Here is a 56,484-nt window from a genome sequence, read left to right as displayed (position 1 = left end):
GTCGGGCGCATCGAAACTGCGCGGCCATTGCAGCGCGCGCGCCGCGTCGGCATGCGCCGCCTGCGGCGCCGATGCGCCAGGGTCCTGCGCCTGCGCCGCGCCGGCCAGCGCCAGGCTGGCGCCGATCGCCAGGGCCAACGGCCGGGAACGAAGACGCCACCATCCGAACAAGCCTTCCATCATGTCGAGCTCCTTAAGGGATGCGCCGGCCGGACGGGTGTCGGATGGGCGTCGCTACGCTTTATACGCCAGCTGCCCTGGCGATTCAATCGCGCGTGCGGCCGGGGGGCTGGGCGTGCAGATCGCGGGCCGCGCCGCCGCCGTACGGCGCCAGCGGGCGCGGCGTGGGCGGCGAGGTGGAAATCTGGCGGGCGGTTTCCTGCATCATCGGAATGAAGCGCGACAGCGCGCGCTTGACCGTCCACTTGGCCGCGGACACCGAAAGCTGCAGGCCGGCCACCACGCGCCCGTTCAGGTCGTGGACCGGCACGGCCAGCGCCAGGTCGCCGCGGTAGTACTCCTCCTTGCAATAGGCGTAGCCCTGCTCGCGCGCTTCGCGCACCTGCGCCATCAGCGCATCCACGTCGGTCAGCGTGTTGGCGGTGTACTTCACGCGGTCGCTGGCCGCCAGCGCCTCGTAGGCCTCGTCGTCGCTCAGGCCGGCCAGGTAAACGCGCCCGGTGGACGAGCAGTACATGGGAATGCGCCGGCCCACCGGCATGTGCACCAGCAGCCGCAAGGGGCTGGGAAAACGGCCGATGTAGATCATGTCCTGCCCCGCCGGCTCGGCCAGGTTGACGGTTTCGCCGGCGTTGCGGTTGAGCTCGAGCAGGAAGGGATTGGCGCGGTCCAGCAGCGCGTGCGACTCCAGGTAGCGGCAGCCGCTGTCCAGCGTGCGCGAGGACAGCGAGTAGCGCTTGCTGACCGGGTCCTTGTTGAGCAGGCCCAGCGCCTCCAGCGTGAAGGCGAAACGCTGGGCGGCGCTGCGCGTGATGCCGGCGGCCGCGGCGATCTCCGGCAGGCTCATGGAGGCGCGCTCGGCGGTGAAGGCGTCGAGCACGGCGATGCCGGTCGCAAGCGACTGGACGTACAGGGTGGAGGATTCCGGGTTCATGGTCGGTCGGGCGGGGCTGGCCGCCCCGCATTCTTATTCGATACGCACAGATTGCATTCCAATGGAAATGAATGCAAGAAAAAGTACGTGATTCTTCGGGATATGCCTGCGTAATCGCAAACATGCATTTCGGGAAAACCCCTAATTAAAAAAGCACTTAGGAGACAAGCCTGCTTGTTGACAGGTTTTCCTGGGCCAGATTATAAAATCTACCTGCGATATAAGCATATCGCTATTCGATACGATAATGCACGCCAGGGCGGGACGAAATTGCACGTCCGCCAGCCATCCAGGCGCGCGATTCTGGCCTCCCAGGGGATTCCGATGCTGCATAAAACCGTGAAATCGTTGTTGGCTGCGGCGCTGTGCGCCGCCGCGCTGTCGGGCGCGCACGCCCAGACCGTGAAGGTCGGCTCCACGCCGACCGCGGTGCCGTTCAACTTCCTGGACCCGAAGACCAACACCCTGCAGGGCGTGATGATCGACATCGCCAACGCCGTGGGCAAGCAGGCAGGCTTCGCGGTCGAAGTCACGCCGATTCCGTTCGCCTCGCTGGTGCCGGCGCTGCAGACCGGCAAGATCGACATCATCGCCTCGGCCTTCGCCAAGACGCCGCAGCGCGCCGAGGTGGTGGACTTCACCCAGCTGGTGGTGGAGTACGGCGAGGCGCTGATCGTGCCCGCCAAGGACCAGACCGACTACAAGAGCATCGCCGACCTCAAGGGCAAGACCGTCGGGGTCCAGATCGGCACGCTGTACGTGGAGCCGCTGAAGTCCGCGCCCGGCCTGAAGGAAGTGAAGATGTACGAAACCATGTCCGACCTGGTGCGCGACGTGGCGCTGGGACGGCTGGACGCCGCCTTCGGCGACGGCCCGGTGATTTCGTACCAGGTGCGCACCCAGGGCGTGCGCAACGTGCGCTACGTCGAAAGCTACCAGCCGTCCATGCCGACCAACATCGCGCTGGCCGTGCGCAAGGGCGACGCCGAACGCGCCCGCCAGCTCGACGCCGCCATCGACGCGCTGCGCCAGGGCGGCACCATCGCCGCCATCATGAAGAAATGGGGCGTTTCGCGCTGAGCGCCATGGATCCGCGCGCCGCGCGCCGGCGCGCCCTAACGGATAAGCAAGATGTTCCAGTCTTTTTTCAGTGACGCCTCGGAGTTCTTCCCTGTGCTGATGCAGGGGGTGCTGACCACCGTCTCCATCACCGCCGCGGCCCTGGTGATCGCCACCGTGCTCGGGCTGTTCTGGGCGCTGCTGCGGGTCAGCGGCATCGCGCCGCTCTCGCACGCCAGCCGCATCCTGACCAACATCATCCGCGGCGTGCCCATCATCGTCGTGCTGTTCTACATGTACTTCGTGCTGCCCGAGATCGGCGTCGGCCTGACGGCCTTCCAGGCCGGCGCGCTGGGACTGGGCGTGGCGTATTCCTCGTATATGTCGGAGGTGTTCCGCTCGGGCATCGATGCGGTCGATCCCGGCCAGTTCGAGGCCGCCCAGTCGCTGGGCATGTCGCGCGCCAAGCTGATGCGCCGCGTGGTGCTGCCGCAGGCCTTCAAGGTGGCCCTGCCGCCCTACGGCAACAACGTGGTCATGATGCTCAAGGACTCGTCGCAGACCGCGGTGATCACCGTGGTCGAACTGTCCATGCAGAGCAAGCTGATCGCCTCGTCCACCTTCAAGAGCGCCACCATCTACACGCTGGTCGCCCTGATGTACCTGGCCATGAGCCTGCCCATGATGTATTGCATCGGCAAACTTGAACGCCGCCTGGGACGCCGCCAATGATCAAGATCGAAAACCTCAGCAAGTCGTTCGGCGCGCACCGCGTGCTCGATGGCATAGACGCCGAAGTGCGGCCGGGCGAAGTGGTCTGCCTGATCGGGCCGTCCGGCTCGGGCAAGTCCACGCTGCTGCGCTGCATCAACGGGCTCGAACGCTACGACGGCGGACGCATCACGGTGGACGGCGTGACCGTGGACGCGAGCAGCAAGGAGATCCAGGCGATCCGCCAGCGCGTGGCCATGGTGTTCCAGCGCTTCAATCTGTTCCCGCACCGCAGCGCGCTGGAAAACGTCATCGAAGGCCCGGTGCACGTCAAGGGCGAAAGCGTGGCGTCGGCCACCGAGCGCGCCCGCGAAATCCTGGCCTCGGTGGGCCTGGCCGAGAAAATGAACCACTATCCGCAGCAGCTTTCCGGCGGGCAGCAGCAGCGCGTGGCCATCGCCCGCGCGCTGGCCATGGAGCCCGAGGCCATCCTGTTCGACGAGCCCACCTCCGCGCTCGATCCCGAACTGGTGGGCGAGGTGCTGTCGGTGATGCGCACGCTGGCCGAGAAAGGCATGACGATGGTGACCGTCACGCACGAAATGGACTTCGCCCGCAACGTGTCCGACCGCGTGCTGTTCCTGGAAGGCGGCCGCATCGCCGAACAGGGGCCGTCGCGCGAAGTGCTTACCTCTCCCCGCAACGAACGCATGCGCGATTTCCTCAAGCGCGTCACGCACGCCCAATAACGCCCCGCCATGAACAACCCTGTGTTTACGCCCGCAGCCACGCTGTGGGCCGCGACCGCGCCTGCGCGCGCGGCCGCGCCGGCGCTTGCCGCGCCGCTGGAGATCGAGGCCGCCGTGGTCGGCGGCGGTTTCACCGGCCTGTCGGCCGCGCTGCACCTGGCCGAGGCCGGCCTGCGCGTGGCGCTGTTCGAGACCCATGAAGTCGCCCACCGCGCCTCCGGCCGCAACGGCGGCCAGGTGGTGCCCGGCTTCAAGCCCGGCCCCGCCGCGCTTGCGCGCCGCTTCGGCGCCGAGACGGCCGCGCGCATGACGCGCTTCGCCTACGGCAACGCGGACTACCTGTTCGAGCTGGTGGAACGCCTGCGCATCGATTGCGCCCCCACCCGCAACGGCTGGATACAGGGCGCCTTCTCGGCCGCGTCCGCCGATTATCTGCAACGGCGCGCGCAGGAACTGAACGCGCACGGCGGCGACGTGGAATACCTGGACGCCGAGGCCATGCGGGCCGCCACCGGTTCGTCGTTCTGGCCTGCCGGGCTGCGCGAGAAACGTGCCGGCGCGGTGCAGCCGCTGGCCCTGGCGCGCGGCCTGGCGCGCGCGGCCACGCAGGCCGGCGCCACGCTGTACGAGCGCTCGCCGGTGGCCGCCATCGCCCCGCGCGACGGCGGCGGCGCCACGCTCAGCGTCAACGGCCATGCCGTGCAGGCGCGCCACGTGGTGCTGGCCACCGACGCCTACACCGACCGGCTGTGGCCCGCGGTGGCGCAGTCCTACGTCAACGTGGCCAGCGCCCAGATCGCCACCGAGCCCCTGCCCCCCGCGCTGCAGGCGCGCCTGATGCCGCTGCGCGCCGGCATTTCCGAAACCCGCAAGATCACCTACTACTGCCGCATCGACCCCGAAGGCCGCTTCGTGATCGGCGGGCGCGGACATTCCAGCGAACAGCTCGATCCGTCCACGCGCGAGCAGTTGCGGCGCGCGGCGGTGGCGCGCTTTCCCGAACTGGCCGACGCCGCCTGGCGTTACGGCTGGGCCTGCCGGGTAGGCATGACGCTGGACGACCTGCCGCGCCTGCATCGATTGGCGCCTGGCGTCTGGACCGCCTACGGCTATTGCGGGCGCGGCGTGGCCATGGGCACGGCCCTGGGGCGCGTGCTGCGCGACGCGATCCGCGGCGTGCCGGCGGAAAGGCTCGATTTCCCGGTCACGCCGATTTCCCGCATGCCCGGCTATCCGGCCCGGCAGTTCGGCGCTACGCTGGCCATCAACTGGTACCGCCTGCGCGACGCGCTGGGCTTTCCCGCCTGAACACCGCCGTCCGGCCGACACGCACTTATCGTCATGAACACTCAAACGCAGTTTCCCGCCACCGTGGACGTGGCGATCATCGGCGGCGGCATCATCGGCGCGAGCACCGCGCTCGCGCTGGCGCGCGCCGGCGTGCGCACCGCCCTGTTCGAAAAAGGCACGCTGGGCTGCGAACAGTCCTCGCGCAACTGGGGCTGGGTGCGCACCCTGGGCCGCGACCAGCCCGAAGTGCCGCTGGCGCTGCGCGCCAACCAGTTGTGGAGCGAGATCCAGGCCCAGGTCGACGTCGGCTACCGCCGCAACGGCCTGGTCTACCTGCAGGAAAACGAGGCCGACGCCGCCGGCCACGAGACCTGGCTGCGCGAGGCCCGCGCCCACGGCGTGCGCGCCGAGATGCTGGGACGCGAGGCGGCGCTGCGCCTGCTGCCGCGCACCGAACGCCCCTGGACCGGGGCGCTGTACAGCGCGGCCGACGGCGTGGCCGAACCGCAGCTCGCGACCCTCGGCGTCGCGTCGCTGGCGCGCCAGGCCGGCGCGCAGATCTTCGAACACTGCGCCGTGCGCGGCCTGGAGACCAGCGCCGGCCGCGTCGACACCGTCGTCACCGAGCGCGGCGCGCTGCGCGCGCAGGCCGTGCTGGTGGCCGCCGGCGGCTGGTCGCGGCTGTTCTGCGGCAACCTGGGCGTGGAATTCCCGCAGCTCAAGGTGCGCGGCTCGGTGCTGCGCACCGAGCCCTTCGACGCCGGCATGGCGCTGGCCGTCAACGGCAAGGACTTCACCTGCCGCAAGCGCGCCGACGGCGGCTATACCGTGTCGCAGTTCTCCGCCTCGCTGGCCGAGATCGTGCCCGACAGCTTCCGCCTGATGGGCAAGTTCATGCGCGCCTGGATCGAGAACAACGCGCTGGTGCGCGTGCGCTTCGGCAAACGCTTTTTCGAGGAACTGGCCACGCCGCGCCGCTTCCCGGCCGACCGCCCGACGCCGTACGAACGCTGCCGCGTGCTCGACCCCGCGCCCTACGCGCGCGGCATAGACCAGGCCTGGACGCGCCTGCTGCACGCATTCCCGGCCTTCCGCCAGGCCCGCATCGCGCAATCCTGGGGCGGCTATATCGACGTGACGCCGGACGCGATGCCCGTCATCGCGCCGTTGGCGCAGGCGCCCGGCCTCTACCTGGCCTCGGGATTCTCCGGCCACGGCTTCGGCATCGGCCCGGCCGTGGGCGAAACCGTGGCCGCCCTCATCCGGGGCGCGCCCACGCCGGTGGACATCCGCCCCTTCCGGCTCGAACGCTACGCCTGAGCCGCGGGCCGGCGCAGCGCGGCCGCCAGCCCGCGCACTTCTTCCAGCGCGGCCTTCACGCCGCCTTGCGCCAGCACCTCGGCCAGCCGCGAGCCCACCGCCACCAGGTCCGCGTGGCGGCCGATGCGCCGCGCGTCTTCCGGGGAGCGCACGCCGAAGCCGGCGGCCACCGGCAGCCGCGTATGCGCGCGCACCCGCGCCAGGTCCTGCGCGATGCGGCGCTCGTCGGGCAGCGACGCGCCCGTGGTGCCGGCCAGCATGACGTGATAGACGAAGCCGCTGGCCTCGCGCAGCGCCCGCGCCAGCCGCTCCTCGTCGGTGGTGGGCGCGGACATGCGGATCAGGTCGATGCCGTGCGCGCGCGCGTGCCGCTCCAGCTCGCCGGCGTGTTCCGGCGGCAGGTCGACCACGATCAGCCCGTCCACGCCCGCGGCCGCGGCATCCGCCGCGAAGGCCGCCGCGCCGTAGCGGAGTATGGGATTCAGGTAGCCCATCAGCACCACCGGCGTGGCCTCGTGGCCGGATCGGAATTCCCGCAGCAACGCCAGCGTGCCCGCCAGCGTCTGGCCGGCCGCCAGCGCGCGGCGGTTGGCCTGCTGCAGCACGGGGCCGTCGGCGACCGGGTCGCTGAACGGCATGCCCAGTTCGATCACGTCGGCGCCCGCGGCCGGCAGGCCGCACAGCAGTTCCAGGCATGCGCCGGGGTCGGGGTCGCCCGCCGCGAAGTAGGTCGCCAGGCCGCAGCGGCCCGACCGGCGCAGCGCCGCGAAAGTGTGTTGCAGCCGTGTCATGTCGTCGCCTCGTCGAATTGCGTCACCGTGTCCATGTCCTTGTCGCCGCGTCCGCTCAGGCACACGACGAGGATCTCGCCGCGCCCCATGCGCGGCGCGAGTTCGCGCGCCCAGGCCAGCGCGTGCGCGCTTTCCAGCGCCGGCAAGATGCCTTCGGCCCGCGTCAGCCAATGAAAGGCGGACACCGCCTGCGCGTCCGTCACGGACACATAGGCCACCCGCCCGCTGTCGTGCAGCAACGCATGCTCCGGTCCCACGCCGGGATAGTCGAGCCCGGCCGAGATGGAGTGCGCGTCCAGGATCTGCCCGTCGCCGTCCTGCAGGTAGTAGCTGCGGCAGCCATGCAGCACGCCGGCCCGGCCCGCGCCGAGGCTGGCGGCGTGCGCGCCGCTGGCCAGCCCGCGCCCGCCGGCCTCCACGCCATAGAGGCGCACGCCGGGCTGGTCCAGGAACGGGTGGAAGAACCCCATCGCGTTGGAGCCGCCGCCGACGCAGGCGACCATCGCGTCCGGCATGCGTCCGGCCTTGGCGGCGATCTGCTGGCGCGTCTCCATGCCTATCACCTTCTGGAACTCGCGCACCAGCCAGGGATAGGGATGCGGACCGGCGCAGGTGCCCAGCAGGTAATAGGTGTCGGCCGGATGCGCGATCCAGTCGCGCAAGGCCTGGTTCATCGCGTCCTTCAGCGTGCCGGTTCCGTCCGTCACGGCGCGCACCTCGGCCCCCAGCATGCGCATGCGGCGCACGTTGACCGACTGGCGCGCCATGTCCTGCGCCCCCATGTAGACCACGCAGTCCAGGCCCTGCTGCGCGCAGACCGTGGCGGTGGCCACGCCGTGCTGCCCGGCGCCGGTCTCGGCGATCACGCGGCGCTTGCCCATGCGCCGGGCCAGCAGCGCCTGGCCCAGGCAGTTGTTGATCTTGTGCGCGCCGGTGTGGTTGAGGTCTTCACGCTTGAGGTAGATCTGCGCGCCGCCCAGTTCCCCGGTGATGCCGCGCGCCAGGAACAGCGGGCTGGGGCGGCCGACGTAGTCGGCCAGCAGGCCGCGGAAGTCCTGCCAGAAGCCCTTATCCGACAGCAGCGCCCTGAAGGCGCGCTCCAGCTCGTCCAGCGCGGGGATGAGCGTTTCGGGCATGTAGCGCCCGCCGTAAGGGCCGAACTGGCCCAGGCTGTCGGGCGTGGCCGGATGGATGGCGGATGGCATGGCTGGCGGTTTCCGTATTGCAGTGTATCGGGATGTTTTGCTTATGCTATCTTCGATAAAAACTTATTTGAATCAATGATTTGTTTAGCACTAATGTAAGTACAGCTAACATCCAGCCATGCGACGACTCCCCTCCCTCAATGCGCTGCGCTTTTTCGACAGCGCCGCCCGCCACGCCAGTTTCAGCCTGGCGGCCAGGGAGCTGTGCGTGACGCACAGCGCCGTCAGCCAGCAGGTGCGCCAGCTGGAAGACTGGCTGGGCTGCGCGCTGTTCGAACGCCGCGCCGGCGGCGTGCGCCTGACCGCGGCGGGCCTGGACCTGCAGCGCGCCGCCCAGGAGGCATTCGACACGCTGGAGCGCCGCTGCGACGAATTGCGGCGTAGCACGCAGCCGGCGGAACTGACGCTGGGCGCGCCCGCCAGCTTTCTGTCCAACTGGCTCATCGCGCGGCTCGAACGCTTCGAGGCCCTGTATCCGGATATCCGCATCCGGCTGCAGACGGCCGCCGACGCGTCCCTGCTGGACACGCAGCGCGTGGACGCGCTGATTCTTGCCGGCCGCGACTGGCCGCGGGACTGGGACGTCACCCCGTTGTTCGCCGAAACCATCGGCCCGGTCTGCGCCCCGGCCCATGCCGCGCAGATCCGCGCGCCGGCCGACGTGGCCGGCGCGCCGCTGCTGCACACCAGTTCCAGGCCCGATGCGTGGCGCGATTGGGCGGCGCGCCAGGGCATTGCGCTGGCCCCGCGCCTGCCCGGCCGTGAGTTCGACCACCTGGGCCACATGCTGGAAGCCGCGGCGGCCGGCCTGGGCGTGGCCATCGCGCCCGCGGTGCTGGTCGAATCCGAACTGCACCGCGCCCGCCTGGCCGCGCCGCTGGGTTTCGTCGCCAGCGGCGCCTCGTTCTGCCTGTGCACGCGCAAGGACGCCAGGCGCGCCGACGAGGCGCTGTCGCATCTGCGCGACTGGCTGCTGGCGAGCGCGGCCTAATCCGGCCCTATATCTTGCCGACAACGCGCGGCGGCTCGCCGCTATACTTTTCGCACTCTTCAACCCCTGCCGTGCGACGCCTTTTCTGCCGCGCCCCGCTATGTTCGTTCCGACGGCCTTGTTGCGCCCCCTAGGCCAGGCGCTATTGTTCGCGTTCGCCGCGCTCTTCTCCCTCCAGGCCCACGCCGCCCCGCCCACGCTGGCGCAGTGCCACGGTATCAAGGATCTCGCCTTCGTCGCCCACCTGGACGACGACCTGCTGTTCATGAATCCGGACATCGCCTCCAACATCGAGGCCGGCGGCTGCGTGCGCGTGGTCTACCTGACCGCCAGCGACGCCGGCGAAGGCGAAGGCTACATGCTCGGCCGCGAGCGCGGCGTGCGCGCCGCCTACGCCTACATGGCGCACCAGCCCGACGTGTGGAAAGAAGACGCCGGCACCGCCGGCGGCCGCCATTTCGCGCGCTTCACGCTGCAGGGCAACCCGCGCGTGCAGCTCTGGCACATGCGGCTGAAGGACCCGTGGCTGGGCAAGGGCTGGGGCAGCCTGACGCCGCTCAGCCGCACCGAGTCCGAGCCGGGCCAGAGCGTGGACACGCTGGGCCAGTACGCCGAGGTCTACACCCGCGAGCAGCTGATCGACACGCTGGCCGACGTGATCCGCCAGTACGCCCCGACCACCGTGCGCCACCTGGACGACACCATCGCCGTGCCCTACACGCAGCTGTGCTGGCGCTGCGCCGGCCACGGGCACCCGGACCACATCGCCAGCGCGCGGCTGGTGCGCGAGGCCATGGTGCGCGTGCCCGGCAATTACGCCGAAACCGGCTATATCGACTATCCCAGCCAGGAGCGCGCCAGCAACCTGACCGAAGCCGAGATCGCCAGCAAGTCGGTGATCTTCCAGCACTACGCCTGGAACGACTACCACTACTGCGCCGGCCCCACCGGCTGCAAGGAGCCCGCCGGCCCCGCCGCGGCCTGGGTGCAGCGCGCCTATTACGTGTCGCGCCAGGACATGGCGCCGCAGCTGTACCCCGACGGGCGCGGCGGGCTGGTGGTGTTCGCCGCCGGCGAAACCAACGCCGCCGTCAACCGCTGGGACTCCGGCCATCGCAAATGGCAGAGCCTGGGCGGACGCACCAGCGGCCCGCTGGTTTCCTTCACCCATGCGGACGGCACCGCCGGCCTGATGGCGCGCGATCCGCTGGGCGGCGTATGGGCCAACAAGCAGCGCCACGACGGCACCTGGCAGGGCTGGCAGGCGCTGGGCGGCGTGCGCGTGACGCAGATTCCGGCGGTGGCGCCGCGCGGCGAAGCGGCCGCCGTGGCGCTGGGCTACGACGGCCGGCTGCACTGGATCGCGCCGACCGGCATCGACGGCGGCTGGAGCACCTGGCAGGAACTTCCCATGCTGGAAGACGCCACCGGCGCGCCCGCCGCCGCGCGCGGCGCCGACGGACGCTACGTGGTGTTCGCCCTCACCTCGGCGGGCAAGCTTTTCTATACGCGCCAGCTGCCGGCCGCCCAGGGCCATCGCCCCGAATGGCAGGGCTGGCGCCCGGTGCCGGCGCCCACCGCCGCCGGCGGCCTGGCCGCCATCCGCAACCGCGACGACCGCATCGAACTCTATTTCCGCCAGCGCGGCGACAACCACCTGACCCGCCTGCTGGAAACCGGCGACACCACCGACCTGAACATCGACTGGAGCGCGCCGGACGACCTGGGCGTGCCCTACATCGGGCGTCCGGCGGTCCACGCCGACGCGCAGGGCAAGGTGGTGCTCGCCATCCTGGAACGCGCCGGCGGAAAACTATGGCTGGTCGAAGACGGCAAACCCGCGCGCCTGGACGCCGCGGCGGCCTCGCCGCCGGCCATCAACATCATCGACGGCACGCTGTATGTGGTCGCGCGCGCCGCCGGCGGCCCGCAGCGCTACGAAGTGCTGTCGCGCCGCGACGGCGTGTGGGCCGCCAACCTGACGCTGGACGGCGTGCCGGCCATCGGCGGCAGCGCATTCACGGCGGTGGCCGCGCGTCCATCTGACCTGCCCAACCTGGGCGCCAACAGCGCCAACACGGCCGCCGTCGTGCGCCCTTCGGCCGAACAGCCGGGCAAGCTGAGCGTGGGCCGCATGCCGGCCCAGGCAACGCAGACGGCCGCGCCGACTGCGTTGCAGTAAGCGGCGCGCGACGGCGGACGGCCTGCCCGGCCGTGGTTTAATCTCGACGCCATGAAACCGTTTGACCGACTCGTCGCCGAAGCCGAAGCCGCCGACGTCACCGGCTGGGGATTCGGCTGGCTGGCCGGACGCGCCACCGAGGAACGCCCGCCCTGGGGCTATGCGCGCCTGCTGGCGCAGCGCCTGGCCCAGGCGCGCTCCGCGCTCGACCTGGACACGGGCGGCGGCGAAGTCCTGGCCGAAGCGCCGCGCTTTCCGCCGCGCATGTGCGCGACCGAAGCCTGGCCTCCCAATGCGCGCCAGGCGCATGCGCGGCTCGCGCCGCGCGGCGTCGACGTCGTGCAGGTGGCCGCGGGCGCGCCGCTGCCGTTTGCCGACGCCTCGTTCGACCTCGTCAGCGCGCGGCACCCGGTAAGTCCCGACTGGCGCGAGATCCATCGCGTGCTGGCGCCGGGCGGCCGCTATTTCGCGCAGCACGTGGGCCCGGCCTCGGCGTTCGAGCTGATCGAATATTTCCTCGGGCCGCTGCCGCGCGAACGCGCGCTGCGCGAGCCCGCGGACGAAGCGGCCGCCGCGCGGGAGGCCGGGCTGTCCATCGTCGAGCTGCGCAGCGCGCGTTGCCGCATGGCGTTCCACGACGTGGGCGCGGTCATCTGGATCCTGCGCAAATGCGTGTGGTGGGTGCCCGATTTTTCGGTGGCCAAATACCTCGACCGGCTGCGCGAAATGGACCGCCGCATGCGCCGGGGCGCGCCGTTCGTCGCCCATTCCACGCGCCATCTGATCGAAGCCGCGCGCGTGCAGGGAAAACCCTAGGGAAGCGTCGCGCCGCGGCGCTTGGACTTGCCTGGCTTGAGCGGCATCATGCAGGGATGCGGCGCGTCGCTGCACACTGCGCCCTCTGCTAAGATGGGTCGTCCAGGTCACCCTTTATATATATAGAAGCCCGATGGTTGCCTCAGATATCCTGCTCAATACGCTGCAAGCCTGCCTGGACCCCAATACCCGCAAGGACTTCGGTTCGTCGCGCGCGATCAAGAACCTCGAGATCGGCGCCGACGGCGATGTCTCGTTCGACGTGGAATTGGGCTACCCGGCCAAGAGCCAGATCCCGGCGCTGCGCCGCGAACTGATCGGCGCGGCCAAGTCGGTGCCCGGCGTGCAGAACGTCTCGGTCAACGTTCATAGCGTGATCGAAGCGCACGCGGTGCAGCGCGGCGTCGCGCTGCTGCCCAACGTGAAGAACGTGATCGCCGTGGCCTCCGGCAAGGGCGGCGTGGGCAAGAGCACCACGGCCGTCAACCTGACGCTGGCGCTGGCCGCCGAGGGCGCGCGGGTCGGCCTGCTGGACGCCGACATCTACGGCCCCAGCCAGTCCCTCATGATGGGCATCGAAGGCCGCCCCCAGAGCGAAGACGGCGACACCATGGAGCCGCTGGAGAACTACGGCGTGCAGGTCATGTCGATCGGCTTTCTGGTCGACCCCGACGAAGCCATGATCTGGCGCGGTCCGATGGCGGTGCAGGCGCTGGAACAGCTGCTGCGCAAGACCAACTGGAAGAACCTCGATTACCTGGTCGTCGACCTGCCGCCCGGCACCGGCGACATCCACCTCACGCTGAGCCAGAAAGTGCCGGTCACTGGCGCGGTGGTGGTCACCACCCCGCAGGACATCGCGCTGCTGGACGCGCGCAAGGGCGTGAAGATGTTCGAGAAGGTCGGCGTGCCCATCCTGGGCGTGGTCGAGAACATGGCGGTGCACGTCTGTAGCCAGTGCGGCCACGTCGAGCACGTGTTCGGCTCGGGCGGCGGCCAGAAAATGGCGGCCGACTACGATCTGGCCTACCTGGGCGCGCTGCCGCTGGACATCAACATCCGGCTGCAGGCCGACAGCGGGCGGCCCTCGGTGGTGTTCGATCCCGACGGCGAGGTGGCCGGGCTGTACAAATCGCTGGCGCGGCAGGTGGCCGTCGCCGTGGCCGGCATGGACAAGGACTATTCCTCCAGGTTCTCGTCCATCGCCATCAAGCGGGCCTGAGGCGGGGCGCGCCATGGAAACCGACTCCCTGCCCCTGACGCTGGAGACCGCCGTGGTGATGCGCAAGGAACGCATCACCGGCGCCATGAGCCGCTGGCAGGATTGGCGCTGGGTGCTCGAAGACGTGGTCGCCAACGAGCCGGGCTTCGGCGCGGCGCCGCGCCTGCTGTACCGCGACGAAACCCAGGAACGCTGGCTGCATCCCGGCTTCACCGTCCGCCTGTTCAAGGACGACGCCGAGGGCTATCTGCTCAACGCGTCGGCGCCCGCGCCGTGCTGGTTCGTGCTGTGGCGCATGGAGGAAAGCCCCAGCGTGGCCGCGGAGCCGCTGGCGCGCCCCGAAATCGTCACCCTGAGCTACCACGACGCCGGGCGCTGGCTGGACGCGCAGGAAACCGTGGAGCAGGTGCCGGCGCCGCCGGCCATCGTGGCCTGGCTGCAGGCCTTCGTGGCCGCCCATTACGTGCCGGAGCCCAAGCGCCGCCGCCGCCCCGTCAGTTTCCAGTCCCTGCAGGACCGCTTCGGCAATCCTGCCTCCGTGAGCACCGTCAAGAAATTCGGCGGCGATCCGTCATGAGCGAAACGCGTCATCAGGGCTTTCTGCAGCGCTGGTCGCGCCGCAAGATCGAGGCTCGCGAAGGCGGCCCCGAGGAACCCGCGCCCGCCGCTGAAGCGCCCGTCCCGGCGCAGGAAGCCGCGACGCCGCCGGCCGGACTTCCCGAGGCCGCGCCGGCCGAGCCGGAACTGCCCACCATGGACGACGTGCTGAAGCTCACCGCCGATTCCGATTTCAGCCGTTTCGTCACGCAGGGCGTGGCGCCCGACGTCAAGAACGCGGCGCTGAAGAAGCTGTTCGCCGATCCGCACTACAACGTGATGGACGGGCTGGACGTGTACATAGACGACTATTCGCAGCTGGCGCCGCTGCCGCAATCCGCGCTGCGCAAGATGGCGGTCTCGCGGGTGCTGGGCTTTTTCGAGGAAGAAGCGCGCTGCGCCGCCTCGGCCCTGACCGACGCCGTCACTGAAAACCCCGCGCCCGAAGCCGCGCCCGCGCCCGCCCTGCCCGCCGATTCCGGCGCCGCCGATCCCACCGCCGAAGCGCCGGCCGCCGTGCCGGCGCCGGCCGCAGGAACCAAGCCATGACGACACTCATCTGCGACTGCAACCGCACCATGCCGCTGGCCACCGATGCGCTCGGCCAGGCGCTGGGCGAGAACCTGCACCTGCATTCCACGCTGTGCCGCCGCGAGGCCGGCGCCTTCCAGCAAGCCATTCGCGGCGGCGACGACGTGGTGGTGGCCTGTACCCAGGAACAGCGCCTGTTCGGCGAACTGGGCGCGGCCACCGAAGGCGCCGTCGCGCCCGTGAAGTTCGTCAACATCCGCGAGACCGGCGGCTGGAGCCGCGACGCCGCCCAGGCCATGCCCAAGCTGGCCGCGCTGCTGGCGGCCGCGCACCTGCCCGATCCCGATCCGGTGCCGACCGTCACCTACAAAAGCGCGGGCCGGCTGCTGATCGTCGGGCCGCTGGACCGGGCCGAACAGGCCGGCGCCCTGCTCGACGACGTGCTGAACGTCACCATATTCGCCCAGGGCCAGGGCGAACGCGGCGGCGCGCAGGGCCGGCGCTTTCCGGTCCTGTCGGGCCGGCTGGACGCGGTGAACGGCTGGCTGGGCGCGTTCGAAGTGCAATGGACGCAGCACAACCCCATCGACCTGGATCTCTGCACCCGCTGCAACGCCTGCCTGGCCTCCTGTCCGGAAGGCGCGATCGGGCTGGACTACCAGATCGACGCCGGCCTGTGCCGCTCGCACCGCGATTGCGTGGCGGCCTGTACGGTGGCGGGCGCGATCGACTTCGACCGCCCGCCCCAGACCGGCGCCGAGACCTTCGACCTGGTGCTGAACCTGGGCACGCAGCCCCTGTTCACGCGCCATGCCCCGCCCCAGGGCTATTTCACCTGGGACGGCGCCGACCCCTCGGTGCTGCTGCGGCTGCGCGACATGGTCGGCGAATTCGAAAAGCCCAAGTTCTTCGACTACAAGCAGAAGCTCTGCGCCCACAGCCGCAACGCCACCGTGGGCTGCGACGCCTGCGTGCAGATCTGTTCGGCCGAGGCCATCTCCAGCGACATCCGCAACCAGCAGGTCAAGGTCAATCCCAACCTCTGCGTGGGCTGCGGCGCCTGCACCACCGTCTGTCCCACCGGCGCGATGAGCTACAGCTATCCGCGCATCACCGACCAGGGCGCGCGCCTGCGCACCCTGCTGTCGACCTACGCGCAGGCCGGCGGACGCGACGCCATCGTGCTGCTGCACAGCCAGGACCGCGGCCAGGCCATGATCGAGCGCCTGGGCCGCGCAGCCGGCCTGGGGCTGGCCCACGGCGTGCCGGCCAACGTGATTCCGCTGGCGCTGTGGCACACCGCCAGCCTGGGCCTGGACCTGTGGCTGTCGGCCGTGGCCTACGGCGCCAGCCAGATCGCCGTGATGACCACCGGCGAAGAGGCGCCGCAATACCTGGACGGGCTGGAGGCGCAGATGGAAACGGCCCAGGCCCTGCTCAACGGCCTGGGCTACGAAGGCCGGCACCTGCACCTGCTGCGCGTGTCCGAGGCCGCCGAACCGGCCGACCTGGACCGCAGCCTGCAGGCCCTGGCCGCGGGCAAGCCCGCCGCGCCGGCCGCGCGCGCCCGCCACGCGCTCGCGCCCGAAAAACGCAGCACCCTGGACCTGGCGCTGGACCACCTGATCGCGCACGCCCCCGCGCCGCTGCCGCAGGCCATCGCCCTGCCGGCCGGCGCGCCCGGCGCGGGCGCCCCGCTGGGCGGGCTGGAGGTCGACAGCGCGCGCTGCACGCTGTGCATGAGCTGCGTCAGCGCCTGTCCGTCCAGCGCGCTGATGGACAATCCGCAGGCGCCGCAGCTGCGCTTCCTGGAAAAGAACTGCGTGCAGTGCGGGCTGTGCGTCACCACCTGTCCCGAGCAGGCCATCACGCTGACGCCGCGCCTGCTGCTGACCCCGCAGCGCAAGGAAGCCGTGGTGGTCAACGAGACCCAGCCCTTCCATTGCGTGCGCTGCAACAAGCCCTTCGGCACGCTCAAGGGGGTCGAGACCATGATAGGCAGGCTGGCGGGCCACGCCATGTTCCAGGGCGCGGCGCTGGAACGCCTGAAGATGTGCGGCGACTGCCGCGTCATCGAGCTGTACTCGTCCGAAAACGAAACCAAGATCACCCAACTATGACCGCTCCCGCATCCGCCGCCATCATGCCCCCGTCGGATTTCGACGAGGAAGTCGCCCGCGCCGAACTGTACGGCCTGCTGGCCCAGCTGTTCTACGCGCCCCCGCCGCCCGAACTGCTGCAGGCGCTGCGCCAAGCCGAAACGCACGCGCCGGACGCCGGCGGTTTCCTGGAGGCGCCGTGGCAGGAACTGGTGGCCGAGGCCCGCGCGATGGGCGACGACGCCATCGCGGCCGAGTACGACGCCTTGTTCGGCGGCATGGGCAAACCCGAGGTCTATCTGTTCGGCTCGCATTACCTGACCGGCTTTCTCAACGAAAAGCCGCTGGTCGGCCTGCGCAACGACCTGCAGGCGCTGGGCCTGGCGCGCGGCTCGGCGGTGTCCGAAACCGAGGACCACGTCGCCGTGCTGTTCGAGGTCATGCGCTACCTGATCGCCGGCGAGGACGCCGGCGTGTCGAACCTGAGCCGCCAGCGCGAGTTCTTCGCCGCGCACGTGCAGCCCTGGATCGACGATATGTGCGCCGCCATCGCCGCGCATCCGGCGGCGCGCTTCTATGCACGGGCGGCCGCCTTTTGCCAGGCCTACGCCAGCGTCGAGGCCCAGGGTTTCGACATGCTGGGCTAGCCGCGCACGCAACATAGGAAGCGCCGATGCTGCGGCGCAAACAGGCCCGGGTCGTACGGCGGTTGTCCTGCCTGGGGTCACGGGGTACATTATGCAAAGAATTTCATACCTAGAAGCCAGGAGACGAGCCATGTCGCAAAGCCCGACCAATCGTTCGCGCCGCAAATTCTTCGCGGGTTCGGCGACGCTAGGCGCCGCCGCAGTCGGCGTCGCCGTTCTCCCCGGCGCACAGGCCAAACCCGCCGCCGCGCAGCCCCAGGCCGCGCCCGAGAAGGGCGGCGGCTACAGGCTGAGCGAACACGTCAAGCGTTACTACAAGACCACCCTCGTTTGATAGGGAGCCCGGCATGTTGCTGACCAAGAAAACCAGCGGAGCCGCCGGCGGCTCCGAGTCCAGATTCGTCCAGAGCCTGCGCCGCGGCATGGCCCAGGCCCTGCCCACCATGGACCGGCGCGCCTTCCTGCGCCGTTCCGGCCTGGGCGTGGGCGCCGGCCTGGCCGCCGGCCAGTTGACGCTGCTCACGCGCGCGCAGGCCGCCGAGGGCAAGAACGGCGTGGCCGTCGGCAACACCAAGATCGAAGTGCGCCGCACCGTCTGTACCCACTGTTCGGTCGGCTGCGCGGTCGACGCCGTGGTCGAGAACGGCGTCTGGGTGCGCCAGGAGCCGGTGTTCGATTCGCCCATCAACCTGGGCGCGCACTGCGCCAAGGGCGCCTCGGTGCGCGAGCACGGGCACGGCGAGCACCGCCTGCGCTACCCCATGAAGCTGGTCAACGGCAAGTACCAGCGCATCAGCTGGGACACCGCCTACCAGGAAATCACCGCCAAGCTGATGCAGCTGCGCAAGGAAAGCGGCCCGGATTCGGTGTACTGGATCGGCTCTTCCAAGCACAACAACGAGCAGTCGTACCTGCTGCGCAAGTTCGTCAGCTTCTGGGGCAGCAACAACTGCGACCACCAGGCGCGCATCTGCCACTCGACCACCGTGGCCGGCGTTGCGAATACATGGGGCTACGGCGCCATGACCAATTCGTACAACGACATGCAGAACGCCAAGGTGGCGCTGTACATCGGCTCGAACGCGGCCGAGGCCCACCCGGTGTCGATGCTGCACATGCTGCACGCCAAGGAAACCGGCTGCAAGATGATCGTGGTCGATCCGCGCTTCACCCGCACCGCGGCCAAGGCCGACCAGTACGTGCGCATCCGCTCGGGCACCGACATCCCCTTCCTGTTCGGCCTGCTGTACCACATCTTCAAGAATGGCTGGGAAGACCAGGCCTACATCGATGCGCGCGTCTACGGCATGGACAAGGTCAAGGCCGAAGTCCTGGCCAAATGGACGCCCGACAAGGTCCAGGACGCCTGCGGCGTGGACGAGGCGACCATGTACCAGGTGGCCAAGACCATGCACGAGAACCGCCCCGGCACGCTGGTGTGGTGCATGGGCCAGACCCAGCACTCGATCGGCAACGCCATGGTGCGCGCCTCCTGTATCGTGCAGCTGGCGCTGGGCAACGTCGGCAAGTCCGGCGGCGGCGCCAACATCTTCCGCGGCCACGACAACGTGCAGGGCGCCACCGACGTGGGCCCCAACCCGGATTCGCTGCCGGGCTACTACGGCCTGGCCGAAGGCTCCTGGAAGCACTTCGCCCATACCTGGGGCGTGGATTACGACTGGATCAAGAGCCGCTACGCCTCGCCGGGCATGATGACCAAGCCCGGCATCACCGTGTCGCGCTGGATCGACGGGGTGCTCGAAAACCCCGACCTGATCGACCAGGAAACCAACCTGCGCGCGGTGTTCTACTGGGGCCACGCGCCCAACTCGCAGACCCGCGGGCTGGAAATGAAGCGCGCCATGGACAAGCTCGACCTGCTGGTGGTGGTCGATCCCTATCCGTCGGCCACCGCCGCCATGGCCGCCATGCCCGGCAAGCCGGAAGACCTCAACCCCAACCGCGCCGTGTACCTGCTGCCGGCGGCGACCCAGTTCGAGACCAACGGCAGCTGCACCGCCTCGAACCGCTCGCTGCAATGGCGCGAGAAAGTCATCGAGCCGCTGTGGGAGAGCCGCACCGACCACATGATCATGTACCAGCTTGCCGAGAAACTCGGGTTCGGCAAGGAACTCTGCAAGAACTACAAGATGCAGAAGGTCAAGGACATGGACGAGCCGGTGGTCGAGGACATCCTGCGCGAGATCAACGCCACCTGCTGGACCATCGGCTACACCGGCCAGAGCCCCGAACGCCTGAAGGCGCACATGCGCAACATGCAGATGTTCGACGTGAAGACGCTGCGCGCCAAGGGCGGCAAGGACGCCGAGACCGGCTACGACCTGACCGGCGATTACTTCGGCCTGCCCTGGCCCTGCTGGGGCAATCCCAGCCTGAAGCACCCGGGCACGGCCAACCTGTACGACACCAGCCTGCACGTCATGAACGGCGGCGGCAACTTCCGCGCCAACTTCGGCGTGGAGCGCGACGGCGTGAACCTGCTGGCCGAGGACGGCTCGCACTCCAAGGGCGCGGAGCTGACCACCGGCTATCCGGAATTCGACCACGTGCTGCTCAAGAAGCTGGGCTGGTGGGACGACCTCACCGCCGAGGAAAAAACCGCGGCCGAAGGCAAGAACTGGAAGACCGACCCGTCCGGCGGCATCATCCGCGTGGTCATGCAGGTGCACGGCTGCTATCCGTTCGGCAACGCCAAGGCGCGCGCCGTGGTCTGGAACTTCCCCGACGCCATCCCGCAGCACCGCGAGCCCATCTACGGCACGCGGCCCGACCTGGTCGAGAAATACCCGGCCCAGGCCGACCTCAAGACCTTCTGGCGCCTGCCCACGCTGTACACCTCGCTGCAGCAGAAGAACGTGGCCGAGAAGCTGTACGAGAAATTCCCGCTCATCCTCACCTCGGGCCGCCTGGTCGAATACGAGGGCGGCGGCGAGGAAACGCGTTCCAACCCGTGGCTGGCCGAGCTGCAGCAGGAAATGTTCGTCGAGCTCAACCCCAAGGCGGCCGCCGACCGCGGCATCCGCAACGGCGACCGCTGCTGGGTCCACACGCCCACCGGCGCGCGCCTGAACGTGCAGGCCCTGGTCACCGAGCGCGTGGGCCCCGACACCGCCTTCATGCCGTTCCACTTCTCGGGCCGCTGGCAGGGCCAGGACATGCTGGCCCACTACCCGGAAGGCGCCGCGCCCATCGTGCGCGGCGAGGCGGTCAATACCGGCACCACCTACGGCTACGACTCCGTGACGATGATGCAGGAAACCAAGACCACCATCTGCAACATAGAAAAGGCTTAAGGAGAGCGCCATGGCCCGTATGAAATTCGTCTGTGATGCGGAACGGTGTATCGAGTGCAACAGCTGCGTCACCGCCTGCAAGAACGAGCATGAAGTGCCCTGGGGGGTCAACCGGCGCCGCGTGGTCACGCTCAACGACGGCGTGCCCGGCGAGAAGTCGATCTCGGTGGCCTGCATGCACTGCAGCGACGCGCCCTGTATGGCGGTGTGCCCGGTGAACTGCTTCTACCGCACCGACGAAGGCGTGGTGCTGCACAACAAGGACACCTGTATCGGCTGCGGCTACTGCTCCTACGCCTGTCCTTTCGGCGCGCCGCAGTTCCCTTCCGAGGGCAATTTCGGCGTGCGCGGCAAGATGGACAAGTGCACCTTCTGCGCCGGCGGCCCGGAAGAACACGGCAGCGCGGCCGAGTTCGAGAAGTACGGGCGCAACCGCCTGGCCGAAGGCAAGCTGCCGGCCTGCGCCGAAATGTGCTCGACCAAGGCGCTGCTGGCCGGCGACGGCGACGTGGTGGCCGACATCTTCCGCAACCGCGTGGTGCAGCGCGGCAAGGGCGCCGAAGTCTGGGGCTGGGGCACCGCCTACGGCTCGCAGCAGGCCGGCCAGCCGTCGCAGCAACAGCAGCAGCAACCTGCAAAGGCCAAGCCATGATGATTGCGCGCATATCCCTGCTGGCCGCCGTCGCGCTGCTCGCGGCCTGTAGCGAGCCGTCGCAGGCGCTGATGACCGGCAAGAACAATAACGCCGGCAAGCCCTACTACGACGGCACGGGCAGCAATTTCGTGGCTTCCGGCTGGAAGCCCGGCGACAAGAACAGTTGGCAGCAAGAGCTGAAGACCCGCACGCAGCGTGGCCAGAACGAATACCCGCGCGTGCATTGATCGGGAGCTTGCCATGATACGGTCCCTACTTGCGGCACTGGTGATAGGCCTGGCGGCACTGGCGCCGGCGGCCGCCCAGAATGCGGCACCCGCCGGCGGCGGCCTGGGCAACATCCAGAGCGCCAACATCTTCGAGGTCAAGCCCGACGCCAACGAGTTGCCGGGCTATGCCGAGCAGACCAACGCCGAACGCGCCAAGGTGCAGCCGGGCAACAACGCGCCGATGTGGCGCCAGGTCAATTCCGGCGAACCCGGCTATTCCAGCCTGCCGCGCAGCCAGGCGCCCGAGGCCGGCGTGCTGATCCAGCGCTTCGTGCAGTACCCCGGTTCGGACTACACCACCGCCGGCGAGGCCTGGCGCCAGGTGCGCAACAACTGGATCATTCCGTACGGCGGCGGCCTGCTGCTCATCATGCTGGTCGCCATCGTGCTGTTCTACCTGGCCAAGGGCAGCATCAAGGTGCACGAGGCCCCCACCGGCCGGCGCATCGAACGCTTCACGTATTTCGAGCGCGCCGCGCACTGGGTCAACGCCACCGCCTTCGTGATACTGGCGCTGTCCGGCATCGTGATGGCCTTCGGCAAGTTCTTCCTGCTGCCCATCATGGGCAGCGCGCTGTACGGCTGGATGACCTGGGTGCTGAAGACCGTCCACAACTTCGTCGGGCCGGTGTTCGCGGTGTCGCTGGTGGTGGTGCTGCTGACCTTCATCAAGGACAACATCCCGCGCCGCTACGACCTAATCTGGCTCAAGAAGGGCGGCGGCCTGCTGCGCGCCACGCACGTGCCTTCGCACCGCTTCAACGCCGGCGAGAAGATCATGTTCTGGGGCGGCATGCTGTTCCTGGGTCTGATCGCGGTGGTGTCGGGCCTGTTCCTGGACAAGGTGGTGCCCGACCTGGACTATTCGCGCGGCAACATGCAGATCGCCCACATGGTCCATGCGGTGTCCGTCGTCCTCATGACCTGCATGATCATGGGCCATATCTACCTCGGCACCATAGGCATGCAGGGCGCGTTCAAGGCCATGAAGACCGGCTACGTCGACGAAACCTGGGCGCGCGAGCACCATCAGCTCTGGTACGACGACATCGAGGCCGGCAAGATCCCCGCGCAGCGCACGCCGGACAAAGGCGCCAAGACGCGCCCCACCCGCCCGGCCGGCGTCTGACGGCCCGCCACCAGGAGCCCGCATGAAAAAGCTCGCTGCAATACTGATCGCGCTGGCCGCCGTGCCGGCGGCCTACGCCAAGCTGCCTCCGCCCAGCGCCGAGGCCAAGGCCCGCGCCTACGAGACCGCTGCCAAGGCCGCCTGGTCGGCCAAGATGGACGCCTACCGGCTTTGCCAGGCGCAGGACCGCGTGGCCGCCGCGTATTACGCGCAGGCCAAGGCCGCCGGCAAGACTCCGCGTCCGCCCGTGGCCACCGCCGGCTGCCAGGACCCGGGGCCTTTCGCCTACGTGCGCCCCGAGGAAAAACCGCGCGAGACCTCCGGCGCGCATTCGCCCGCCGGCACGGCCACCCAGCCGCCCAGCACCGCCACGCCCGCCGCCGACAGCAAGCCCAAGCCTTGATTCCGTACCGATGACCGCGCCGTTGCCCCGCATGACCGCCGCCCGCGCCCCGCTGACCCGCGAGGTGTGGGCGATAGATGAACACGGCCGGCGCGAGGCGCTGTCGATCCCGGCCGAACGGCCGCTGACCGTCTACGTGGACCGCCGCGAAATCGTCACCCTGATGACGCTGGGCGCCCTGCCCGAGCTGCTGGTGCTGGGCTACCTGCGCAACCAGCGCCTGGTGCGCGGGCTGGACGAAGTCGTCAGCGTGACCGTGGACTGGGAGGTCAACGCGGCCGCCGTCGAAACCCGCAACGGCATCGCCGACATCGAGGCCCGCACCAAAAAGCGCGTGGTCACCACCGGCTGCGGCCAGGGCAGCGTGTTCGGCGACCTGATGGAAGAGATCGACAGCATCCGCCTGGCGCCCGAGGCGCGCCTGGGCCAGGACGAGCTCTACGGCCTGCTCAACGCCATCCGGCTGCAGGAGACCACCTACAAATCGGCCGGCTCGGTGCATGGCTGCGCGCTGTTTCGCGGCGCCGACATGCTGATGTTCGTCGAGGACGTCGGCCGCCACAACGCCATCGACACCATCGCCGGCTGGATGTGGCTGCAGGGCGCGCAGGGCCAGGACGGCGCCGACAAGGTGTTCTACACCACCGGGCGGCTGACGAGCGAAATGGTGATGAAGTCCGCGCAGATGGGCGTGCCCATCGTGGTCTCGCGCAGCGGCATCACCCAGATGGGTTATGAAATCGCCCAGCAGCTGGGGCTGTGCGCGATCGGACGGGCGATCAACAAGCGCTTCATCTGCTATACGGCCCCGGAGCGGCTGCGGTTGCAGCCGGAATTGGCGGGGGAGCGGGTCGGGGTTGTATGATGGGTTTCGCGCGCTCATCTCGCGCTGCACCCATCCTACGAGTCGATGGCCGTAGGATGGGTGCAGCGCGAAATCTCTTGTGCAAGAACCCGAATCTCGAGCGCGCGAAACCCATCACACCCCCCCACCAAATCACCGCCGCTTCGGCTTCCCCCCGAAATCCCACCAAGGCAGGCTCCGCCGCAGCGACAACACCTGCCCGCTATCCGTAGGCGTATACCCCGGCATTCCCGCCAGCAGCGCCTGCCACTGCGCGCTGCGCAGGATTTCCATCAAGGCCAGCGTGGACGGCTGCTCCAGCGTGGACTTCAGGCACACCAGGAAATAGTTCTCCCGCACCAGCGGCACGAAATCCAGCCGTTCGCGCACGGCGGCCGAGGCGATGCCCAGGCCGGCGTCGGCGCTGCCCGAGGCCACCGCATGCGCCACCGCCTTGTGCGAAGGCTCGGTGCGCTGGTAGCCGTCGACGGCGCGGGGGTCTATTCCGGCCTCTTCGAGCAGCTCGTCGAACAGCACCCGGGTGCCCGTGCCCAGCGCCCGGTTCACGTAGCGCAGGCCCGGCTGCGCCAGGTCCGCGACGCCGCGCAGCCGGCGCGGATTGCCGCGCGGCACCATCAGGCCCTGGTCGCGCTGGGCGAAACCGATGATCTTGTGCAGCCCCGGCCGCAGCAGCGGCTTGTAGGCCCGCTCGCTGCGCGAGCCGGGCGGCGGCTGCTGGCGGGCATGGAAGCCGGCCATCACGCAGCGCCCCTCGTTGAGCGCGCTGATCGCGTCCAGGCTGCCGGCGTAGCGCACGTCCAGGTGCAGCTTGGCCGACGCGACCGCGTATTCCTGCAGCGCCGCCAGCGCGTCGTCGTGGCTGGCGTACAGCGGCACCACGTGGGCGGCGTTGTCGAAGGCCACCGCGAAGGTGCGCTCCAGCTCGGCGCGCAGCGCGCTGATCTGCGGCGCCAGCCTGGCCTGCGCCTGGCGCTCGGCCCATAGCAGCTTTTCGCCGAATTCGTTCAGGCGCGCGGGCTGGCCCTTGTCCCAGACGATGAGGGTGCGGCCCAGCGTCTGCTCCCAGCGCTTCAGTTCGCCCCAGACGTGACGGTACGACAGGCCCAGGGCCTTGGCCGCGGCCGAGATCGACCCGTGCTCGCGCACCGCGAACAACAGGTCCATGAGGGCGTTGCGGATCTGGGCTGGTTGCGCGCCTTGGGCGCCCAGCAGATAGGTGAGTTCTATGCTGTGCACGGCGGCGTAGTATGCCTTAAAACTACCTCGAAAACCCGGGAACGGGTTGCAGGAAAGCGTAGCGCAAAGCCGCGTGCGGCGCTATGCAATTCCCTTCATATGGCTCGCCGCCTAGGCATGCGATACCCTCGTCCGGGGAGACAGGGACAACACGCATGAATACTCTTACGGAGAGCGTGCAGACTGCGCTGCGGCTCATCGTTTCGCTCGACGCTACGCTGCTGGCCATCGTCGGGCGCTCGCTCGCCGTCAGCGTGACGGCCTGTATCCTGGCCTGTACGCTGGGCATGGCCGCCGGCGCGTGGCTGAGCGTGGTGAACTTCCGCGCCAAGCCGGCCGTGCTGACCCTGCTCAACACCTCGCTGGCCCTGCCCTCGGTGGTGGTCGGCCTGATCGTCTACCTGCTGCTGTCGCACTCCGGCCCGCTGGGTTTCCTGGGCTGGCTGTTTTCCTTCAAGGCCATGGTGCTGGCCCAGACCATACTCGTGCTGCCCTTCGTCACCGCGCTGGTGCGCCAGACCGTGGGCGACGCCGAAGCCGACCACGGCGAACAGCTGCGTTCGCTGGGCGCGCCGCCGCTGCTGCGCGGCCTGCTGCTGCTGTGGGACGAACGCTTCGCCCTGGTCACCATCGTGATCGCGGCCTTCGGGCGCGCGATCTCCGAGGTCGGCGCGGTCATGGTGGTGGGCGGCAATATCGACGGCTATACCCGCGTCATGACCACCGCCATCGCGCTGGAAACCAGCAAGGGCGACCTGCCGATGGCGATGGCGCTGGGCCTGGTGCTGCTGGCCGTGGTGCTCGCGCTCAACGTCCTGGGCGCCATGGCGCGGCGCTGGCACGAGCAGCGCGACGCCGGCGTCGCCGCCGCGCTGGCGCGCGAGGCGCTATGAACGCGCTGTTCGACCTGGACGGCGTGGACCTGCGCTACGGCGCCGTGCAGGCCCTGCGCGGCGTGCGCCTGAGCATCGCCGCCGGCGAACGCGTGGCGCTGGTCGGAGCCAACGGCAGCGGCAAGAGCACGCTGCTGCGCGTGCTGCACGGCCTGGCCCGCCCCAGCGCCGGAAGCGCGCGCTGCCTGCCCACGACGCGCCAGGCCATGCTGTTCCAGCACCCCTACATGCTGCGCGCCTCGGCCCTGAACAACGTCGCGCTCGGGCTGTGGCTGCGCGGTACGCGCTGGGGCCAGGCGCGCGAGCGCGCCGCCCAGGCGCTGCGCCAGGTCGAGATGAGCGAGCTGGCCGAGCGAAACGCGCGCAGCCTGTCCGGCGGGCAGAAGCAGCGCCTGGCGCTGGCGCGCGCCTGGGCACAAGCCCCCGAAGCCCTGCTGCTGGACGAACCCACCGCCAGCCTGGACCCGCACTCCAAGCGCGAGGTCGAGAACCTGATGCAGCGGTTCAGCGCCGGCGAATCGGCCACCGGAAAAGCAGCCACCATGATCTTCGCCAGCCACAACCTGGGCCAGGTGCAGCGCCTGGCCGACCGCGTCATCTACCTGGACCACGGCCGGGTGCTCGTCGATCTGCCCGTGCACGATTTCTTCAACGGCCCCCTGCCCGAAACCGCAAGCCTGTTCCTCAAAGGAGAACGCATCCTATGAATCCGCTCACACCCTTGCGCTGCGGCGTCGCCCTCACCGGCCTGGCGGCCGCGCTCGCGGTGCTTCCCGTGCGGGCCGAGACCATCACCATGGCCTCGACCACCTCGACCGAACAGTCGGGCCTGTTCGGGCAGCTGCTGCCGGCGTTCAAAAAGGCCAGCGGCATCGACGTCAAGGTGGTGGCGCAAGGCACCGGCCAGGCCCTGGACACCGCGCGCCGCGGCGACGCCGACGTGGTGTTCGTGCACGACCAGGCGGCCGAAGAGAAATTCGTGGCCGACGGCTACGCGGTCAAGCGCTATCCGGTGATGTACAACGACTTCGTGCTGATCGGCCCCGCGCCGGACCCGGCGGGCGCCAGGGGCAAGGACATCGTCGCCGCGCTCGGCAAGCTGGCGACCGCCAACGCGCCCTTCATCTCACGCGGCGACAAGAGCGGCACGCACGCGGCCGAACTGCGCTACTGGAAACAGGCCGGCCTGGACGACAAGGGCGGCGGCTACAAGGAATGCGGCTGCGGCATGGGCCCGGCCCTGAACATGGCCTCGTCGATGAACGCCTATGTGCTGTCCGACCGCGGCACCTGGCTCAGCTTCAAGAACCCCGGCGACCTCAAGGTGCTGGTCGAGGGCGACAAACGGCTCTTCAACCAGTACGGCGTGATGGTGGTGAACCCGGCCAGGCATGCGCACGTGAAGGCGGCGGCGGCCCAGAAGTTCGCCGACTGGGTCACCTCCAAGGCCGGCCAGGACACCATCGCCAGCTACAAGATCAACGGCCAGCAGCTGTTCTTCCCCAACGCGAATCAATAGGCGCCGGCGGTGGCCGCCAGCACCTTTTCCAGGGGCCAGGCATGCGCCTGGACCAGGTCGGCCACGGCTTCGTAGTCGTCCAGGCCGACCCAGGGCAAGCCGGTTTCGGCAGGCGGCGGCGCATCGCTGGCGATGGCGCCGATGCTGGGGTCGTCCAGATACAGCCAGGGCTTGGCGTTGGCGGCCCGGTGCACTTCGATCTTCAGGTGCGGGCTGCGCTTGAAGCCCTCGACCAGCACCAGGTCCACCGCGCGCATATGGCCCAGCAGCTCGCCCAGCCCCGGCTCGGGCGCTCCGCGCAATTCGTGCATCAGCGCCCAGCGCGTCGAAGACGCCACCAGCACCTCGCAGGCGCCCGCCTCGCGATGCTGGTAGGAGTCCTTGCCCGGGTGGTCGATATCGAAGGCGTGATGGGCATGCTTGAGCGTGGATACGCTCAGGCCGCGCGCCTTCAGCACGGGAATCAGGCGCGTGAGCAGCTGGGTCTTGCCCGCGCCGCTCCATCCGGCGAAACCTATCACTCGGGTCATGCGGCGCCTCAGATCAAGCCGTCGAAAGGCAGCACGTCCACGTAGGCGCCCGCGGCGATGTCGCCCTGCTCGTGCCCCAGCACCAGCAGGCCGTTGGCCTGGCTCATGCTGCGCAGAATGCCCGAGCCCTGCGAACCGGTGATGTGCGCCTGCCAGCCGCCGTCCTCGGCGCGCGTGACGATGGCGCGCTGGTATTCGGTGCGGCCGGGCTTTTTGCGGATGGCCTTGGGCGTCACGCAGCGCAGCAGCGGCAGGGCCTGCGGCGCGGCCCCGCCCATGGCCAGGATCGCGTCGCGCACCAGGGCGTAGAAAGTGACCATCACGGCCACCGGATTGCCCGGCAGGCCGAACAGGATCGCCTGCCCGATGCGGCCGATGGCCAGCGGCCGCCCCGGTCGCATGGCGATGCGCCAGAACAGCACGTCGCCCAGGCGCGCCATGACTTTCTTGGTGTAGTCGGCCTCGCCCACGCTCACGCCGCCGGACGTGATGACCACGTCCGCGTTGGCGGCCGCGGCGGCGAAGGCGGCTTCGAGCGAGGCCTCGTCGTCGCGCACCACGCCCATGTCCAGCACTTCCACGCCCAGGCGCTGCAGCATGCACCACAGCGTGTAGCGGTTGCTGTCGTAGACGCAGCCTTCGTCCAGCGGCTGGCCGACGGAGCGCAGTTCGCTGCCCGTGGAAAAGAACGCCACGCGCACGCGGCGGCGCACGGCCACCTCGCCGCGGCCCAGCGAGGCCAGCATGCCGATGTCGGCGGGCCGCAATATGCGCCCTGCCGCCAGCGCCGGCTCGCCGCGCGCCAGGTCCTCGCCGGCCAGGCGGCGGTTGTCGCCGGCGCGCAGCATGCCCGCGGGCACGACGATGGCGCCGTCTTGCACCTGCACGAATTCCTGCGGCACCACGGTGTCCAGCCCGGCGGGCATCACCGCGCCGGTCATGATGCGCACGCATTCGCCCGGCCCGGCCTGGCCCGTGAAATTCTCGCCCGCGCGTCCGCTGCCGGCGATGCGCAGCACGGTGTCGCCGTCGGCGCGCAGGTCGGCGCCGCGCAGCGCGTAACCGTCCATGGCGGAGTTGTCGTGCGCCGGCACGTCGATGTCGGAGATGATGTCGGCGGCCAGTGTGCGGCCCAGCGCGGCGCGCAGCGGCAGCACCTCGGTGGCGCTCAGGCGCGGCACCAGCCGGTCGATGAATTCGCGCGCCTGCCCGATGGGCAGGGCGTTCGGGTCATAGCCATCGACACAGGAAGCGATGGCCGCGAGGGTCGCGGGACGATCGGTGCTCATGATTGAAGCTGCTGCAGTTCGGTTAGGGTGTTGGCGCCGGCGAACGCATGCGCGTCCTCGAACAGCACCTCGACACAGACATGGCTGGCGGTCCAGACGTCGATCTTGCGCTGGCCGCTATCGAGAAACGCCAGCAGGCTGCCCAGCAGCGAGGTCTTGAGCAGGCAGAACACCGGCTGCGCGCGGACCGCTCCGCCCTCGCGCGTGGCCACCATGGCGATGTCGGCCCCGGCGTGCTCGAGCCCGGCCGCCAGCCGCTCCACCATGTCCGGCGGAAACAGCGGCGAATCGCAGGGCACGGTGACCAGGTATTCGGTTTCGCAGCGCTCCAGCCCGGCGGCGAAGCCCGCCAGCGGCCCGGCGAAATCGGCGCTGGCGTCGGGCCATACCGGCGCGCCCAGCGATTCGTAGGCCGCCAGGTTGCGGTTCGCGTTGATCATGATCTCGCCGACCTGCGGCCCCAGGCGCAGCAGGGCGTGCATGGCCAGGGGGATGCCCTGGAAATTCTGCAAGCCCTTGTCCACGCCTCCCATGCGGCTGCCTCGTCCGCCGGCCAGGATCAACCCAGTGATTTGGCTTTTATTTATCATCGTACTCACGAGTTCCGGCCGCTGAGCGAGCGGCCTTGCGGTCATGGCGCCAGTATAGCGGCTGGCGTCCGTCTACAGGCGCAGCCAGCCGCGCCGCACCGCGTAGTGCAGCGCACAGCCCAGCAGGAAGCCGGCGGCCACGTTCCAGATGCAGACGGCGGCGCCGGCCAGCACCACGGCGCGTTCCTCGCGCGCCTCGGGCAGCGCGCCGTTGCCCACCGCCAGCTGCAGGCCGGTGATGAACAGCAGCACCCCAAGCACCGCCGGCGGAAACAGCTCGAACAGGGTCGCCACCGCGCCGCTGAAAAACAGCGCCAGCGCCAGCAGCAGCCCGCCCAGTATCACCACCGAGCCGCCGGTGCGCGCGCCGAACGCGACGTGGCCGGCCATGCCGCCGGCGCCGTGGCACATCGGCACGCCGCCGCTCAGGCCGGAAAACAAGTTCATCAGCCCCGTGGAAAAAGCCATCGTGCCCTCGGACACCGGGCGTTCGGGAAAAAGCCGGTTGTTCTCGTGGCTGATGGCCAGGATGGCGTTGCCCAGCGTCAGCGGAATCTGCGGCAGGACCAGCAGCACGATGGCCACGAACACCTGATCCCAGCCCACCTCCGACAGCGTCCATTGCGGCAGGCGCAGGGCCGGCGGCGTCGCCAGCAGGCGGTCCAGCAGCTCGGGCTGGCGCCACAGCCCCAGCGCCGCGCCGAACAGCAGCAGACAGAACATGGCGGGCATGCGCCGGCTGCGCAGCAGCGCCAGCGCCATCGCCCCCGCGGCCAGGGCCACCAGCAGGTCGCCGTGCATCATCTTCACGCCCTGCAGCATGAAGCCCACGCCCAGCCCCATCAGGATCGCGTAGACCACCGTGGCCGGCACCCAGCGCGCCACGTGGCGCATGACGCCGCTGAGCGCCAGCGCCAGCCACACCAGCCCGGTCACCAGCGCGGCCACCTGCACCGCGCCCGGCGTGACCACCGCCGTCTGCACCGCCTGAATCGAGGCCGCGGCGCCGATGGCCTTCATGGGCTGCACCGGAATGGGCGTGCGGTAATACAGGCCGCAAACCAGCATCGACACCCCGAAGGCGAACAGAATGCCGAACGGGTCCATGCCCAGCACGCCGATATAGGCCGCGATGAACGGAATCAGGGTGCCCAGGTCGCCGAAGGCGCCCGCCCACTCCATCTTGTCGTAGCGATTGGACGGCGAAACCGCCCGCGTAGCATCTGAATCGGTCATGTGAACAGGTTACGGCAGATTTTCCGGCCCGTCTGCGCGTCCGATCTGCGCGTAATGATGCAGCGCGTCGCGGTCCAGGATGGTCAGCCCGCCGTAACGCGTCTGCAGCACGCCGGCGCGCGCCAGGCGCGTCAGGGCGGCGTTGCAGCGCTGGCGCGACACGCCGCACAGGCTGGCGATTTCTTCCTGCGAGATCTTCAGGCGCCCGCCGGTGTCGGAGTGCGATTCCGCCGCGAGCTGCGCCGCCACCGCGCGCGCCACCATCGTGTCCACGTCCAGCAGCACATTGCCGCAATAGCTGGCCATCAGCCAGTCCACGCGCTGCGCCAGATGCAGCATCAGCGCCTGGGTGAACGCGATGTTCTGCTTCCACAGCCGTTCGCACAGGTCGCGCGGCAGCACCACCACGCGGCTCGGCCGCAAGGCCATCACTTCGTACTCGAAGCGCGCGCCGCGGATCATGGTGGCCTCGCCGAACCAGCTTCCGGTGCTGAAGCCAGCCAGCGACAGCGTCTTTCCCTGCGCGCCGCTGGACGACCACTTCACCAGGCCGTCCACCACACCGTACCAGCCCGGCGAGCGCGAACCCGCGCGAAACAGGTATTCGCCCTTCCTTAGCGACACCACGCGCAGCGCGGCGCGGATCTCCTGGCGCTCGGCCGGCGGCAGGCCGTTATACCAGGGCACCACCTCCAGCATCCTGTCCACCGCCGCCTGCGCCTGACGTGGCCCGTTGCGCAACGGCTGGTCCCTCTTGTCCGCAGACGCCATGCCCATTGTTTCCTCATCAGGCTGTGGCGCCCGCCCAGGTAAACCCTAGGCTTCTTTGTCACCATGGTGACTGTCCGCGCGGCGGGTCCGACCACAGAATAAGAATGCTCATCGGCCAAAAAACATAAGAGGAGACATGAATGTTGTCAATGTCGCACGCGATGTCCGCCGCAGCCGCCTGCGGCGCCCTCCTGCTGGCCGCGCCCGGCGGCGCGCAGGCGCAGTTCTCGGATGACGTCATCCGCATCGGCTTCATCACCGATCTTTCCGGCGTGTATTCGGGCCCGGACGGCCCCGGCGGCGCCCAGGCCATCAGGATGGCCATAGAGGAAATGGGCGGCGCGATCGACGGCAAGAAAATAGAGCTGCTGGTGGCCGACCACCAGAACAAGCCCGACATCGCCTCGGCCAAGGCGCGCGAATGGTTCGACCAGCGCGGCCTGGACATGCTGATAGGCGGCACGAATTCCAGCACGGCGCTGGCCATGTCCAAGGTCGCCGCCGACAAGAAAAAGCCTATCATCGTGGTGGGAGCGGGCTCGCCCGCGCTGACCAACGAGCAGTGCACGCCCTACACCCTGAACTACGCCTACGACACCGTCGCCCAGGCGCGCGGCACCGGCGGCGCGGTGGTCAAGGCCGGCGGCAAGTCCTGGTACTTCCTGACTGCGGACTACGCCTTCGGCCACGCGCTGCAGGCCGATACCACCACCGTGATCGAGGCCGGCGGCGGCACCGTGCTGGGCGCGGTCAAGCATCCGCTGTCGTCGGCCGACTTCTCCTCGTTCCTGCTGCAGGCGCAAAGCAGCAAGGCCGAAATCCTGGCCCTGGCCAACGCCGGCGCCGACACCATCAACGCGATCAAGGCGGCCAACGAATTCGGCGTCACCCAGACGATGAAACTCGCCGGCATGATGATGTTCATCAACGACGTCCACGCCATGGGCCTGCCCACCGCCCAGGGCATGTACCTGACCGACAGCTGGTACTGGAACGCCTCGGACGACGCCCGCGCCTGGGGCCGGGAGTTCTACAAGCGCCAGCAGGCCATGCCCTCCTCGCTGCAGGCGGCCGACTACTCGGCCGCGCTGCAGTACCTGCGCGCGGTCAAGGCCACCGGCACCGACGACGCGGACAAGGTGCTTGCCCACCTGCGCGCGAACAAGCTGAACGACATGTACATCAAAAACGGCGTGGTGCGGCCCGACGGCCGTGTCGTGCACGACATGTATCTGTTGCAGGTCAAGACGCCGGAACAGTCCAAGGAACCCTGGGACTATTTCAAGGTCGTACGCACCATCGACGGCAACGAAGCCTTCACCAAGCAGTCGGAAAGCCGCTGCGCCCTGTGGAAATAGCGAGCACGCCATGGCAAAACGCAAAGTGATCGTGACCATCGCCCCGACCGGCGGCATGGCGTTCAAGAGCCAGAATCCCCATCTTCCCACCCAGCCCCGCGAAATCGCCGAGGACGTCTACCGCTGCTACAACGCCGGCGCCAGCGTGGCGGCCCTGCACGCCCGCCGGCCCGACGACCAGGCCACCTGCGACGCCTCGATCTACCGCGAGATGAACCGGCTCATCCGCGACCGCTGCGATATCGTGCTGAACAACTCCACCGGCGGCGGCGTGCACGGCGACATGGTCAGGGAGACCACGCCCGGCACCTGGGAGATCCTCTGGGAGGAGCGGCTCAAGGGCATGGACGCGGGCGCGGAAATGTGCACGCTGGACGCCACCACGCTGAACCTGGCCTTCGACGGCCGCGAGTACCTGATGAACACGCCGCTGAGCCGTGCGCGCGAACTGGCCGCCGGCATGAAGGCGCGCGGCATCAAGCCGGAATGGGAGGTCTTCAGCCCCACGCACATCATCCAGGACGCCGCCACGCTGATCGGCGAAGGCCTGGACGACGGCCCGCCTTTCATCAATCTGGTCATGAACGTGCACCGCAACTTCCAGAACGCCATGCCGTTCTCGCCGCGCCACCTGCAGATGATGGTGGACCTGCTGCCCAAAAACAGCGTGTTCTGCGTCAGCGGCATCGGCCCCTCGCAGCTGGAGGCCAACATCAGCGCGCTGCTGCTGGGCGGCCATGCGCGGGTCGGGCTGGAAGACAACCTGTACTACCGCCACGGCGAGCTGGCCACCAACGTACAGCTGACCGAGAGAATCGTGCGCATCATCCGCGAACTCGACATGGAGCCGGCCACGCCCGCCGAAGCGCGGGAGATCATGGGACTGCCGCGCGCCGGCGGCGTGCGGCCCGAGTTCGCGGCATGACGGAGACCCCCACCATGAATGCATCGCTCAAGGGCAAGCGCGTCCTGGTCACCGCGGGCGCGAACGGCATCGGGCTGGCGATCGCGCGCCGGTTCCTGCAGGCCGGCGCCGAGGTGCACGCCTGCGACGTGGACGAGGCCGCCTGCCGCGCCGCCGCCGACGGCCATCCTGGGCTGGGCATGAGCGTGACGGACGTGTCTTCCGAAGCGCAGGTCCAGGCCCTGTTCGGCGTGCTGAAGGACAAGTGGGACGGGCTCGACGTGCTGGTCAACAACGCCGGCGTCTCCGGCCCCACCAGCCGGCTCGAAGACACCACGCTGGAGGCCTGGCGCAACACGCTGGACGTGAATCTGACCGGCACCTTCCTGTGCGCGCGCAGCGCGGTGCCGATGCTGCGCGCGGCCGGCGGCGGTTCCATCGTCAACATCTCTTCGGTGGCCGGCCGTCTTGGATTTTCGCTGCGCACGCCCTACAGCGCCAGCAAGTTCGGGCTGGCCGGCCTGACCCAGACCTGGGCCATGGAGCTCGGCCCGTCCAACATCCGCGTCAATTCGGTGCTGCCCGGCGTGGTGGCGGGCGAACGGGTCGAACGCATCATCGCCGCGCGCGCCGCCGCCGGCGGCGTCAGCAACGACGAGATGCGCGCGCAGCTGCTGTCCGGCGTATCGCTGCGGCGCATGACCCGTCCCGAGGACATCGCGAACCAGGTAGCCTTCCTGTGCTCGGACGAAGGCGCGATGATCAGCGGCCAGAGCATATCGGTCTGCGGCAACGTCGAGCACCTGGGCTGAAGCCGGAGCCTCATCGTTATCTAGGACAAATCCTGTCATTGGCGCGTCACTCCGCACGAATATAAATGCGGCCTTTCACGTGCACTCAGGATTTGCGATGTCCACCTTCGATGAAGAAACCGGCCTGCCGGCGCCCACGCGCCGCAACTTCCTCCGCGGCGGCCTGGCCGCGGCGCTGATCCCCGGCGCGGGGCTGCTGACCGCTTGCGGCGGCGACGACGACGATGACGATCCCGCCGCCGGCGGCGGCGAGAGCGGCGGCGAAACGCCGCAGCCCCAGCCCGAACCCGGCCCCGACGCCACCCAGGGTTCGCGCTTCGCGCTGGCGGTGCTGCCCGACACCCAGTTCTACGCCCGCTACGCCACGCTGGCGGAAAGCAGCCAGTACAGCCGCAAGTTCGGCAGCGAACCCTACATGGCGCAGACCTACTGGATCGCCGCCAACGCGGCGGCGCTGAACATTCCCTTCGTGACCCATCTGGGCGACGTGGTGGACCAGGCCGGCAAGCCCGACCAGTGGAAAGTGGCCGACCAGGCCATGCGGGTGCTGGAAACGGCCAAGGTTCCGTACTCGGTGCTGGCCGGCAACCACGACGTGCTCCGTTCGCTGGAATACGTGGACGCCTCCAGCCAGGCCAGCGGCACCGACGCCCAGCGCGTGCTGGCCGACGAGCCCTATCTGCAATGGTTCAACCCCGCCCGCGCCAAGCGCATGAGCACCTTCCGCGGCCGCGACGCCAGCGGCTTCCACGAATACCACGTGTTCGAAGCCGAGGGGCAGCAGTTCATGGTGCTGTCGCTGTCGTGGCGCATCTCGGACGACGGCATCGCGTGGGCGCGCCGCGTCATCCAGGAAAATCCCGGCCTGCCCGTCATCCTGGTCAACCACCAGCTGCTGAACATCGACCGCGACGGCGTCAGCCCGCTGGAGACGGCCTACGGCAACATGCTGTGGGAGCGCCTGATCCGCGACAACGACCAGATCTTCATGACGCTCAACGGCCACCATCACGGCGCGGCGCACCAGACCCGCGTCAACGATTTCGGCAACAAGGTCGAAATCATGGTGGTCGACTACCAGATGGCCTACCAGGGCGGCAACGGCCTGATGCGCCTGTATGAATTCGACCTGACCCACAACCAGATCCACGTGCTGTCGTTCTCGCCGTGGGTGGTGCAGAAGCCGCGCGACACCCTGACGCAGTTCGACCAGGCCGTGCTGAAGACGGCCAACGAGCAGTTCACCATCGAGATGGACTTCGCCGCCCGCTTCTCCGGATTCAACAAGCAGTTCAAGCCCGGCGCGCAGCTGCGCGGCTCGCTGGTGGAGGCCGCCAGCGCGATGATACTGGCCGGCTACACCGAGCCCGAGGTCGAGGTCGCCCGCGCCCCGGCCGATCCCGAGGACTATCCCAAGGTGGCCAGCACCGTGGCGCACTGGCGCTTCACCGGCGGCGCGGCCGGACAGGCCGTGGCGGCCGGCCAGGTCATCGAGGACCGCGCCGGCCAGAACCCGCTGCGGCGCGCGGCCCTGAACGCCGAACCCGGCGTGCGCACGGCGCAGCTCGAAGACGTGCGCTGGAGCGACGACAAGCACTTCCTGTCCGCCGCCCCCGGCTCGGTGCAATTCGCCAACACCGACAAGAACGCCCAGCGCCTGAGCTACTTCCTGACCGACGCCGCCGCGCCGCTCAACGCCATGGACTTCGCCGCCACCGGCTACACGGTCGAAGCGTTCGTGAAGATCGACAAGAACTGGCGTTCCGACCTGCACGCATGGATGAACATCATGACCCGCGACGGCCGGCGCGACGCGGTGCCGGGCTTCTCCGGCGGCGACGGCGAATCGCCGCCGCTGCTGTTCGCGGTCTCCAGCCTGCGCGAAATCCAGTGGGAAGTGGTCACGCCGCAGGCGGGCGCGCGCGCCCCGCAGGCCAGCTGGTCCGGCGAGATCATGGCCGACAGCTGGGTGCACATCGCCGTGGTGGCCGACCCGGCCGCGAAGGAAAGCATCATGTACATCGAAGGCGCGCCGGCGCTGCGCAACTCCGGCAACGCCACCGGCCTGGCCCCGGTGTCGGCCGCCATGCCGTGGGTGGTGGGCGCCGGCTCCTGGGACGGCGAACGCAGCGACGGCTTTTTCGGCAGCATCGGTGAAATCCGCATCGCCGCCGAGCCGCTGCCCTCGCAGCAGTGGCTGACCGCAAGACGCGGCTAGACCACGGCGCGATCATGCGCAAGGCCGGCGCGGTGGCGCCGGCCTTTCTGCTTTTAAGGGCCACATCGACCGCAGTAGCATGAAAAACGTCGACAGGAGGCACCATGGAACAAGCAAAGTGGGATTTCCAGATCGAACATCCGGTCAACCAGGACGGCGCCTGGAGCATAGGCTACATGCTGATTCCGCCGCCCGGCGCGGCCGCCGAAGAGCGGATCGCCATCGACGAGCGCTTTCCGTCCGCGCAGATCGCGATCGAAGAGGCGACGCGGCTCGCGCAGATCCACGTCGCCGACCTCAACGGCGATACCGCCACCTTCGAAAAACCGACGGACGACGAGGTCCCGTTCGGCAAGAATCCGCGTTTCTAGCGCGCCCGCGGCCGCCCGCCTAGGCCGGCAACAACCTGGCTCGCAGCCGCGCCGGCGCGTCCTGCTGGCCGCGGCCGGCGTCGTCCGTCAGCCGGAACACTCCCACCGCGCCCACCAGTTCGCGCGCCTGGTCCTGCATCGACCCGGCCGCCGCCGCGGCCTGCTCGACTAGCGCGGCGTTCTGCTGCGTGACTTCGTCCATCTGCGCGACGGCGCGGTTCACCTGCTCGATGCCGCTGGCCTGTTCGCGCGAAGCCGCCGCGATCTCTCCCATGATGTCGGTCACGCGCTGCACCGAAGCCACCACTTCCTGCATCGTGGCGCCGGCCTCCTGCGCCTGGCGCGAGCCGTCGGCGACCTTGCCGGCGGAATCCTCGATCAGCGCCTTGACTTCGCGCGCGGCCTGCGCGCTGCGCTGCGCCAGCGAACGCACCTCGCCCGCCACCACCGCGAAGCCCTTGCCCTGCTCGCCCGCGCGCGCGGCCTCGACCGCGGCGTTGAGCGCCAGGATGTTGGTCTGGAACGCGATCGCGTCGATCACCGACACGATCTCGGAGATCTTGCGCGAACTGGCGGAAATCTCTTGCATGGTGCCGACCACCGCCGACACGGCGCTGCCGCCGCGCTCGGCAATGGCGCAGGCGCCGGCCGCGAGGCGGTCGGCCTGGCTGGCGTTGTTGGCGTTCTGCTTGACGGTCGAGGCCAGCTCCTCCATCGATGCGGCGGTCTCTTCCAGCGAAGCCGCCTGCTCCTCGGTGCGGCTGGACAGGTCGGCATTGCCCGCCGCGATCTGGCCCGAGGCGCTGGAGATGGTTTCCGCCCCGCCGCGGATGGCGCGCACGGCGCCGGCCAGTCTGTCCTGCATGTCCTGCAGCGCGTGCAGCAGGCGTCCGGTTTCGTCGCCCGCGCCCGCTTCGATGCGCTGGCTCAGGTCGCCGCCCGCCACCGACTCGGCCGCCTTGACGGCGCGCGCCAGCGGCCGCGTGACGGACCGCGCGACCCGCCATGCGAAAAGCGCGCCCAGCGCCAGCGCGATGCCGGCCAGGGCCAGGTTCAGCCGCTCCGCCTGCCGCGTGATCTCCTGGCTGGCCTCGCCGGCCTGCCGCATCTCGGCGGCCTGCAGCCGCGACAGTTCGACGATGTGGTTCTGCAGGCTGTCGAGCAGGGGCAGCGTTTCTTCCAGCAACCGCTGCCGGGCCGCATCGCGCTCGCCATTCTTCAATTGCGCGCCCACCGCCTGGAACGACCGCACGTAGCGCCCGCGCACCTCTTCCAGCGCGCGCAGCCGCGCGCTGTCCTGCGCCGACGCGTACAAGGGCCGCAACGCGGCCAGCGCCTGGTCTATGGTGCGGCGGTTCTGGTCGATCTGGACAAAGCGCTTTTCAGAAGCGGCCGGATCGGCGTCGACGATCAATTCCAGATTGGCGCGCGCGTTGGCGCGCGTCGTGACGTCGATGACCGATACCGCGCTGGCGCCCGCCCAGGTCTGCTGGATGATCGCCTGATTGATGCGCTCGATCTGCGCGAGCTTGTACTGCGCCGTGCCGGCCAGGGCCAGCAGCAGGGCGAGCACCGCGCCAAAGCCCAGGGCCAGGCGGGCGCCGATGGAGAGATTGCCGAAATTGATGCGAAAAACAGTCATGGGGTTCCAAGGTTGAACCAAGGGAAAACCCCAGTCTAAGTTTTGTGAAATATTTCACAATGTTTTTATCGCGTGGATTTGCGCGTCATCAAGGACGGCCGATACGACTCGGAATGCTTCAATACCGCAACGCCGCGTCGCGCCCGGCGCTGGCGGCCTGCGCCAGCGCGCGCGTGATGATGCTGGTCGACACATTGGCGAAATAGCGCGCGCCGAGCGCCCCGTATTTTTCCTCGTCGGCCGGCGTCAGCGCGATGATGCCGGCGCACTTGCCGGCCGCCGCGATGGCCCGCAGCCCCTGCTCGATGGCGCGCTGCACCGGCTCGGCGTTCCAGTCGCTGCCGTGGCCCATCGCGTGCGCCAGGTCGTTGGGGCCGATGAACACAGCGTCCACGCCGTCGACCGCCGCGATCTCCGCCGCCGCGGCGATCGCCTCGGGAGTTTCGATCATGGCGATGAAGGCTATGCCCTCGTTGCTGCGCTGCGTATGCCCGGCGCCGCCGAACGCGCCGTAGCCGGCCGCGCGCGTGCTGAAGGCGCTGCCGCGCCGGCCCAGCGGCGGATAGTGGATCAGGTCCGCCAGGCGGCGCGCCTGCGCGGCGCTTTCCACCATGGGCACCTGCACCGCGCTGGCGCCCATGTCGAGCACGCGCGGCAGGTCGTGTTCGAAGCAGCGCACCACCGGCACGATGCCGGCGGCCCGCGCCGCGCGCAGCATGTGCTCGGTGGTCCCGAAATCGGCGCTGCCGTGCTCGTTGTCCAGGATGATGAAATCGAATCCCGCATACGCGCACATTTCGACGATGGCCGGGCTGGGCAGGCCGTTGAACAGGCCGCGCAAGGGCTTGCCGCTGCGCAGCATGGCCGGCAGGCGGCCATCCAGAGGGTATCGGGGTTCGTTCATGTCAGTCTCCTGGATGCGGTTGGGGAATCAATCGGCCTGGATGCCGGCGTCCTTGATCACTTTGCCCCATTTTTCGATTTCGCTGCGCTGGAACTGCGCGAACGCGGCCGAGCCGCGGCCGTCCGGCGCCACGCCCAGCATCAGCAGCTTGGCGCGGACCTCCGGCGTTTCGACCACGGCCGCGATCTCGCGCGCCAGCCGGTCCACCACCGGCGCCGGCGTGCCGGCCGGCGCGAAGATGCCCTGCCACGACTGCATCTGGAACCCCGGCAGCCCCAGCTCGGCCAGCGGCCTGGCCTGCGGCAGGTCGGCCAGCGGCGCGGCCGACGTCACGCCCAGCACCTTGACCCGCCTCGAATCGATCATCGGGCGCGCCGCGGCCACGGTTTCGAACACCATGTCGATCTGTCCGCCGATCAGGTCCACCATGGACTGCGAACCGCCCTTGTAGACGATCTGGCGCAGCCGCGTGCCGGAGATCGACTGGAACAGCTGGCCCGACAGATGCTGCGAGGTGCCCGCGCCGGCGGTGCCGTAGGTCAGGCCGTCCGGCTGCGCGCGCGCCGCGTCTATCACCTGCTGCACCGTGTCGAACGGGCTGTCGGCGCGCACCACCAGGGCGTTGCTGACCATGCCCACCAGCGCCACCGGCGTGAAATCCTTGACCGGGTCGTAGCCCAGCGACTTGATGAAGAACGGGTTGACGGCGTGCGTGGTGATGGTGCCGCCGACCACCGTATAGCCGTCCGGCTCGGCGCGCGCCACCTGCTGGGTGCCGATGATGCCGGAGACGCCCGGCTTGTTCTCGACCACGACGGGCTGGCCCAGGCGGGCCGACAACTGCTCGGCCATCAGGCGCGCCACGCCGTCGGACACCCCGCCCGGCGAGAACGGCACGATGTAGCGGATGGTCTTGGCCGGCCAGCCGGGCGCGGCCTGCTGGGCGTGGGCCAGCGTGGCCGTCAAACCGAACGCCGCGGCGGCGGCCAGGGTGCGTATGAAGGTGCTGCGCATTCGAAAGTCTCCTGTCGATGATGTCTGGACGGAATCTGCGTCCGCCTTGCTGAGTTGCCGGTATGAAAGAAATTCAGGGGCCGGCGCGGACGGTGCCGCGCTCGACCAGGGTGCAGGGCACGACGATGTCGCGCGGCCGCAGTTCGGAATGCATCTGTTCGCGCAGCAGGCTCACGGTGGCCTCGACCATGGGTTCGACCTGCTGGCGCACCGTGGTCAGGCGATAGGCGCCCCAGGCGGCCTGCGGCACGTCGTCGAAGCCCACCACGGCCACGTCCTGCGGCACGCGCAGGCCCAGCTCCAGGCGCAGCACGTCCAGCGCCGCGATCGCCATATGGTCGTTGCCGGCGAACAGCGCATCCGGCGCATCGCGCTCGAACATCCGCCGCACCGCCTCCTGGGCCTGGTCGAAGTTGTAATGGCCCACCGCGCGGCTGTGCAGCGCGTGGCCCAGCTCGTCCAGCGCGTCGCGGTAGCCGCGTTCGCGCTCGATGCTGGTGGACGAATCCTCCAGGCCCGCCAGGTAGCCGAAGCGCCGGTAGCCGCGCTGCGCCAGCAACTGCGCCACCAGCCGGCCGCCCTCGTAATTGTCGGAAGTGACAGAGCTGCTGGCATGGCGCGCCAGCCCGCCCAGGATGGACACGCGGTTGAACTGCACCACCGGCACGCCCACTTCGGCGCAGCTGCGCGCCACGTTGGACGACAGCATGGCCGAGGCCATGACGATGCCGTCCACCTGGTATTGCAGGATCTCGGCCAGCACGCCGTCGGCCGCCTCGTCCACCTCGGCGATGAACATCAGCACGTGGTAGCCCTCTTTCTGCAGCTTCTGCGACAGCCGCTCTATCACCAGCGGATAGAACTGGTTTTCCAGATAGCTCATCACCAGCGCCACGATGCGGCTGCGGCGGGTGATCAGGCTGCGGGCCAGCGCGTTGGGCCGATAGCCCAGCTTCTGCGCCGCGGCCAGCACCTTGCGCCGGGTCTGCTCCGACACGCTGGCGCCGGGCGTGAAGGTGCGGCTGACGGCGGACTGCGAGACCTCCGCCAGATCCGCCACGTCCTGGGCGCGCGGCGTGGTTCTCATGCGGCGGTCCATCCCGCGTCCAGCATCAGCGCGCTGCCGGTCACCAGGCTGGAGGCGTCGCTGGCCAGGAACACGATGGCGCCCATGATCTCCTCGACCTGCCCGACCCGGCCCAGCGCGTTGCGCGCACAGACCCAGGCGCGGAATTCCGGGTCGGCCAGCATGCCGGCCGTCATGGGCGTTTCGATGAAGGTGGGGCACACGGTATTGACGCGGATGCCGGCCGCGCCCAGCTCCCAGGCCAGCGCCTTGGTCATGCCTTCGAGCGCATGCTTGCTGGCGCAGTACAGGGTGCGGCGCAGGCCGCCCACGTGGCCCATCTGCGACGACACGTTGATGATGGACCCGCCCTGCCCGGCCTGCAGCAGCCGGCGCGCGACCGCGCGGCAGACGTAGAAAGCCGCCTTCACGTTCAGGTCCATCACCGCGTCGATGTCCTCGTCGGACTGCTCCACCAGCGGCTTGGGGCGGTTCATCCCGGCGTTGTTCACCAGAATGTCAAAGGGCGCGCCTTGCGCCAGCGCGGCGTCGACGGCGGCCGAGTCCGTCACGTCCAGCACCAGCGCCGCGCACTGCACGCCCTCGGCCCGCAGGGCCTTGCAGGCCTGTTCCAGTTCGGGCGCGCGGCGCGCGGCCAGCGTCACGTGCGCGCCGGCGCGGCCCAGCGCCGTCGCCGCCGCCAGCCCGATGCCGCCGGAGCCGCCGGTCACCAGCGCGCGGCGCCCGTCCAGCCGAAAATCCGGTCCCTTGGGCAGCGCGATCATGACCGGGCCTCCACCGGCTGGTACCAGGGCAGTTCGGGCCGGCCGCCGTAGCGGCGCACGCGGATATTGGCCTGCTCGCCGTGGCCGGCGAAGTTCTCCATGTGGCACAGGCGCGAGCAATATTCGCCCATGGTCGCGCTGGCGGCGTCGGTCAGCACGCGCTGGTAGGTGCAGGTCTTGAGGAACTTGCCCACCCACAGCCCGCCCGTGTAGCGCGCATTGCGGTTGGTCGGCAGCGTGTGGTTGGTGCCGATCACCTTGTCGCCGAAGCTGACGTTGGTGCGCGGCCCCAGGAACAGCGCGCCGTAGTTCGTCATGTTGTTCAGAAAGTAGTCGGGATCGCGGGTCATGACCTGCACGTGCTCGAACGCCAGTTCGTCGGCCACCTGCAGCATTTCCTCCAGGCTGTCGCAGACGATGACCTCGCCGCAATCGGCCCAGGCCTGGGCCGCGATGGCGGCGGTCGGCAGGATGGCGAGCTGGCGCTCGACCTCGGCCAGCGTGTCGCGCGCCAACTGTTCGCTATTGGTCAGCAGCACCGCGGGCGAGGTCGGGCCGTGCTCGGCCTGGCCCAGCAGATCGACGGCGCACAGTTCGCCGTCCACGCTGTCGTCGGCGATCACCAGGGTTTCCGTGGGACCGGCGAACAGGTCGATGCCGACCCGGCCGTACAGTTGCCGCTTGGCTTCGGCCACGTACATATTGCCCGGGCCCACCAGCATGTCCACGGGCGCCACGCTGGGCGTGCCCACGGCCATCGCCACCACCGCCTGCACGCCGCCCAGCACCAGGATCTCGTCGGCGCCGGCCATGTCCATCGCGGTCACGATGGCCGGATGCGGCTTGCCCTGATAAGGCGGCGCCGTCGACACGATGCGCTTGACGCCCGCCACCTTGGCCGTCAGCACGCTCATGTGCGCCGAGGCCAGCAGCGGATACTTGCCGCCCGGGATATAGCAGCCCACCGCGTTCATGGGCACGTGGCGGTGGCCCAGCACCACGCCGGGATAGGTTTCCACCTCGACCTCGCGCATGGAATCGCGCTGGATCTGCGCGAAATTGCGCACCTGGCTCTGCGCGAACGCGATGTCCTCGATCTCGCGTGCCGACAGCTGCTTGCGGGCGGCTTCGATCTCCGCGCGCGACAGCCGGAAGTCCTGCGGGTCCCAGTTGTCGAACTTGCGGCTGTAGTCGCGCACCGCCGCGTCGCCGCGCGTCTCGATGTCGCGGATGATGTCTTCGACGGTGGCGCGCACCTTGGCGTCGTGGTCGGTTTTAACGGCGGCCGTGCGGCCGCGCTTCAGATACCGGATCATGGTTTTTCCTGCCCTGCAAACGTAGGTGAGTCGATGAAGTGCAGCCACTTTCAAGCGCTTGCATACGTATGCAAATCAGGGAAAACCCGTGGAATCCGGACTGGGAGGTGCCGGCCGTCGATCCGGGACCGGCCCTCGCCGACGCTCACTTCGGCCGCGGCTGCTCGATCCCCCGGTCCAGCCCGGCCATCTCGCCGCGCCGCAGCCGCGGCAGCACATTGAGCACGGCCCGCGCCACGTTGCGCACCTCCTGCTGCACGGCCGTGTCGCGGTCCAGCTCGTCGTGGCTGGTGGCATAGGGGCGGTAATAGCCGATGTAGCGGTCCAGCCGCGAGGCCGCGCCGGCGTCGATCAGGCCCATCCAGTCCAGCCAGTCGCTCAGCGCGCGCCGCTGCGCCTCGATGCCGGCCACGTCGCCATGCACCACCAGCCCATAGGCGCGGCCGGCCAGGTGCTTGGGATACGGCCAGCCGGCAAGTTCAACCTGCTTGGCCTTGAGCGGGTCCTTGCCGCCGGTCAGCGTCGGATCGGGGTTGCCGCCGTCGGCGCACACTAGCCGGTCTATCATCAGCTTCAGCGGGCAGGGCGATTGATACCAGTAGGTGGGCGCCACCAGGATCACGGCGTGGGCCGCGACCCATTGCTCGTAAATGCCGGCCATGGCGTCGTTGACCTGCCCCAGCGCATGGTTCGGATAACAGCTGCAGGGCCAGTGGCACAAGGGCATGGCGGTCGAAACACAGCCCTTGCACGGATGGATCTGGTACTGGTATTCGGAGGCCAGGCGGCTGAGGTCCAGCATGTCGGTCTGCACGCCGCCGACGCGCAGCTCGTCCAGCACGATGCGCGCCAGCCGCCAGGTCTTGGAGACTTCGCCCGGACAGGTGCCGTCGTTGCGCGACGCGCCGGCGATCACCAGCACGCGCGAGGGCGTGCCCGGATCGCGCTGCACTTTTTCGGCGACGGCCAGCCGGTCGCGCGTCTGCTTCCACTCGGCCGCCAGCTCGTAATCGGGATCGGCGAACTCGGGGCCGGCCTTGACGGTCACGGGCGACTTGCGGCCCGCCTCGTAGGCCTGCCAGGCGATGGTCTCCAGCCGCTCCAGAGCGTCGTTTTCGGCCTGGAAAGCTGGATCGTAGAAGCGCTGCATGAAGCGTTCACGGAACGCCTCGCGCGCCAGCGCACCGGGATACTGTCCCTTGCGCACGGTGGGTTTGGGATGGTTCATTGCCGCCTCCGGCTGCGTGCGCGCTGGCGGTGTTGCTTCCTGGCGCGCGCCGTGCAGGCCGCCGCCAGCGCCAGCAGCTTGTCCTCGTCCAGGCTCTCGGCGTCGACCAGGCCTTCGTCGGCGCCCTTGAGCGCGATCAGCAGTTCATCGAGCTTCAGGTGCAGCGCCTCGCTGTCCTTGTTCTGGCTTTGCTGGATCAGGAACACCATGAGAAAGGTCACGATGGTGGTGCCGGTATTGATCACCAGTTGCCAGGTTTCGGAGTAACCGAACACCGGGCCGGTCAGCCCCCAGGCGAGCACCGCCATCAGCGCCAGGCCGAACGTCACCGGCGATGCAGTCCATCGCTTCACGCGCGCGGCGAAACGGTCGAAGGCCCGGAACAGCGCGCCGCCGCGCTCGGCTTGTTCCTTGGACGGCGATCGCTTCGGGCGCGGACGCCGCGCCGGTATGCTGGTGCTCGGCATGACTTCTTCCTGTCCTGCGCGCGCGCTCATAACCCTGCCCGCCCGACTCCCATGCGCGCGCCCATGACCATTTCGGTCACCCAGTTCACCAGGATCGAGGTGTAGGCGCGCTGCGCCGGCTTCTCGGTCAGGGCGTGGTCGGCGCCGTCGATGATGCGGTGCGTCAGGGAATGCGAGCGTCGAAACGCCCCCCGGTAGCTCATGATGGTGGAATGCGGGATGTAGATATCGTGCTCGGCCTCCACCAGCAGCACGTCGCCGGCGAAGTCGGTGCACGCCTGCAGCGCGCGGTTCTCCTCGGCCGGCACATAGGCGCTGCGGTAGGCGCGCAGCGTGTCGCGGTTGAGCTGGTTCTTGGGCACCAGCCACTCGTCGTCGCGGTACAGCGCCGGCACGTGCAGCGCCAGCCAGCGCACCGGCCGCAGCGTGCACAGCAAGGCCGCCAGATAACCGCCGTAGCTGCTGCCCACCACCGCGACCGAGCCGGAATCCAGGGAGGGATGGGCGGCCAGCCTGTCATAGGCCGCCACCACGTCGCGCAGATTGTCTTCGCGCGTCACCTCGCGCTGCCGTTGCAGGGTGGCGGCATGGCCGCGCAGGTCGAACGTCAAGCAGACGCAGCCCAGCGCGGCGATGCCCTTGGCGCGCGACAGGTCGAACTCCTGGCTGCCGCCCCAACCGTGGATGAAAAGTACGCCAGGCACTTTGTCCTCCGGGGTAAGAAAGGTCGCGTCCAGCGAGACGTCGTCCACTTCCAGCGCAAACGGTTTGCTATGCGCCGCCATCGTCCGCCTCCACGATTCCTCCCGATTTGCTGATCGGGCCGACCGCCCGGTCGTGCCCGTGGAACACCAGCCGCTGGGCGATCGGCACCGGCTCGTCGGCGCCGTAGCGCTCGCGCGTCTCGGCGCGCACCTCGCACAGCGCGGGCGACAGTGCGAGCGCCTGCATGGCGGCAAGCTCGGCGATGCTGGCGCCGCCGGCGCGCCACGACTGTTCCAGCACGCCGGCGCGCGCGCCCCCGTCGGCCCCGCGCCCGAACGCCACGTCGTAATTGCGACGCGAGGCGATCAGGTCCGGATATGCCGTGGAAATCGCCGTGTCGTAATGGCAGGCCATGTCGATGGCATGGCGCTCTTTCGCGCCCAGGCGCAGGGCGCGCAAGGCGTCGAAGCCGCCGCGCACCACGCGCAGCTCGGAGCCGCCGTACACCTGGCTGCCGTCGTTGGACGGGGTCAGCGACTGGGTGCCGACATAGGAGATCTCCAGCTTGCCCACCTTCGACCAGCCCACGCTGTAGGTCTCGACGTCTTCCAGGTCTTCCTCCAGCACCAGGCCCAGGCGCGCCATCGCCGCCGGCGACTGCGCGGCCAGCGCGGCGCGCAGCGCGTCCAGGTCGCGCACCACCTGCTGCCCGCGCCCGCCGGTTCCGTCCGCCGGCTTCAGCCGCAGCGGACCGCGGGCCAGCAGCAGCCGGCCCGCGACCAGCGCGTCTTCGCGGCAGAAAGCCGTATAGCCCGACAGCACCACCGCGCGCAGCGCGGCCGGCAGCGACGCGACCCAGCCCGCCGGCGCGCGGGCCTGCGGCCCGGCGAGCTGGTGGCTGATGGATTTCGTCGCCACGAAGGCATGGGGCACCACGCCGCCGTACAAGTCCGCCGCCCTGCTGATGCCGAGCACGGCGGCGCGCGCCATGCCGGTGATGGTGCGATCCGGCACGTAATACGGCGCGGGGCTGCCGCGATGGCGGCTGGGCCGGTAATCCGGCACATACGTCCGGCCCAGCAGCGCGGCCAGGCGCAGGGCCAGCGCTTCCTGGGAGGCCGCTTCGTGCTCGGACGCCTGCAGGCGCCGCGGATAGGCCGCCACGATGCCGTCGGAGTGATTCGGTGTGGATGTCATAGCCGCCGAAAGCAGCAAGCGGCGTTCCCGGCTCGCGCGCCATGGGGCTTTATCATTCAGGCAGAAGAGGCGACGCCGCCCGCGCGGCCCGCTTTCCATGTCACGCCTTGCTCGCAGAGGAGATTTACCAGTGGTTCGATCCGCGACGACAGCACCCATCGCCCCCCTGCCCCGCAAACCAGCCGCCCATCCCTGGCGGCGCCTGACGCACTGGCTGCTGGCGGCGATGCTGTGCTGGCTGTCGCTGGCCTGGCAATCCGCGGCCCAGGCCGCCAGCCCGCTGCTGCCGCAGCAACCGGCCGCCGCCTCCACCGAACTGACCCCGGCCGCCCTGGCCGACCTGCTGGAAAACGCCGAGGCACGCAAAGCCCTGGTGGACCAGTTGCGCGCGCAGGCGTCCGGCGCCAAGCCCGCCGCGCCCGCCGCCGCCGAGGCGCCGGCGGAGCCCGGCCTGCGGGAACGCATGGCCGACGGGGTGCAGCGCTTCCTGACCGGCCTGGCCGCCGATATGGGACAGGGCGTGGACGACATGCGCAGCCTGGCCTCGGGGCGCAGCCTGCGCATGGACGGCGACGCGGCCAGCAGCGCGCTGCTGCCGCTGGCGCTGGCCGCCGCGGCCACGATCATCGCCTTTCTGCTGCTGCGCGCGATCGCCATGCTCGTCTACACGCGCATCGACCGCTGGGTGGCCGAACACGGCTGCGAGGCCGAGGCCTCGCGCAAGCCGGGCGCGCCGCTGACCATGCGGGTGCTGTCGCGGCGCGCCGGCGCCATCGTGGGCGCGGTGGCCATAGACGCGGCGGTGGTGCTGCTGGCGGCGATGGCCGGCGCGGCCGCCGCCCTGTGGAGCACGCCCGGCCGCGGCACGCTGGACCCGCTGGCGACCGTGTTCCTGCAGGCCTTCGTCTACGTGGAGATCGTCAAGGTGCTGGTGCGCACGGTGTTCGCGGTGCGCCATCCGCACCTGCGCCTGCTGCCCATGACCGATGAGCTGGCCCGGTACTGGGCCGCGTGGCTGCAGCGCATCGTCACGGCGGCCGGCTACGGCACGCTGCTGATCGACCCGGTGATGTCGGCCGCGCTGTCGCCCGCGCTGGGCCGGCTGGCCAGCATGGTCATCATGCTGGCCGTGTACGTCTACGCGGTGCGCGTGATCTGGCAGAACCGCCAGCCGGTGCGCGAACGCCTGGAACGCCGCGCCGCCAACGCCGCCACCTTCATGGGCTCGCGCCTGCGCATCCTGGCGCGCGTGTGGCACGTGCTGGGCATCGGCTACTTCACCATCCTGCTGGTGGTCAGCCAGATCGACCCGATCAACGCCCTGCCCTTCATGGCGCACGCCACCGCCCAGACCCTGCTGGTCATCGGCGTGGGCAGCCTGCTGATCCTGCTGCTGAACACCATGCTGGCCAAGCCCATCCGGCTGGCCGACGACCTGCGCCGGCGCCTGCCGCTGCTGGAGGCGCGGGTCAACGCCTACGTGCCGGCGGCCCTGAAACTGCTGGGCTGGATCATCCGCATCGTGATCCTGCTGCTGATCCTGGACGCGTGGCACGCATTCGACCTGTCGCGCTGGCTGGCCTCGGACGCCGGCGCCGCCGCCATCAAGGTGGTGCTCAACATCGTCATCGTTCTGCTGATCGCGGCGCTGGCCTGGACCGTGATCGCCAGCATCATCGAGCACCGTCTCAGCCAGCGCGAGGGGCGCGGCATGCCCAGCGCGCGCGAGCGCACGCTGCTGGCGCTGTTTCGCAACGCCGCGCTGATCGTGATCGTGGCCATGACGCTGATGGTGCTGCTGTCGCAGATCGGCATCGACGTGGGGCCGCTGATCGCCGGCGCCGGCGTGGTGGGCCTGGCCATCGGCTTCGGCGCGCAGAAGCTGGTGCAGGACATCATCACCGGGGTTTTCATCCAGCTTGAAAACGGCATGAACGAGAACGACGTGGTGCAGGTGGCCGGCGTGTTCGGCACGGTCGAGAAAATGACCATACGCTCGGTCGGCATCCGCACGCTGGACGGCGGCTACCACCTGGTGCCGTTCTCCTCGGTGGACGTGGTGGCCAACCACATGCGCGACTTCTCCTACCACCTGGGCGAATACACCATCGCCCACCGCGAAAGCGTGGACGACGCCATCGAGCATCTGCGCGCGGCCTTCGCCGAACTGATGACCGACACCGTGCTGGGGCCGGAAATCCTGGAGGAAATGACCGTGGCCGGCGTCACCGCCGTGAACGAAAAGGGCGTGACCATCCGCATCCTGATCAAGACCACCCCGGGCATGCAATGGGCGGTGCAGCGCGGCTACAACCGGCTGCTGAAAAAGCATTTCGACGCCGCCGGCATCGAGCTGCCCTACCCGCACACCGTGGTGTACTTCGGCCAGGACAAGCGCGGCTACGCGCCCCCGGCCAACGTGTTCATGCAGACCGAACGCCCCGACGAGGGCGACAACGCCCGCGCCGCCGGCCACACGCGCCGCCGCCTGGAACCGGAAACCCCGGGCGGGGACGCGGCCGAGGTGCTGGGCAACGAACTGGAGGCCCGCGCCGAACCCGAGGACGACACGCCGCGCGCCTAGCGGCGGCCGGGCGGGCCCGTCAGCCCGACAGGCCCGAGACCCAGGCCTTGAACACGTTGTCGGCCATGGCCTGGTTGCGCTCGCCCAGGCGATGCGCGCGGGCGCCGGACAGCGCGTCGGCCCGCAGCTCGCTGGGCGAGCAGCCGAAGCGCTGCTTGAACGCGCGGCTGAAATAGGCGTCGCTGGAGAAGCCGCAGCAATGGGCCGTCATGGCGATGGTCGAGGTGTTCGACGGGTTCGACAGCATGGCGAACGCGCGCACCAGCCGCCTTTCCTGCACATATCCGGCCACGCCGCCGTGGTCGGCGAAAAGCCGGTACAGGCTGGAACGCGAGATCGAGCACGCCCCCGCGATCCCTTCGGGATTCAGCGCCGGGTCGGCCAGATGCGCCTCGACATGGCGCCGCGCCCGCATCAAGGCCGTGGCCTTGCCCGCCGCGCGGGTCTTGGCCGGGCCGCCTTGCAGGCCGCCCACGCAGGCCGCGATCAGGCCCTCGGTCGCCGACAGGATGCCGCGCACCTGGCCGGCGTCGATCGAGCCAATGGAAGTAGACAGCGCGCGCAGGTATTCGTACAGCAGCGTGATGCTGCCGCCCTCCACGAACTGGCCATGCAGCCGTTCGGGCTGGCGGACCAGCCCGGCCATCGCGGCGCGCGGCAGGATGACCGATAGATTGCGCGTGGAGATGGGCGCGCGTTCCAGCGGCTGGCCCAGGTCCATGGTCAGCATCCGGGGCTTCTGGCCGGCGTGCGCGGGCGCATCGAACCGCAGCATCACGTGGTCCAGCATGTCGGCCCGGACCTTGCGGGCGGAGCGCTCGAACACGAAGGGGTCCACCTCCATGTTGCTGAAGATCATGCCGCCCAGATTGAAGCTGCGGACGTCGACGCGGAGATCCCGCCGGCCGTCGATCGTATCGATGTCGAACATCGCGCCCATGCGATCGCGCCAGATCTCGAACCTGGCCTCTACGGGCAGTGCCGAGGTCTGAAAATGCCGCTGAGGAATGCCCACCACGCTCCTCCGTTTCATTTTGTATCAGACGGAATGTAGCACGCAGGGTTGCGCCCGCATGGCATTTTGGGACGCCGGGACAACAACCCGGCCGTCGATTGGGATGGACGTGCTAACGGCCCGCTTTTCATCCGGCCTAGACTCGTCCCGCCTGCTCGACCTACGCGCCGGCGACGCCCGGCTTTCGCCTTCCTGTCCGATTCCGCTTATGTCCCGCACATCCAGATTCACCCGCCCCCTGCTTGCCGCCTCGATCGCCGCCCTGCCGCTGTCCGGCCACGCGCTCGACATCGTTCCCATCAAGAACAAGAACGGGCAGACCGCCTTCGAAGCCCGCTTCTTCGGGCCGGGCGACGGCCCCTTCGCCGTATTCGACGAAGGCCCGGGCGAATACTCCACCTTCACGCTGTCGCCCGAACAGAAACGCAAGATCGTCTCCGGCCTGGAGTTGTGGGCCGAGATCGTCACGCTGCGGCCCGGCCACGTGCCGCCGGTCCTGCACATCGGCACCTACGACGAAGCCAACGCCGGCGCGATGAGCCCCGACGCGCCGGTCGCCGGCCGCGATACGCTCACGACCAGGCTGCTTGCCGCCATGGCGCGCGACGGCGGCCCCGAACCCAACGGCCATGCCAACATCGCCGTGGGCCGCCTCGACTTCGACGAGCTGGAACACGTGCCTTCGCAGCTGCCGCGCGACCCGTCCCGGCTCGATTTCTCCGGCGTCATGTTCCATGAGCTCGGGCATGCCCTGGGCATCCACAGCGGCGTGCAGGACGACCTCGAAGGCTCGCCCACGCCGCGTTTCGGCGAGCGCCTGAACCAATGGTCCGAGCACCTGCGCGACGACAATGGCAACCCGGCGCGCGCGGGCCAGGCCATCATGTGCAGCCAGTGCGACCACCCCTACAGCGCCGACGCCTTCGACGTGCGCAAGGACCAGGGGTATTTCTCGGGCCGGCACGTCGACGACGTGCTGGCCGGCGCCATGCCGGGCCTGCCGGTGCGCATGCTGTCGGCCGGCGTACTGGACGAGGACTACATGAGCCACATCGAGCTGCGCAACAGCCTGATGAGCCACCAGGACTACCGCAACTACACGAACTTCATGGAGGCCGAACTGGCCGCCATGCAGGACATGGGGCTGCAGCTGGACCGCCGCAACTTCTTCGGGTTCTCGATCTACGGCGACGGCCTGACGCTGGACAACCGCAACCCCTACGCCGCCCGCAACGCGGCCGGCACCGCGTACGTTCCCGGCGCGTACAACACCGCCACGCTCGGCCTGGGCCTGCACATCTACGGCGAACGCAACCGCGTGACCCAGTCGGCCGACCTGCTCAGCGCCGGCGACGGCGGCGCCGGCATCCGCGTGGACGGCAGCGCCAACACGCTGGCCATCGCGCCCGGCGTCCGCGTGCACGGCAACGGCTGGAACGGGCGCGGCATCATGTTCAGCTACGGCAGGGACCAGGTGCTGATCCAGCGCGGCGACGTGCAGGCGCTGGGCCGCGACGGCATCGCGCTGGCCTTCGACTTCGGCAACAACAGCATGGGCTCGGCGTCGGAATACCGCGGCTCCTACATCCGCGAAACCGAGGACGGGCCGCTGCCCCTGCTGCCCGAACTGGAAGGCCCGCTGGCCAGGCGGGTCGACATCAGCGGATCGGTCGCCGGCCGCCGCGCCGCCATCTACATGTCCGACAACGCCCTGGTCGGCGAAATCAACGTGCTGCGCGGCGCCTCCATCCAGGGCGACATCGTTTCCCTGTACGGGCGCGTCGACGAACAGGGCCGACAACGCCTGACCTCGCTCAACTTCGGCAGGCAGGCCGACCCGCAGGGCCGCGCGCTGGACGCGCCGGACGCCGGCTTCACGTTCCGCTACGACGGCAATATCCAGGGCATCCGCAACCTGCGCGTCGGGCTCGTCGGCGGCCAGACTTCCCTGAACGGCGAACACCGGCTTTATTCGCTGGACATCGCGCCGGGCGCCACGCTGTCCGGCAACAGCCGCTACACCATGAACGACGCCGGCGCGTTCCGCAACCGCGGCACGCTCAGCCCCGGCAACTCGTTCGGCAGCATCGCCATCGCCGGCAACTACGTGCAGGAATCCACCGGCCGGCTGGTGCTGGAAACCAACGCCAGCGGCGGGCGCGACACGCTTACCGTCAGCGGCCTGGCCTCCGTCGCGGGCGAACTGCACGTGGCCTTGCAGCCCGACTGGTACGCCGACGGCTGGACGGTCCGCTCCGCCGAGCTGTTCCAGCCCGCGCGCCAGGAAGGCGATTTCGACGTGCTGGTCGCCAGCATCGCGTCGCCCACGCTGCTGGTCGACACCCGCGACGACGCCGGCTCGCCGCAAGGCTACGCCTGGTCAGTCATGCGCGGCAGCGACGCCTACTCGCAATTCGCCCGCTCCGGCAACGGCGCGGCGCTGGGCCGGGCCCTGGGCCAGGCCTCCTCCGGACAACAGCTGCCCCTGCGCGGCCTGTACCGCTCGCTGGACTTCTCCCGCATGGACGGCGCCGACGTCGCCACCGCGCTGGAACAGCTCGGCCCCGGTGCCTATGGCGCGGTGACGGCCGACGCCATCCAGCGCGACCACCGCGTGGGCGCGTTGCTGGGCACGCGCGGCCTGTTCACCGCCTTGCCGGCCACGCGCCCGTCCGGCTGGCAGGCCTTCGTGCAGCCCTACGGATACCACGCCACGCAGGACCGTCGCGAGGGCCTAGCCAGCCATCGCACCAGCGAAACCGGCGTGCTCGTCGGGCTCGAACACAACACGCGCCAGGACTGGACCTACGGCCTGAACCTCAGCATCTCCGAACTCGACAGCACCAGCCGCTCGCCCCACAACGGCAAGGGTTCCAGCACGGCCTTCCAGCTGGGCGTGCACACGCGCTACCAGGCCGCGCAAGATCCGCGCCTGCATTTCGCCGCCTACGCCAGGGCGGGCGCCGAACAGGGCAGGATGAAACGCGGCGTCGGCTTCTCCGACTACCAGGCCAGCCACGATAGCGACTGGAACGGCGCCAGCTTCAACGCCGGCCTGGCCACCGCCTACGCCTGGCCGCTGAACCGGGCCGTTTCCGTCGGTCCCGTGCTGGGCCTGGACTACGTGCACGCCTATCGCCCGGGCGTGGACGAATCGGGTCCCGCGGCCAGCAGGCTGAACCTGTCCTCGCTCAAGGCCGACAGCCTGCAAAGCAGCCTGGGCCTCATGGCGCGCAGCGACTGGCAGCTGAAAAACGCCCGGCGCCTGCAAGGCTACATGGCCGTCACCTGGGAGCATGAATGGCTCTCCCGCTACGCCACACAACAGGCCCGCTTCGCGGCCTCGCCCGGCATCGCCTTCGGGCAGCGGATCGCCGTCGGCGCGCCGGACGCCATGGGCCTGCGCGCCGGCCTGGATTTCGCGCCGCAGCCCAACGTCGCGGTGCGCGCCAGCGTGGCGACCCGGCTGTTCAGCCCGGGCCAGCAGGACGTCGGGGCGGATGTGTCGGTGTCGTGGGCGTTTTGAAGCGGCGCGGCAAAGGCAGGCGCAGCGTCGGGCTACGCCTGCCCTTGCGCTGCCTTTGGGCCGGCCGCTGCCCACTCAATTGGCCAGCAGCCTCACCGTCTGCGGGTTGTAGCCAGCATACGCGCCCCCGCAAGCCGAATACGGCTGCACCGCCGCGGGCATGCCCGTGGCGCGGATCGCCAGGTCTTTGCCGCCGGCTCGGATTTCCTTGTAGCGCTCGGCGGCCACGGCCCCGTCGGGCAGGAAATAAAGAAGCACGCGGGTCAGGCCGCCGTCCGGATCGTTCCTGCCGGCGGCGCCGAAGGCCGGCACCGACACCGCCGCCTCGCGCCAGGCCTGCGGCGCTTCCTGGGTCTGCCAGCGCACGCGCAGCGGCTGCTCCAGGTCGAGCAGCACCGGGCTGCCGCCGCGCCCCGGGTCGCATGGCTGCGACAACAGGCTGCGCGCGGCATACGGCCCCATGTCGTAGGCCAGGCCATTGATCTCCACCCGGGCGATGGTCTCGGGCGTGTAGTTCTCCATCCCGACGATCGCCAGGCCCGGAATGCGAGCCGCCGCCATCCGGTCCTCGGTCATGCCCGAAAAGCGCGCCAGGGTCGGCGCCACCTCGACATGGTCGGCATAGTGGTAGTACTGGTACACCAGCAGCCCGGCCTCGCCGTATCCGTACGCGGGCAGCAGCTTGTCCAGTTGCGGATACGGCAGGCGGCGCAGCGGCAGCGAGGCAGCGCGCTTGCCGTCCGCGTCGGCGTATTGGTAGCGCTCGACTGTCTGCTTCAGGCGCGAGCCCTCATACGGAAACGCCGCGCCGGAGGACGGCCCCGGATAACGGCGGAAACTGGAAAACGCCCGGTTCCCGGCCGAGGCCGGCTCCAGGTACGGCGAGGCGCCCATCGACGTCGAAGCCTGGCGCATATCCAGCCAGACCGTGTCCCCGCTCAGATTCACGTGCGTCTCGGCGATCGCGGGATGCGCCTCGCTGAAGCGGTCGCGCCGGCCCTGCTCGATGGCGTCGCCGACCGGCACGATCAGGAGCGCCAGCAGCGTCGGCAGGAAAAGCAGCGCGTGCACGCGCCCGGGCACATGGCCCCGGCCGCGCACCATGTACACGATCCAGGTCAGCGCCAGCACCAGCGCCAGGGGACCGCCGAACAACACGCCATAGCTGAGCAACGCCGCCATGCCCCAGCCCAGGTTGTCGCTGGACACGGCCACCACGCCCAGGAAGGCCACCAGGCCCGCCAGGAGCAAGGAAACCGCGATGCCAAACCAATAGCCCCGAATGTTCTTCAACTGGACAGTCCTCTTCAATAGGCCCGGCCGCGCGCCATCGCGCCAACCCTTCGTTT

The 56,484-nt window shown here is 69.4% G+C and carries 52 protein-coding genes (1 of these 52 cut by a window edge); 30 read left to right on the top strand and 22 right to left on the bottom strand.

Annotated features, from left to right (window positions below; translation table 11 throughout):
• A protein-coding gene (locus AC1M14_RS04910; RefSeq protein WP_479731783.1) for a carbohydrate-binding family V/XII crosses the window boundary here: on the bottom strand, window positions 1–180 show its start. Its footprint begins 2,304 nt before the window's first position; 180 of the gene's 2,484 nt are visible here — the first part of the coding sequence; its start codon is at window positions 178–180; its stop codon lies off the left edge, out of view.
• An 85-nt stretch (window positions 181–265) separates the two neighbouring features.
• Complete coding sequence (locus AC1M14_RS04905; protein WP_111825755.1) at window positions 266–1,114, bottom strand: IclR family transcriptional regulator; 849 nt, start codon at window positions 1,112–1,114, stop codon at window positions 266–268.
• Between the two features lie 324 nt (window positions 1,115–1,438).
• Here AC1M14_RS04905 and AC1M14_RS04900 point away from each other — a divergent pair, with 324 nt between their 5' ends.
• The 5 genes from AC1M14_RS04900 to AC1M14_RS04880 are packed head-to-tail and all read left to right on the top strand — an operon-like array spanning window position 1,439 to window position 6,243.
• Window positions 1,439–2,194, top strand: a complete 756-nt coding sequence (locus AC1M14_RS04900) for a substrate-binding periplasmic protein (protein ID WP_479731134.1) — start codon at window positions 1,439–1,441, stop codon at window positions 2,192–2,194.
• 51 nt (window positions 2,195–2,245) lie between these two features.
• Window positions 2,246–2,905 (top strand): amino acid ABC transporter permease, encoded by a 660-nt coding sequence (locus tag AC1M14_RS04895; protein ID WP_102773862.1) that lies wholly within the window; start codon window positions 2,246–2,248, stop codon window positions 2,903–2,905.
• Window positions 2,902–3,633 (top strand): amino acid ABC transporter ATP-binding protein, encoded by a 732-nt coding sequence (locus AC1M14_RS04890; RefSeq protein ID WP_479731133.1) that lies wholly within the window; start codon window positions 2,902–2,904, stop codon window positions 3,631–3,633. The genes AC1M14_RS04895 and AC1M14_RS04890 overlap by 4 nt, the downstream gene beginning before the upstream one ends.
• A 21-nt stretch (window positions 3,634–3,654) precedes the next feature.
• Entirely contained in the window at window positions 3,655–4,941 is a 1,287-nt protein-coding gene (locus tag AC1M14_RS04885) for an NAD(P)/FAD-dependent oxidoreductase (protein ID WP_479731132.1), read from the top strand.
• A gap of 33 nt (window positions 4,942–4,974) precedes the next feature.
• Window positions 4,975–6,243 carry an NAD(P)/FAD-dependent oxidoreductase gene (locus tag AC1M14_RS04880; protein WP_479731131.1) on the top strand — a complete coding sequence of 423 codons (1,269 nt, stop codon included), beginning with the start codon at window positions 4,975–4,977 and terminating at the stop codon, window positions 6,241–6,243.
• On the opposite strand, the gene trpA is transcribed toward AC1M14_RS04880, so the two are convergent.
• Window positions 6,234–7,034 carry a tryptophan synthase subunit alpha gene (gene trpA / locus AC1M14_RS04875; protein ID WP_479731130.1) on the bottom strand — a complete coding sequence of 267 codons (801 nt, stop codon included), beginning with the start codon at window positions 7,032–7,034 and terminating at the stop codon, window positions 6,234–6,236. The two genes, AC1M14_RS04880 and trpA, sit on opposite strands and share 10 nt — an antisense overlap.
• Window positions 7,031–8,239 (bottom strand): tryptophan synthase subunit beta, encoded by a 1,209-nt coding sequence (gene trpB / locus AC1M14_RS04870; protein WP_102773867.1) that lies wholly within the window; start codon window positions 8,237–8,239, stop codon window positions 7,031–7,033. Before trpB ends, trpA begins: the two co-directional genes overlap by 4 nt.
• Window positions 8,240–8,357: 118 nt before the next feature.
• Here trpB and AC1M14_RS04865 point away from each other — a divergent pair, with 118 nt between their 5' ends.
• From AC1M14_RS04865 to AC1M14_RS04795, 15 genes are all read left to right on the top strand, one after another.
• On the top strand, window positions 8,358–9,230 hold the full coding sequence (locus AC1M14_RS04865; protein WP_479731129.1) for a LysR substrate-binding domain-containing protein: 873 nt from the start codon (window positions 8,358–8,360) through the stop codon (window positions 9,228–9,230).
• 100 nt (window positions 9,231–9,330) lie between these two features.
• Window positions 9,331–11,412, top strand: a complete 2,082-nt coding sequence (locus tag AC1M14_RS04860; protein WP_111825762.1) for a DUF8189 domain-containing protein — start codon at window positions 9,331–9,333, stop codon at window positions 11,410–11,412.
• 51 nt (window positions 11,413–11,463) lie between these two features.
• Complete coding sequence (locus AC1M14_RS04855; protein WP_479731128.1) at window positions 11,464–12,228, top strand: class I SAM-dependent methyltransferase; 765 nt, start codon at window positions 11,464–11,466, stop codon at window positions 12,226–12,228.
• Window positions 12,229–12,361: 133 nt separating this feature from the next.
• A complete protein-coding gene (apbC, locus tag AC1M14_RS04850) occupies window positions 12,362–13,450 on the top strand; it encodes an iron-sulfur cluster carrier protein ApbC (protein WP_479731127.1) in 1,089 nt (362 codons plus the stop codon).
• A 13-nt stretch (window positions 13,451–13,463) separates the two neighbouring features.
• On the top strand, window positions 13,464–14,027 hold the full coding sequence (locus AC1M14_RS04845) for a DUF3305 domain-containing protein (RefSeq protein ID WP_111825765.1): 564 nt from the start codon (window positions 13,464–13,466) through the stop codon (window positions 14,025–14,027).
• Complete coding sequence (locus tag AC1M14_RS04840) at window positions 14,024–14,596, top strand: DUF3306 domain-containing protein (protein WP_479731126.1); 573 nt, start codon at window positions 14,024–14,026, stop codon at window positions 14,594–14,596. The genes AC1M14_RS04845 and AC1M14_RS04840 overlap by 4 nt, the downstream gene beginning before the upstream one ends.
• Entirely contained in the window at window positions 14,593–16,698 is a 2,106-nt protein-coding gene (locus tag AC1M14_RS04835) for a 4Fe-4S dicluster domain-containing protein (protein ID WP_479731125.1), read from the top strand. The genes AC1M14_RS04840 and AC1M14_RS04835 overlap by 4 nt, the downstream gene beginning before the upstream one ends.
• Complete coding sequence (locus AC1M14_RS04830; protein ID WP_479731124.1) at window positions 16,695–17,324, top strand: TorD/DmsD family molecular chaperone; 630 nt, start codon at window positions 16,695–16,697, stop codon at window positions 17,322–17,324. Before AC1M14_RS04835 ends, AC1M14_RS04830 begins: the two co-directional genes overlap by 4 nt.
• Before the next feature lie 130 nt (window positions 17,325–17,454).
• The gene (locus AC1M14_RS04825; protein ID WP_102773876.1) at window positions 17,455–17,658 is read left to right on the top strand and encodes a formate dehydrogenase; all 204 of its coding nucleotides are present in this window, start codon (window positions 17,455–17,457) and stop codon (window positions 17,656–17,658) included.
• Window positions 17,659–17,671: 13 nt separating this feature from the next.
• Complete coding sequence (locus AC1M14_RS04820; RefSeq protein WP_479731123.1) at window positions 17,672–20,638, top strand: formate dehydrogenase subunit alpha; 2,967 nt, start codon at window positions 17,672–17,674, stop codon at window positions 20,636–20,638.
• Between the two features lie 10 nt (window positions 20,639–20,648).
• Window positions 20,649–21,290 (top strand): formate dehydrogenase FDH3 subunit beta, encoded by a 642-nt coding sequence (fdh3B, locus tag AC1M14_RS04815; RefSeq protein ID WP_102773878.1) that lies wholly within the window; start codon window positions 20,649–20,651, stop codon window positions 21,288–21,290.
• Window positions 21,290–21,520, top strand: coding sequence for a hypothetical protein (locus AC1M14_RS04810; protein WP_479731782.1), 231 nt, complete (start codon window positions 21,290–21,292; stop codon window positions 21,518–21,520). Before fdh3B ends, AC1M14_RS04810 begins: the two co-directional genes overlap by 1 nt.
• A 13-nt stretch (window positions 21,521–21,533) precedes the next feature.
• On the top strand, window positions 21,534–22,691 hold the full coding sequence (locus AC1M14_RS04805) for a formate dehydrogenase subunit gamma (protein WP_102773879.1): 1,158 nt from the start codon (window positions 21,534–21,536) through the stop codon (window positions 22,689–22,691).
• Between the two features lie 22 nt (window positions 22,692–22,713).
• Window positions 22,714–23,094, top strand: coding sequence for a hypothetical protein (locus AC1M14_RS04800; RefSeq protein WP_479731122.1), 381 nt, complete (start codon window positions 22,714–22,716; stop codon window positions 23,092–23,094).
• A 31-nt stretch (window positions 23,095–23,125) separates the two neighbouring features.
• Window positions 23,126–23,959: a formate dehydrogenase accessory sulfurtransferase FdhD gene (locus AC1M14_RS04795; protein WP_479731121.1), complete on the top strand. Its 834-nt coding sequence runs from the start codon at window positions 23,126–23,128 to the stop codon at window positions 23,957–23,959.
• Between the two features lie 132 nt (window positions 23,960–24,091).
• Here AC1M14_RS04795 and AC1M14_RS04790 read toward each other — a convergent pair whose 3' ends face one another.
• A complete protein-coding gene (locus AC1M14_RS04790; protein ID WP_479731119.1) occupies window positions 24,092–25,195 on the bottom strand; it encodes a substrate-binding domain-containing protein in 1,104 nt (367 codons plus the stop codon).
• Window positions 25,196–25,350: 155 nt separating this feature from the next.
• On the opposite strand from AC1M14_RS04790, the gene AC1M14_RS04785 reads away from it, so the two are divergent.
• The 3 genes from AC1M14_RS04785 to AC1M14_RS04775 are packed head-to-tail and all read left to right on the top strand — an operon-like array spanning window position 25,351 to window position 27,607.
• Complete coding sequence (locus AC1M14_RS04785; RefSeq protein ID WP_111825771.1) at window positions 25,351–26,088, top strand: ABC transporter permease; 738 nt, start codon at window positions 25,351–25,353, stop codon at window positions 26,086–26,088.
• Entirely contained in the window at window positions 26,085–26,795 is a 711-nt protein-coding gene (locus AC1M14_RS04780) for an ABC transporter ATP-binding protein (RefSeq protein ID WP_209165656.1), read from the top strand. Before AC1M14_RS04785 ends, AC1M14_RS04780 begins: the two co-directional genes overlap by 4 nt.
• The gene (locus tag AC1M14_RS04775) at window positions 26,792–27,607 is read left to right on the top strand and encodes an ABC transporter substrate-binding protein (RefSeq protein WP_479731118.1); all 816 of its coding nucleotides are present in this window, start codon (window positions 26,792–26,794) and stop codon (window positions 27,605–27,607) included. Before AC1M14_RS04780 ends, AC1M14_RS04775 begins: the two co-directional genes overlap by 4 nt.
• Here the strand turns inward: AC1M14_RS04775 and mobB are convergent.
• The 5 genes from mobB to AC1M14_RS04750 form a co-directional block, all read right to left on the bottom strand.
• Complete coding sequence (gene mobB, locus AC1M14_RS04770) at window positions 27,601–28,137, bottom strand: molybdopterin-guanine dinucleotide biosynthesis protein B (protein WP_479731117.1); 537 nt, start codon at window positions 28,135–28,137, stop codon at window positions 27,601–27,603. The genes AC1M14_RS04775 and mobB overlap by 7 nt on opposite strands.
• 8 nt (window positions 28,138–28,145) lie before the next feature.
• A complete protein-coding gene (moeA, locus tag AC1M14_RS04765) occupies window positions 28,146–29,426 on the bottom strand; it encodes a molybdopterin molybdotransferase MoeA (RefSeq protein WP_479731116.1) in 1,281 nt (426 codons plus the stop codon).
• Window positions 29,423–30,016, bottom strand: coding sequence for a molybdenum cofactor guanylyltransferase MobA (mobA, locus tag AC1M14_RS04760; RefSeq protein WP_111825774.1), 594 nt, complete (start codon window positions 30,014–30,016; stop codon window positions 29,423–29,425). The genes moeA and mobA overlap by 4 nt, the downstream gene beginning before the upstream one ends.
• Before the next feature lie 72 nt (window positions 30,017–30,088).
• Window positions 30,089–31,252, bottom strand: a complete 1,164-nt coding sequence (locus tag AC1M14_RS04755) for a putative sulfate/molybdate transporter (protein ID WP_479731115.1) — start codon at window positions 31,250–31,252, stop codon at window positions 30,089–30,091.
• A 9-nt stretch (window positions 31,253–31,261) separates the two neighbouring features.
• Complete coding sequence (locus AC1M14_RS04750) at window positions 31,262–32,023, bottom strand: Crp/Fnr family transcriptional regulator (RefSeq protein ID WP_479731114.1); 762 nt, start codon at window positions 32,021–32,023, stop codon at window positions 31,262–31,264.
• Window positions 32,024–32,163: 140 nt separating this feature from the next.
• On the opposite strand from AC1M14_RS04750, the gene AC1M14_RS04745 reads away from it, so the two are divergent.
• The 5 genes from AC1M14_RS04745 (at window position 32,164) to AC1M14_RS04725 (ending at window position 37,686) form a co-directional block, all read left to right on the top strand.
• Complete coding sequence (locus AC1M14_RS04745) at window positions 32,164–33,381, top strand: ABC transporter substrate-binding protein (RefSeq protein ID WP_111825776.1); 1,218 nt, start codon at window positions 32,164–32,166, stop codon at window positions 33,379–33,381.
• Window positions 33,382–33,391: 10 nt separating this feature from the next.
• Window positions 33,392–34,306 carry a beta-keto acid cleavage family enzyme gene (locus AC1M14_RS04740; RefSeq protein ID WP_102773889.1) on the top strand — a complete coding sequence of 305 codons (915 nt, stop codon included), beginning with the start codon at window positions 33,392–33,394 and terminating at the stop codon, window positions 34,304–34,306.
• A 14-nt stretch (window positions 34,307–34,320) separates the two neighbouring features.
• A complete protein-coding gene (locus tag AC1M14_RS04735; RefSeq protein WP_102773890.1) occupies window positions 34,321–35,097 on the top strand; it encodes an SDR family oxidoreductase in 777 nt (258 codons plus the stop codon).
• A gap of 97 nt (window positions 35,098–35,194) precedes the next feature.
• Window positions 35,195–37,315: a LamG-like jellyroll fold domain-containing protein gene (locus AC1M14_RS04730; RefSeq protein WP_479731113.1), complete on the top strand. Its 2,121-nt coding sequence runs from the start codon at window positions 35,195–35,197 to the stop codon at window positions 37,313–37,315.
• 104 nt (window positions 37,316–37,419) lie between these two features.
• Complete coding sequence (locus AC1M14_RS04725) at window positions 37,420–37,686, top strand: hypothetical protein (protein ID WP_102773892.1); 267 nt, start codon at window positions 37,420–37,422, stop codon at window positions 37,684–37,686.
• Between the two features lie 19 nt (window positions 37,687–37,705).
• On the opposite strand, the gene AC1M14_RS04720 is transcribed toward AC1M14_RS04725, so the two are convergent.
• The 10 genes from AC1M14_RS04720 to AC1M14_RS04675 form a co-directional block, all read right to left on the bottom strand.
• Entirely contained in the window at window positions 37,706–39,328 is a 1,623-nt protein-coding gene (locus tag AC1M14_RS04720; RefSeq protein ID WP_479731112.1) for a methyl-accepting chemotaxis protein, read from the bottom strand.
• A gap of 118 nt (window positions 39,329–39,446) precedes the next feature.
• Window positions 39,447–40,232 (bottom strand): HpcH/HpaI aldolase family protein, encoded by a 786-nt coding sequence (locus AC1M14_RS04715; RefSeq protein ID WP_102773894.1) that lies wholly within the window; start codon window positions 40,230–40,232, stop codon window positions 39,447–39,449.
• A 27-nt stretch (window positions 40,233–40,259) separates the two neighbouring features.
• Window positions 40,260–41,246 (bottom strand): Bug family tripartite tricarboxylate transporter substrate binding protein, encoded by a 987-nt coding sequence (locus AC1M14_RS04710; RefSeq protein WP_479731111.1) that lies wholly within the window; start codon window positions 41,244–41,246, stop codon window positions 40,260–40,262.
• A 73-nt stretch (window positions 41,247–41,319) separates the two neighbouring features.
• Entirely contained in the window at window positions 41,320–42,333 is a 1,014-nt protein-coding gene (locus tag AC1M14_RS04705; protein WP_479731110.1) for a LacI family DNA-binding transcriptional regulator, read from the bottom strand.
• Window positions 42,330–43,097, bottom strand: coding sequence for an SDR family NAD(P)-dependent oxidoreductase (locus AC1M14_RS04700; RefSeq protein ID WP_479731109.1), 768 nt, complete (start codon window positions 43,095–43,097; stop codon window positions 42,330–42,332). The genes AC1M14_RS04705 and AC1M14_RS04700 overlap by 4 nt, the downstream gene beginning before the upstream one ends.
• On the bottom strand, window positions 43,094–44,413 hold the full coding sequence (hisD, locus tag AC1M14_RS04695) for a histidinol dehydrogenase (RefSeq protein ID WP_111825781.1): 1,320 nt from the start codon (window positions 44,411–44,413) through the stop codon (window positions 43,094–43,096). The genes AC1M14_RS04700 and hisD overlap by 4 nt, the downstream gene beginning before the upstream one ends.
• A 145-nt stretch (window positions 44,414–44,558) precedes the next feature.
• Complete coding sequence (locus tag AC1M14_RS04690; protein WP_479731108.1) at window positions 44,559–45,641, bottom strand: flavodoxin family protein; 1,083 nt, start codon at window positions 45,639–45,641, stop codon at window positions 44,559–44,561.
• Complete coding sequence (locus tag AC1M14_RS04685; RefSeq protein WP_479731107.1) at window positions 45,638–46,108, bottom strand: low affinity iron permease family protein; 471 nt, start codon at window positions 46,106–46,108, stop codon at window positions 45,638–45,640. The genes AC1M14_RS04690 and AC1M14_RS04685 overlap by 4 nt, the downstream gene beginning before the upstream one ends.
• A 26-nt stretch (window positions 46,109–46,134) precedes the next feature.
• The gene (locus AC1M14_RS04680; RefSeq protein WP_479731106.1) at window positions 46,135–46,893 is read right to left on the bottom strand and encodes an alpha/beta hydrolase family protein; all 759 of its coding nucleotides are present in this window, start codon (window positions 46,891–46,893) and stop codon (window positions 46,135–46,137) included.
• Complete coding sequence (locus AC1M14_RS04675) at window positions 46,880–48,010, bottom strand: DUF3182 family protein (RefSeq protein ID WP_479731105.1); 1,131 nt, start codon at window positions 48,008–48,010, stop codon at window positions 46,880–46,882. Before AC1M14_RS04675 ends, AC1M14_RS04680 begins: the two co-directional genes overlap by 14 nt.
• A 226-nt stretch (window positions 48,011–48,236) precedes the next feature.
• Here AC1M14_RS04675 and AC1M14_RS04670 point away from each other — a divergent pair, with 226 nt between their 5' ends.
• Complete coding sequence (locus AC1M14_RS04670; protein WP_102773901.1) at window positions 48,237–50,594, top strand: mechanosensitive ion channel domain-containing protein; 2,358 nt, start codon at window positions 48,237–48,239, stop codon at window positions 50,592–50,594.
• 19 nt (window positions 50,595–50,613) lie between these two features.
• Here the strand turns inward: AC1M14_RS04670 and AC1M14_RS04665 are convergent, their stop codons facing one another.
• Window positions 50,614–51,627 (bottom strand): helix-turn-helix domain-containing protein, encoded by a 1,014-nt coding sequence (locus tag AC1M14_RS04665; protein WP_479731104.1) that lies wholly within the window; start codon window positions 51,625–51,627, stop codon window positions 50,614–50,616.
• Between the two features lie 190 nt (window positions 51,628–51,817).
• Here AC1M14_RS04665 and AC1M14_RS04660 point away from each other — a divergent pair, with 190 nt between their 5' ends.
• Entirely contained in the window at window positions 51,818–55,135 is a 3,318-nt protein-coding gene (locus tag AC1M14_RS04660; RefSeq protein WP_479731103.1) for an autotransporter outer membrane beta-barrel domain-containing protein, read from the top strand.
• 75 nt (window positions 55,136–55,210) lie between these two features.
• Here the strand turns inward: AC1M14_RS04660 and AC1M14_RS04655 are convergent, their stop codons facing one another.
• Complete coding sequence (locus tag AC1M14_RS04655; protein WP_479731102.1) at window positions 55,211–56,428, bottom strand: hypothetical protein; 1,218 nt, start codon at window positions 56,426–56,428, stop codon at window positions 55,211–55,213.
• Window positions 56,429–56,484 lie beyond the last annotated feature (56 nt).

This window comes from Achromobacter sp. SX5 (assembly GCF_056711425.1).
This window is presented reverse-complemented; position numbering and strand designations above follow the sequence as displayed.

Bases quoted from the DNA above. Each gene is read 5' to 3' on its own strand.
- AC1M14_RS04905 (WP_111825755.1), bottom strand. From the start codon at position 1,114: ATGAACCCGGAATCCTCCACCCTGTACGTCCAGTCGCTTGCGACCGGC.
- AC1M14_RS04900 (WP_479731134.1), top strand. From the start codon at position 1,439: ATGCTGCATAAAACCGTGAAATCGTTGTTGGCTGCGGCGCTGTGCGCC.
- AC1M14_RS04895 (WP_102773862.1), top strand. From the start codon at position 2,246: ATGTTCCAGTCTTTTTTCAGTGACGCCTCGGAGTTCTTCCCTGTGCTG.
- AC1M14_RS04890 (WP_479731133.1), top strand. From the start codon at position 2,902: ATGATCAAGATCGAAAACCTCAGCAAGTCGTTCGGCGCGCACCGCGTG.
- AC1M14_RS04880 (WP_479731131.1), top strand. From the start codon at position 4,975: ATGAACACTCAAACGCAGTTTCCCGCCACCGTGGACGTGGCGATCATC.
- trpA (WP_479731130.1), bottom strand. From the start codon at position 7,034: ATGACACGGCTGCAACACACTTTCGCGGCGCTGCGCCGGTCGGGCCGC.
- trpB (WP_102773867.1), bottom strand. From the start codon at position 8,239: ATGCCATCCGCCATCCATCCGGCCACGCCCGACAGCCTGGGCCAGTTC.
- AC1M14_RS04865 (WP_479731129.1), top strand. From the start codon at position 8,358: ATGCGACGACTCCCCTCCCTCAATGCGCTGCGCTTTTTCGACAGCGCC.
- AC1M14_RS04860 (WP_111825762.1), top strand. From the start codon at position 9,331: ATGTTCGTTCCGACGGCCTTGTTGCGCCCCCTAGGCCAGGCGCTATTG.
- AC1M14_RS04855 (WP_479731128.1), top strand. From the start codon at position 11,464: ATGAAACCGTTTGACCGACTCGTCGCCGAAGCCGAAGCCGCCGACGTC.
- apbC (WP_479731127.1), top strand. From the start codon at position 12,362: ATGGTTGCCTCAGATATCCTGCTCAATACGCTGCAAGCCTGCCTGGAC.
- AC1M14_RS04845 (WP_111825765.1), top strand. From the start codon at position 13,464: ATGGAAACCGACTCCCTGCCCCTGACGCTGGAGACCGCCGTGGTGATG.
- AC1M14_RS04840 (WP_479731126.1), top strand. From the start codon at position 14,024: ATGAGCGAAACGCGTCATCAGGGCTTTCTGCAGCGCTGGTCGCGCCGC.
- AC1M14_RS04835 (WP_479731125.1), top strand. From the start codon at position 14,593: ATGACGACACTCATCTGCGACTGCAACCGCACCATGCCGCTGGCCACC.
- AC1M14_RS04830 (WP_479731124.1), top strand. From the start codon at position 16,695: ATGACCGCTCCCGCATCCGCCGCCATCATGCCCCCGTCGGATTTCGAC.
- AC1M14_RS04825 (WP_102773876.1), top strand. From the start codon at position 17,455: ATGTCGCAAAGCCCGACCAATCGTTCGCGCCGCAAATTCTTCGCGGGT.
- AC1M14_RS04820 (WP_479731123.1), top strand. From the start codon at position 17,672: ATGTTGCTGACCAAGAAAACCAGCGGAGCCGCCGGCGGCTCCGAGTCC.
- fdh3B (WP_102773878.1), top strand. From the start codon at position 20,649: ATGGCCCGTATGAAATTCGTCTGTGATGCGGAACGGTGTATCGAGTGC.
- AC1M14_RS04810 (WP_479731782.1), top strand. From the start codon at position 21,290: ATGATTGCGCGCATATCCCTGCTGGCCGCCGTCGCGCTGCTCGCGGCC.
- AC1M14_RS04805 (WP_102773879.1), top strand. From the start codon at position 21,534: ATGATACGGTCCCTACTTGCGGCACTGGTGATAGGCCTGGCGGCACTG.
- AC1M14_RS04800 (WP_479731122.1), top strand. From the start codon at position 22,714: ATGAAAAAGCTCGCTGCAATACTGATCGCGCTGGCCGCCGTGCCGGCG.
- AC1M14_RS04795 (WP_479731121.1), top strand. From the start codon at position 23,126: ATGACCGCCGCCCGCGCCCCGCTGACCCGCGAGGTGTGGGCGATAGAT.
- AC1M14_RS04785 (WP_111825771.1), top strand. From the start codon at position 25,351: ATGAATACTCTTACGGAGAGCGTGCAGACTGCGCTGCGGCTCATCGTT.
- AC1M14_RS04780 (WP_209165656.1), top strand. From the start codon at position 26,085: ATGAACGCGCTGTTCGACCTGGACGGCGTGGACCTGCGCTACGGCGCC.
- AC1M14_RS04775 (WP_479731118.1), top strand. From the start codon at position 26,792: ATGAATCCGCTCACACCCTTGCGCTGCGGCGTCGCCCTCACCGGCCTG.
- mobB (WP_479731117.1), bottom strand. From the start codon at position 28,137: ATGACCCGAGTGATAGGTTTCGCCGGATGGAGCGGCGCGGGCAAGACC.
- moeA (WP_479731116.1), bottom strand. From the start codon at position 29,426: ATGAGCACCGATCGTCCCGCGACCCTCGCGGCCATCGCTTCCTGTGTC.
- mobA (WP_111825774.1), bottom strand. From the start codon at position 30,016: ATGATAAATAAAAGCCAAATCACTGGGTTGATCCTGGCCGGCGGACGA.
- AC1M14_RS04755 (WP_479731115.1), bottom strand. From the start codon at position 31,252: ATGACCGATTCAGATGCTACGCGGGCGGTTTCGCCGTCCAATCGCTAC.
- AC1M14_RS04750 (WP_479731114.1), bottom strand. From the start codon at position 32,023: ATGGCGTCTGCGGACAAGAGGGACCAGCCGTTGCGCAACGGGCCACGT.
- AC1M14_RS04745 (WP_111825776.1), top strand. From the start codon at position 32,164: ATGTTGTCAATGTCGCACGCGATGTCCGCCGCAGCCGCCTGCGGCGCC.
- AC1M14_RS04740 (WP_102773889.1), top strand. From the start codon at position 33,392: ATGGCAAAACGCAAAGTGATCGTGACCATCGCCCCGACCGGCGGCATG.
- AC1M14_RS04735 (WP_102773890.1), top strand. From the start codon at position 34,321: ATGAATGCATCGCTCAAGGGCAAGCGCGTCCTGGTCACCGCGGGCGCG.
- AC1M14_RS04730 (WP_479731113.1), top strand. From the start codon at position 35,195: ATGTCCACCTTCGATGAAGAAACCGGCCTGCCGGCGCCCACGCGCCGC.
- AC1M14_RS04725 (WP_102773892.1), top strand. From the start codon at position 37,420: ATGGAACAAGCAAAGTGGGATTTCCAGATCGAACATCCGGTCAACCAG.
- AC1M14_RS04720 (WP_479731112.1), bottom strand. From the start codon at position 39,328: ATGACTGTTTTTCGCATCAATTTCGGCAATCTCTCCATCGGCGCCCGC.
- AC1M14_RS04715 (WP_102773894.1), bottom strand. From the start codon at position 40,232: ATGAACGAACCCCGATACCCTCTGGATGGCCGCCTGCCGGCCATGCTG.
- AC1M14_RS04710 (WP_479731111.1), bottom strand. From the start codon at position 41,246: ATGCGCAGCACCTTCATACGCACCCTGGCCGCCGCCGCGGCGTTCGGT.
- AC1M14_RS04705 (WP_479731110.1), bottom strand. From the start codon at position 42,333: ATGAGAACCACGCCGCGCGCCCAGGACGTGGCGGATCTGGCGGAGGTC.
- AC1M14_RS04700 (WP_479731109.1), bottom strand. From the start codon at position 43,097: ATGATCGCGCTGCCCAAGGGACCGGATTTTCGGCTGGACGGGCGCCGC.
- hisD (WP_111825781.1), bottom strand. From the start codon at position 44,413: ATGATCCGGTATCTGAAGCGCGGCCGCACGGCCGCCGTTAAAACCGAC.
- AC1M14_RS04690 (WP_479731108.1), bottom strand. From the start codon at position 45,641: ATGAACCATCCCAAACCCACCGTGCGCAAGGGACAGTATCCCGGTGCG.
- AC1M14_RS04685 (WP_479731107.1), bottom strand. From the start codon at position 46,108: ATGCCGAGCACCAGCATACCGGCGCGGCGTCCGCGCCCGAAGCGATCG.
- AC1M14_RS04680 (WP_479731106.1), bottom strand. From the start codon at position 46,893: ATGGCGGCGCATAGCAAACCGTTTGCGCTGGAAGTGGACGACGTCTCG.
- AC1M14_RS04675 (WP_479731105.1), bottom strand. From the start codon at position 48,010: ATGACATCCACACCGAATCACTCCGACGGCATCGTGGCGGCCTATCCG.
- AC1M14_RS04670 (WP_102773901.1), top strand. From the start codon at position 48,237: ATGCTGTGCTGGCTGTCGCTGGCCTGGCAATCCGCGGCCCAGGCCGCC.
- AC1M14_RS04665 (WP_479731104.1), bottom strand. From the start codon at position 51,627: ATGAAACGGAGGAGCGTGGTGGGCATTCCTCAGCGGCATTTTCAGACC.
- AC1M14_RS04660 (WP_479731103.1), top strand. From the start codon at position 51,818: ATGTCCCGCACATCCAGATTCACCCGCCCCCTGCTTGCCGCCTCGATC.